Source organism: Paenibacillus sp. VCA1 (assembly GCF_031583795.1).
In the GTDB taxonomy this organism is placed as follows: domain Bacteria; phylum Bacillota; class Bacilli; order Paenibacillales; family Paenibacillaceae; genus Paenibacillus_AQ; species Paenibacillus_AQ albilobatus.
The window spans coordinates 1-57,671 of sequence record NZ_JAVLSX010000005.1; the positions used below are offsets into that span (position 1 = coordinate 1).

Consider the following 57,671-nt stretch of genomic DNA (forward strand, 5'->3'; position numbering starts at 1 on the left):
ATTATTACATTTGTGGATTTTTTAATATTTTTATTGTCATTTTCTTTGTGATCTGTTTATAATGTGATTAATAATTTCGTTATATGTTATAAAACCTTACACAAATGAGGAGTGGGGAAGATGAAAAGACAGTGGTTTGGCGGTGTTTTGGCATTTCTTGCGTTCATGGCTCTTCCGGCAACGGTATTTGCTGATGACGGGGCCACCAACGTGCAGCTGCAGGCAGGGTTAAACACGTTTTTTGTGTTTGTCGCAGCGATGCTCGTCTTTTTTATGCAAGCGGGATTCGCCCTGCTGGAAGCCGGCTCGGTGCGGATGAAAAACGCGGGCCATATCGCCGGCAAAACCGTGCTGACGCTGGGAATCGCCATCATCGTGTTTTGGGCTTTCGGCTTCGGGCTCGGTTTCGGCAACGGCAACAGCATTTTCGGAACGACGGGCTTTTTCATGACAGGCGATTCGATGGCCAAATCGTTTGACGCCTTGGCGGCATCGGACGTCTCGCTATCGGTCAAGTTTTTGTTCCAGCTTTCCTTTGCGGCCGTTTCGCTGGCGATTGCCTGCGGCGGCATGGCCGAACGCGCGAAGCTGAGCGTCTATATCGTATTCGGCGCGTTGTTCATGATCGTCGTTTATCCGGTCGTGGCCCATTGGGTTTGGGGCGGCGGCTGGCTCGGGCAGCTCGGCATGCAGGATTTCGCCGGATCGACGGTCGTCCATTTGACGGGCGCAACGGCGGCCTTGGTCATAACCTACATGCTCAAACCGCGCCTAGGAAAATACAATAAAGACGGCAAGCCGAACAGCATTCCGGGTCACAATCAAGTGCTCTCCGTCCTTGGGGTGTTTATTCTGTGGATCGGTTGGTTCGGCTTTAACCCGGGCAGCACCCTTTCGGCCATGATGGACGGTTTTTTCGGATACGTGGCGCTGACGACCAACATCGCGGTTGCCGCAGGCGCGATCGCGGCGCTGTTGATTTCGTGGGCGGTGTTCGGCAAGGCCGACATTCCGAGCATGCTGAACGGCGTTTTGGCCGCCCTTGTCGCCATTACGGGCTCCTGCGCCTTCGTCGACGCCTGGGCAGCCGTCGTCATCGGTGCCGTGGCGGGAATCGTTACGTTTTTTACGGCGCAGTGGTTTGAAAGAGCGGGGATCGACGATCCGATTTACGCCTTTTCCGTTCACGGCATCGCCGGCATTTGGGGCGCAATCTCCACAGGTTTGTTCGCGACGCCGAAGCTGGTGGAAACGACGGGAGTCGGCAAACCGGGATTGTTCTACGGCGGCGGCCTTGAGCAGCTTGGGGTACAGCTGCTTGGGGTGCTCGGGGCATTCGTTTTCGTTTTCGTCATTTCGTTTGTCATTGTCGGCATCATGAAGGCGACGATGGGCATCCGCGTATCGGAGGAAGAAGAAATGATGGGGCTGGATTTGAGCGAACACGGCGCTTACGGTTATCCGGAGCAAATGAAGCTGATCGCCGGCGCCGAAGCCGCAAAGCCGGCAACCGAGATGTCCGGCGTCAAACCGTCGGTCGGAACCGGCGAAGCCTTCTAGGACCGCCATACTTTGACATGATCTTTCATCTTTAGAATTTCACGCTTGGCTTGACAGGGAGGTGCGGGGATGGAGCCGATGAAAAACGCGGAACGGGAGCCGGATTTGAGCATGATCCGATTTGCGGCGACACGCGAGCAGCTGCGGGACGGCAGGTTGGCCTGCCAATCGTGGATCGAGCATGCGTACCCGGAAATGCCGATTGACGTCTGGACGGCACTCGTAAACGACATGCACGACGAAGTGGCCGCAAGGGCTACCGCGGTTTGCGAAGCGGAGCTGGAAAGGGCGGGTTACGGCCCGCCCCCAGTCCCCTACGCTTTGGTCGTATTCGGAAGCTCCGGCCGAAGGGAATCGACGCCTTGGAGCGACCAGGACAACGGGCTGATCGTCAGCGACGAAGCCCATGGGCAGAAGGATCGGTATTTTGCGGCTTTCGGGCGGCGTTTGTCCGATTTGCTGGAATATTTGGGTTATGAAAAATGCAAAGGGAAAGTGATGTGCTCCGAGCCGGCCTGGAACAAAACGCTGGAGGAATGGAAGCGGCAGCTGGCAAGATGGCACCGGGATTATAGCTGGGAAAACGTGCGCTGCCTGATGATCGCTTCGGATATGCGCCGGATTGCCGGGGACCCGTCCCTGGCGGAAGCCTGGAAGCAGTTTTTCGCCGTCCGGATGAACGATTCGCCGGAAATGACGACCGCCTTTTTGCGAAATACGGTCAGGCACAAAGCGACGCTGAACATTCTCGGGCAGGTGGTGACCGAACGTTTCGGCGACCACGCCGGCGATTTTGACGTCAAATACGGGGTATATATCCCGCTCGTCAATAGCATCCGCTACATGGCGTTGCAGGAAGGGGTCAACGAGACCTCAACGCTCAAACGGCTGGAAAGGTTGACATTGCTTGACGGCGGCAATCTGCTGCTGGAAAACTGCCAGCGCGCGTTCCTGACCGCGTTGACGTTGCGCGCTTCGGCTTCCTACACGATCCGGGACGGCGTTTATGCCAGCAGCGGTTATTTGCCGCAATCGGAGCTGAAGAAAAAAACGCTTTTGTATAAGCTGAGGGAAAGTTTGACGACCGTAAGGCGCATGCACCGTGCGTTAAACCGAAGGCTGCGCTTTGCGGAAAGGGGAAGGCCATGAAAACCCCGGAACGAGGAAACGGCGGATTTTGGAGTATGCTGCGCCAAGGCGGTGTGCCGTCGGCGGTTGCATCCGTCATGGGAGGAACGTCGGCCCAGCAGATGGCTTTCATCCGCTCCCTCATGCGGGAGCAACGCCGCCCGGAACAGCTTCACACGCCGCTTCATAAGCTGAAGACCGTCGTGTTCGACCTTGAGACGACCGGATTCAACGTTCAGCAGGGGGATGAAATATTGTCGATCGGGGCGATGAAGGCCGACGGCGAACAGATCGTGGAGGAAGAGCAGTTCTATACGCTGGTCAAAGCCAAGCGGCCGGTGCCGCCGAAAATTACCGAGCTGACAGGCATTACGCAGCCGATGATCGACGAAGCTCCGCCGCTGATCGAAGGGCTTCACGACTTTATGCATTTTGTCGGCGACCGGGTGCTAGTCGCCCATGCCAGCGGGCATGACAAAGCTTTTCTGAACGCCGCTCTATGGAAAACGTCCAAGATCAATCTCAGCCACCGCGTGATCGACACGATGATGATCGCCCGCTGGCTGAGGCCGAGTCTTTCAAGTTATTCGCTGGACGTTTTGCTGACGGAAAAAGGCATCCCGGTTAAAGGCAGGCATCATGCGCTTGAGGACGCCAAAATGACCGCAAAGCTGTGGGTTTCTTATTTGCGAGACATTGCGGAAGGCTGCAAGGCCGAGACGCTGGGCGATTTGTACGCCTGTCTCAGCCATGCCTGACCGCCGCGGGCAGCAGATGATACCGATCACCCGCATCTTTATCGATGAAATAACCGTTTAGCATCGTTTCACTTCCCGCGCCGCTCGGGCTTCCGATAAGATATACCCGGAACATCCCGGCGAACAAGGGAAGCTGCCGCAAATCTTCGTCGGAAGGAACGGGCGGCGAAGACGGATGGGAATGGAACAGGCCGATCAGGCCTTCTCCCCGCAAGCATTCCCTGATCCACTCAGCCGGGTCCAGGACGAAATGATGCAGCGGGTCAGGCGCTACGTTGCGGATCGGGGCAAACGCGTCGATTCGCATGCCGCCCGCTGCAGCTTTACCCCGCAACACGCCGCAGGTTTCATACGGCAATCCGGAAACGAGGTGTTCGGCGATCTGCCTTCCGCACAAGGCGCTGATCCGGATTTCCCTCCGGATGGTATGAAAATCTGCCAACCGTAGTTCTCCCCTCTCGATGGCCTCTGCTCAGGAAGCAGAGGCATTTTTTTATTGGCATTGAAGATACTTTTTTAATTCTTGGAAAATCTTCGCAAACAATTTGTAAGTTACGTAGAAAAGAGGGTACAATACAGGATAGTTAGAAATTTCTATATGAAAAGGAACGAAGACATCCATGAAGCGTAATCTATATATTCTTCTTGGCGTCATCGTCTTAATCGGCATCGCGGTTTACCAAAATGCGGGACCCGGCATTCAAGCAGCGTTCCGGCATGAAGAGCCGATGCCGACCGAGACGGGGCCCAAGGCCGGCCTGCTCGCTCCGGCGTTCACCGCCCAAGGGCTGGACGGGAAGGAATATCAAGTCGGAGGCGCCCAGGATAAAGCGATTTTGCTGAATTTTTGGGCATCCTGGTGCGACCCTTGCCAGCAGGAAGCGCCCGAGCTGAACGCGATTGCCGAAAAATACAAGGACAGCCTGGTCGTGTACGGAGTCAACGTGACCAAATACGACAATAAAAAGAACGCCCAAACTTTTGTCGATAAATATAAGGTCAAATTTCCGGTCATGCTGGACCTGAAAGCCGACATTTACGAAAAGCAGTACAAAGGGGTCGTTTTCCCGACCAACGTGCTGATCGATAAACGCGGGGTCGTACAGGAAGTCGTGCTCGGCATTTTGCCGCAAAAGGATTTGGAGAAAAAATTGAAACATTTGATCAAATCCTGATATTCAAACAACGTCTGCGGCCCGCAGACGATAAAAAACCTCGGCGTCCGGCGGGACGCCCGAGGTTTTTTATGTTTTCGCGAGCTTAATGGTTGACGAGCCCCCGCTGTTCGTTGGATGGCGTTTCCTCCGCGTCGCGTTCATTCAAAATTTGCCCGAGGAGGGCATAACGCATACTGTCGACCAAAGCCTCCCAGCTTGCTTCGATGACGTTGCCGGATACGCCGACGGTATTCCACGAATTGTTGATGTCCCGCGATTCGATCAGCACGCGGACCTTGGCCGCCGTCGCGTCCTTTTCGTCCAATACGCGGACTTTATAGTCGGACAAATGCATTTCCTTGATGGCCGGGAAATATTGAACGAGCGCCTTCCGCAGCGCATTGTCGAGAGCGTTGACGGGACCGTTGCCCTCGGCTGCGGTATACACGTTGTTGCCCGCCACGTTCAGCTTCACGAAAGCCTCGGAAACAACCGGCTGCCCGGCCGTTTTTTCGACGAGCATTTTAAAGGATTCGAAGGTGAACAGTTCCTTCATTTCCCCGCCGGCTTCGCGCAGCAGCAGCTCCAGCGAGGCGTCGGCCGCTTCGAAGGTGTATCCTTGATGCTCCAAATCCTTGATTTTGTCGATCACCTTGCGGGACTGCTCGTTCGACGGGTCGAAGTCGAGCCCCATATCCTGCGCTTTTGAAACGATATTGCTTTGTCCGGCCAGATCCGACACGAGCACGCGCTGCTTGTTGCCGACCCATTCGGGCACGATGTGCTCGTACGTTCTGGAATCCCGCAAAATCGCGGACACGTGGATGCCGCCTTTATGGGCGAAGGCCGCATTGCCGACGTACGGCTGGTTGACCGGCATGTTGACGTTGGCGATTTCGCTGACGTAACGGGCGGTGTTCGTCAATTGCTTCAATCGCTCTTCCCCGATGCATTCGTACCCAAGCTTGAGCTGCAGGTTCGGAATGATGGAGCACAGGTTGGCGTTGCCGCAGCGCTCGCCGTAGCCGTTGATCGTTCCCTGCACCTGGCGGGCTCCCGCCTGAACGGCGCTGAGCGTGTTCGCCACCGCAAGCTCGCAGTCGTTATGGGTATGGATGCCGAGGTTTGCGTCAGGCACGCTCGCATGGAACGCGGAGACGATGCCGCCGATTTCGTGGGGGAGGGTTCCGCCGTTGGTATCGCACATGACAAGCCAGTCCGCTCCGGCTTCTTTCGCTTTTTTGAGCACGGCGACGGCGTATTCGGGATTGTTTTTGTAACCGTCGAAAAAATGCTCGGCGTCGAAAACGACCTCAAGCCCTTGCCGCTTCAAATAAGCGATCGAATCGTAAATCATCGCAAGGTTTTCTTCCAGCGTCGTCTGCAGTGCGGTGTGCACGTGAAAATCCCATGATTTGCCGACAAGCGTCGCCGCTTGGGCGCCGGATTCGATGATGCGGTTCAGGTTCGCGTCCTGTTCGGCTTGGCTGTCTTTGCGCCGCGTGCTGCCGAAAGCGGTAATTTTCGCGGCGAGGCCAAGCTGCTGCACGCGTTTGAAAAATTCGATGTCCTTGCTGTTGCTTCCCGGAATCCCGCCTTCAATATATTGAACACCAAGTTCGTCGAGCTTTTTGGCAATTTTGAGTTTGTCGTCCGCCGACAGGCTGATTCCTTCTCCTTGGGTGCCGTCGCGCAGGGTCGTGTCGAAGATGGAAATGGACTTAGACATGGAAGCGTCCTCCTTTGGAAGTCTTATGGATTCATTGATTCGTTTTTAGCGGGATTCTGACGACCCACATATATAGTAAATTATTATAGCATTTTTACGCGGGAATGTAACAAAGAATTCGCGTTTTTCGTCCGTTCCTCTTTCTTGACCTCCCGCATGGGGGGCGTTATGCTGAACGTAACGAAAATCGCAAAGGTGAGAAGGTCTCATGAAGAGTGACGTAGACGCTTATTATCCAACAAACGGAAGGGTCATTTTGCATGTGGATATGAACGCTTTTTACTGCTCGGTCCATGAGGCGGAGGAACCGGAGAAATACCGCGGCAAGCCGACGGCTGTGGCCGGCAGCATCGAGCTGCGCAAGGGTATTATCGTCACCTGCTCCTACGCGGCCAGGAAAAAGGGGATTTCGACCGGGATGCAGGTGGGCCGCGCGCTGAAGCAGTGTCCCGATCTGATCATTATTAAACCCGATTTCCATCTGTACCGCAAATATTCGAAAGCGTTCATGAAAATCGCATACTCCTATACGCCGCTCATGCAGGCGACTTCCATCGATGAATGTTACCTCGACATTACCGGCTCGAAACAATTCGGCACGCCGCAGCATATCGCGGAGGAAATCCAGCGGCGGATCGACGAGGAGCTCGGATTGCCGTGTTCGGTCGGGATCGCGCCCAACAAGCTGCTTGCCAAAATGGCCTCCGACATGAAAAAGCCGCGCGGCATTTCCGTGCTGCGCATTCGGGACGTGCCGCGCCTGCTCTGGAACAAACCATGCGGCGAATTGTTCGGCATCGGCGGCAAAACGGCCGAAAAACTGCGCAAAATCGGGATCCATACGATCGGCCAGCTCGCGAATACCGACGAAGAGGCGCTAGTCCGTTCGTTTGGCGTGATGGGCGCTTGGATGAAGCAGGCCGCGAACGGTATCGACCATTCGCCCGTAGTGGAGGAACGCGAGCCCAATAAATCGATCGGCCATACGACGACGCTGCCGGCCGATATTCAGGCGCGCGAGGATGTCCATCGGGTGCTGCTTAACATCAGCGATCAGGTTGCGCGCCGGATGAGACGCCAGGGACTTGTCGCGGGGGGCGTTCAGATTACGATCCGGACGCCGGACATGAAGACGATCACGCGCAGTCGCATGCTGAAGACGCCGACGGAGGACGCGGGCGACATCTACGACGAAGCCCGGAGGCTGTATGCCGATCATTGGAGCTGGGATAAGCCTGTGAGGCTGCTCGGAATCACGCTCCAGCATTTGACGCCGAAGGACGAAGCTGCAATCCAGCTGGATCTGTTCGAATATGAAAAACAACCGAAAAAAGAAACGCTGACGAAAACGATGGACATGCTCCGCAACAAATTCGGCGAAAACGCGATCGTTACCGCGGGCATGCTCGGAGACGACCCGTCGGCGCTGCTGCGCGACCATAAAGCCAGGGGGACGTCGCTCCAAATGGATTTCGTGGGCAAAGACGGGATGGATCTTCCGTGACGCATGCGCGAATGTTCCGGCATGAAAGTGACATCGATCATTGGCATTTGGCCGAAGTTGCATTATGATTAGGTTTGCCGGCCGGATCGGGCCAGCTTGAAATGCTTGCGTTTGATGGGAGGCATGAGAGATACATGGCGAAATACTGCTGGGTTGACAAGGATACTTGCATTTCCTGCGGGGCTTGCGGGGCGACTGCGCCGGATATTTTCGATTATGACGACGAAGGGCTGGCGGAAGTCGCCTTCGGCGGAGACGGCAATCAGGGCGTCACCGAAATTCCGGAGGAAATGTTTGAGGATATGCAGGATGCGGCGGACGGATGTCCGACCGATTCCATTAAGGTGGCGGACAGTCCGTTCCGCGACCTGATTGAGAAATAAATGCAGCCGCAGCACCCTCGTCCGGTTTGATCCGGAAGGAGGGTGTTTTTTTTGCCGCCCCGACCCGATATATATAGTAAAGACGTTTTTTTATGGAGGAACCTGTGAGGAATTCATATTTGAAAAAATACGTGCAGATGCACCCGGATAATAAGATGGGCTGGTATTTGCTCGGCAAGGAATATGAAAAAGAAGGGCAGCTTGGCAAAGCGAACTACTGCTTCAACCGTTCCGGAGGCATTTATGAAGCGTTCGAGACAAGCAAAATGCCCTCCGACATTTGGCAGGAATACGAGCTCAAGCTGCTGCAGCAGGCGGAAGAGAAGGAACGCCGGACCGCCCGGCTGCGCCACGCGTTCGTGGCGCTGATGATTTTGCTGCTGGCCCTTGTCCCGTCCGTGGATGCGCCGAGGCAACATCAAAAAGCAAAAGAAGCGGCGGCCGTTCAGCATCCGGACCCGGGCGTCGAAGAAGACAAAAATCAAGCTTCCCCCCATAAAGACGACGACCGTTCCGTTCCGCCGGCTGAAGACGCTGTCATGTTTACGGCCGTCCGGGAGGGCGGGTTGGAAAAGGGTGTGACGCCGATTGCGCCGGGACCGCTTGCCCATCCCGGGCTGCTGGGGAGCAGGCTGGCCGTCCTGGAAATGAAAAAGCAAGGAAAATGGCTGTTGTGGAAACGCCGGCTGCCCGTGGGATATACGCTGGAAAACAAAGGGGGCGGAGCCGTTGCCTATCAGTCTTATGATCCGAAAACATGCAGCTGCCGTCCGGAGGATGGAGAAAAGCTGGCCAAAGCGGCCTTTGCCTGGACGGGGGAGCAGGAGGAGCTCGCGCTGCTTGGCAGCGCAATTCGCGCCTATAAAAACCATGCCGGCCGATATCCCGAACAGCTTGCGGATTTGGCCCGCCCGTTTCCGGACAACTGGATTTCCGGGACGACGGAAAGCATGAAGGAAGCGTTTCAGCCATTGCTGGAGCAGGCTAAGGCAGAGGCGGCAGGGCAGGAGCAGGAGGTTCCGCATGCGGCTGACGGGGAAAGTGCCAAGAAAGGGAAAGGCCCGCTCGCCGATACGTGGGGAGGCCGACCTTATTTTGCGCAGCCGCTAACCATTATCGTCGACAAAAGCAGCCACCGTTTGGCCGTCGTCAGCGGCGGGGTGATGCTACGGAATTACAAGGTCGGACTCGGGGCGGAACGGACGCCTGAAGGCAAATTCGCCATCACGGATAAGGTGATGAATCCGAACGGGCGTGCCGACGGCGAATTCGGCAGCCGGGGGATGCAGCTATCCGACACGAATTACGCCATCCACGGGACGGACGAGCCGGACAGCATCGGACAGGACGAGTCGCTGGGCTGCATCCGGATGAGCAAAGCGGACGTAGAGGAATTGTTCGACCTCGTCCCGATGGGGACGCCGGTTATAATCGGCAAAGGGGGCTTGCCTGACGAACCGCTCGCTTCGCAGGAAAGATTCCGCACGAAGCGGGAGCAGGATCAGACAAACCCCCGAAAAACGTACCACTGGCTGTAAAATCAGGTGTTCCAAAGAATCAGCACTACGATCAGCAGAATGAGAAGCAATAAACTGAGGCCTGACCAAAATATCGCCTTTCTGTTCACTTCTTCTTTTTTTTGCCGAAGTGTCGGAGGCTTGCGTTTGGTTGCCATACCGTTCAACCCTCTTTCTATCGATTTTCAGTGGATATCCCAATTGTAATGGGTTTGTCCATAAAAAACCAGCGGGACATGGGGGAGGACCCGGCAAAGCAACCAAGGCAAAAAACTTTTCTTTTACCGCGGAAAAGGATAAACTGAAAAGTAGAGAACAAACATGCGGATGGAGAGGAAGAGTAGCAGGTGCTGTACCGAAACGTGGCAAAACCGATTTTTTTTAAGATGGACCCGGAAAAAGCGCATCATTTGGTGATCGGAGGATTACATACGGCCGGATCCTTCCCCGGAGGTCCTGCCCTTTTGCGGAGCATGTACGGCGTGGACGAAACGCCCGATCTGGCTGTTGATCTATTCGGACTTCATTTTCCCACCCCGGTAGGATTGGCGGCGGGACTGGATAAAAACGCGGCGGCGGTGGAAGGTTTTTCTTCCATCGGCTTCGGCTTTATGGAGGTGGGGACGGTCACGCCGAAAGGACAACCCGGCAACGACCGGCCCCGCTTGTTCCGTCTGCCCCCGGACGAAGCGCTCCTGAACCGCATGGGGTTCAACAACGAAGGGGCCGAGGCGATGGCGGAGAAGCTGTCCCGGTTGAAAAACCGGCCCGTTCCGGTGGCGGTCAACATCGGCAAAAACAAGGTGACTCCGAACGAGGAAGCCTATAAGGATTACCAGGCGTGCCTTCGCACGCTGTATCCGTACGGCGATTTTTTCGTCGTGAACATCAGTTCGCCGAATACGCCTGATTTGCGGAATTTGCAGTACGGCAGCGAGCTTTCTTCGCTGATTGCGCATATTATGGAAGAGATGCGTCTGCAGGCTCAAAAGCACGGCAAAACAAAACCGATTCTCGTCAAAATCGCTCCCGACGTCACCGACGAGGAGCTTGAGATGATGGTGGACGCCCTTTCAGCGAGCGGAATTTCCGGCATTATCGCCACGAACACGACGATCGGCAGGGACGGGCTGACCCACCCGAACAAAAAGGAAACCGGAGGAATCAGCGGCAAACCGCTGCGCGCCCGTTCCACGGAAGTGGTTTCCCGCGTTTACAGGCAGACCGAGGGCAAGCTGCCCATTATCGGCTCGGGAGGCATATTCAGCGCGGAGGATGCTTACGGGAAGATGCGGGCCGGGGCAAGTCTTGTCGAAATTTATACAGCTCTTATATATGAAGGGCCCGAAGTGAACCGACGGCTGCACGCCGGACTCAGGGAGCTTCTGCGCCGTGACGGATTTTCGCATATTTCCGAAGCCGTGGGAGCGGACCATCGCTGAGGGTGACAGACAGGAGGCATGTGCATGGACGGCAGGGATTGGGGATTATTTTTACTACCGTATGAGCAAGCCGTTGAAGAACTCAAAGTGAAATTCAAAACGATGCGCGCGGAACTCAAAAAACGCGAAGAATATGCGCCGATCGAATTTGTGACGGGCCGCGTCAAGCGGATTTCGAGCATTTTGGAGAAGGCGAAGCGGCTGAACGTCCCGATGGACCAGTTGGAAACCGGAATCGAGGATATCGCCGGAATCCGCATCATGTGCCAGTTCGTGGAGGATATCCGGCGCGTGGCCGAATATATCCGCAACCGGAAAGACCTGAAGCTTTTATACGAAAAAGACTACATCACGAATTACAAGGAAAGCGGCTACCGCAGTTTCCATATGATCGTGGAATACCCCGTGCAGACGGCGCTAGGGCAGAAAAAGGTGCTCGCCGAAATCCAAATCCGGACGCTGGCGATGAATTTCTGGGCGACGATCGAGCATTCTTTAAGTTATAAGTACCGCGAAATGCTGCCGGAAGACGTGCGCAAACGGCTGCAGAAAACCGCGGAAGCGGCGGCCATTTTGGATAATGAAATGTCGGGCATCCGCGAGGAAATATTGGAAGCCCAGAAGAAGTTCGAGGACGATTCCAACGTAATTTCGCAGGTGCTGACCTTGATTCATCAGCTATATTTCTATCACCTCGTCAATGAGGCCATGGAATTCCAAGAACGGTTCAACCGGATTTGGTCCAGCCAGGACGGCCGGCCCGACATGGATGAGATGAAGGGGCTGCTTGAGGACGTCCAACGGGCGATGGCCGGATGCCGGAAGGAAAACTCGCAAGAGGAATAACGCCGCGGCCGCCTTTCGGACGATAAATTCATGAACGTGATCAACCTGCTGTCCTGGGAACAGCGGGTTGTTGTTTTTAAACGCGTAGATAGGCGTTAATCTGATGATACATGACAACAAAGATGACGGACGGAAAACGAATCGAGTTTAACACGACAGAACAGGATGATGAATGAATGGGATTGCAGCTGCCTGCAGCCTTTAAGGAGCGGATGAAATCGCTGCTCCGGGAAAGCTACGAAGATTTTATCGCTTCCTATGGCCATGACCCGCACGGAGGGATCAGGGTAAACACATTAAAAATTTCCGTGGACGACATGCTGGAGCTGAGCCCGTGGCAGCTGAAGCCGATTCCGTGGTGCGGCACAGGCTTTTATACGGGTCCGGGCGACCGGCCGGGCAAACATCCGTATTACCATGCCGGACTGTATTATATCCAGGAACCGAGCGCGATGGCCCCCGTTGAACTGCTTGGGGTGAAGCCGGGAGACAAAGTGCTGGATCTTTGCGCGGCCCCGGGCGGCAAATCGACCCAAATCGCGGCCAAGCTTCAAGGGGAAGGCCTGCTGGTTTCCAACGACCTGAATCAGGAACGGACGAAAGCGTTGGCTAAAAATTTGGAGCTTTACGGAGTCCGAAACGGCGTGGTGCTGCGGGAACATCCGGAGCGGATCGCCGCTAGCTTTCCCGCCTTTTTCGATAAAATCCTTGTAGATGCCCCATGCTCGGGCGAGGGGATGTTCCGCAAGGACGAGGTTATGGTCCGCCAGTGGACGTCCGATTCGCCGGACAAATACGCCGCCATGCAGCGGGACATTCTAAAATCGGCAGCCGGCATGCTGAAGCCGGGCGGCCGGATCGTTTATTCCACCTGCACGTTTTCGCCGGAGGAAAACGAAGCGATCATTGCCGAATTTTTGATGGAACATGCGCATTTCCGCGTTGAACCTCCTGCGGCAAGCGGGATGTTTGCCCCCGGAGAAACCGGCTGGATTCGCGAGCATATGGCGGAGCCCGATAAGATCCCGGACGAGGTTTTGGAGCAGGCGAAACATACCGCGCGTTTGTGGCCCCATTTGATCGAAGGGGAAGGCCATTTCGTGGCCGTCCTGCAGCATGACGGATCGGAAACGGACGAGCCCGGGGTGCTTCGCGCCGCAATCGGCGGCCGGCCCGCCGAAGGGGAACGCCTAAACGGAAAAGGCAAACATAAACCTGAACGGAATGCCGGCGCTTTGAAAAAAGGAAAAGCGGCCAAATCCGCAGCGACCGATCAAACGGCCGCCCCGCTTGAAGCGTACGGACAATTCCTCCGCGACCATCTCGCTTTTACCCCTGACGGATTTACGATCGTGTTCGGCCAGCATGTTTATCAATCGCCGCTTCCGCCCGGGGCTTTGGACGGACTTAAAGTGGTCCGCCCGGGCTGGTACATGGGCGACGCCAAAAACGGACGCTTTGTCCCGGCGCATCCGCTTGCGACCGCCCTGCATCCGCGGGAGTTTTGCCGCGTGCTCCAGCTGTCGTCCGAATCGGACGAGGCGGTTCGTTATTTGAAAGGCGAAACGCTGGATATCGACGGGGAGCGCATTCGGCGCCGGGAGGGCGTCGCGCCCAAAGGATACGTGCTGGTATGCATTGACGGCTATTCGGCCGGCTTTGGCAAATGGCAGGACGGGATGTTGAAAAACGAATACCCGGCAGGATGGAGGTGGACCTCGGCATGAGCGGAAAAGGAAGAACGACTTTGAGATTGGACAAGGCGCTGACCCATTTGGGTTACGGCAGCCGAAGCGACATCAAAAAATACGTCAAGCAGGGCCTGATCACGGTGAACGGCCTCAAGGCCAAAGACAGCGGGATGCATGTTCATCCGGATACGGATGTGATCATGCTTGACGGGGAGCAGATCCGTTACAGGGAGTTTATATACGTGATGCTGCACAAGCCACCCGGCGTCGTATCGGCAACGGAAGACAACCGCGACCGGACCGTTCTGGATTTGCTTTCGCCCGAATATTTGGCGTTTGAGCCCTTTCCGGTGGGACGTCTGGACAAGGATACGGAAGGGCTGCTGCTTTTGACCAACGACGGCAAGCTGGCGCATGAGCTGCTGTCCCCGAGACGCCATGTGCCGAAGACCTATACGGCGCTGGTGCTTGGAGAGGTAGACGATGACGACGTCAAGCGGTTTGCCGAAGGGGTCACGCTGGATGACGGTTACGTGACGCTGCCCGGCGAACTTGCCGTTTTGGAGCGGAAGCGGGAAGGGGAGGAGATCGTTTCCCGGATCGAGCTGACGATCCATGAAGGCAAATTTCATCAAGTCAAGCGCATGTTCCAGTCAGTTGGCAAAAAGGTCATTTATTTGAAACGGATCCGTATGGGACGGCTGAATTTGGACCCTTCGCTGAAGCTGGGGGAATACCGGGAATTGACGGAGGAGGAGCTTGCATTGTTAACCGGAGCGCAAGATTAAAAAGGCGTGCCGGAATGGGGCTTGCACTCCGATAACAATCCTGCGTTACAATGGAAGTGCGGAATTTTGAATAAATAGAAGGGATTAAAGCACAATCCCGAGACGAAAAACTTCAAAAGGATGGGTGGAGACATGAAATACAAGCTGATTGCGCTCGACGTTGACGGAACGCTGCTGAACGACAACCATGAGCTGACCGAGCAAACGAAAAAGACGATTCAGGAGGTATCCCGTACCGGGGCCGAAATCGTGCTGTGCACCGGGAGAGGGCCGCAAAACTCGATCCCGTTCATGGAAGAGATCGGCTTGAAAGGTTACGTCATCAGCCACAACGGTGCAGCGACGGTGGACGTCGTCACGAAGGAAGTGGTGCACCAGTTCGCCATGGATACGAAAGCGATCGGGCCTTACATGGATTATTTCCGCGAGAAAAAGGTCCATTTTGACGTCAATACCGCATTTCGCATGTACGTGGACAACGTGGACGGAATGGCGGTCGAAGTACGCAGCATGTATGAAAACTTCCTGATGCTTCCGGCTAATTTGCCGCCGATGCAGGAATTGGGCGAACCTGTCGTCAAAGTGACGGCATTCGATTACGCCGACGTGCTGGACAAAGTGCATGAGGAGATCGGCAAATGGACGCCGGAATTCAACATTTTGCGCAGCGGGGAATATTTCCTCGACCTGATGCATCCGGACGCTTCAAAAGGCAACGCGCTCAAGCAGCTGGCGAAGCGGCGCGGCGTTCGTCCCGAGGAGGTGCTGGCGATCGGCAATTATTACAACGACATCACGATGCTGACCTTTGCGGGCCTCGGCATCGCCATGGACAACTCCCCGCTGGAAGTGAAAGCGGCCGCCGACGAAGTGACCGCCTCGAACAACGAGGACGGGGTGCACGCGGCATTGCTTAAATATTGCTTGTCCTGAGCGGGCTCGGCATAAAAAATAAGGTACCTTTAGGTCTTCCGTAAGACCAAGGGTACCTTTTGCTTTAAATACGGGTCGATCGGCGCATTAAAATTGGCGCAGCCCTTTCGGATAATGATTTTTGAGCTGCCCTCCGCTGGCTTTGCCCCATCCGAGCGGAAGGCCGTCCACCGTGACGAGCGTCCAGCCGCGGAGATCGGCCGGAACGGGCAGCGTTTCGCCGCGCAGATAGGCCGCCGCCTCTGGCCCGTCCGCTTCAAGGCGGATCTGCTGCCTGGTCTGTCCCGGGGCAAGCGCCATAGCCAGCGCATGGGCCGGCTCGATGCGGTTTTTTTTCAAATGGGCGAGGTGAAGACCGGCCCTCGGGATTTTGAGCCCGTCGATCGCCAGCGTCTCCGCCGCGGGAAGCAGATACAGGGATTCGCCGAACAGGATCGGGGTTCCTGATGGCAGGCGGTATCCGGGGAGCTCGTCCGCAGCCCAGGAGGCAAAATCGCGCAAGGCGGCTTGGACAGGGCGGTTTTTCCCTTTGTCCTGGGGTTTGCGGGCTTTTTTACTCGCCCCGTTCCGTTCCCCGGTTTCCGTTTTGCGCAGTACGGCCACGAAATGCCCTTCCCCGGCCTCCTCATGCGGCCACAGCCGTTTCATAAGGACGATCCCCATATCGGGGTATGCGGCCGTGAAATGCGCTATCGTCTCTTCGTTTTCGCTCCGGTTAAACGTGCAGGTCGAATAGGCCAACGTGCCCCCGGGTTTGAGCATCGCGTAAGCATGGTCCAAAATGTCGCGCTGCCGGGCGGCGCACATGTCCACTAAGGAAGGCGACCATTCCTCGAGCGCGTTCGGATCTTTTCGGAACATGCCTTCGCCGGAACAAGGCGCATCCAGCATAATCCGGTCGAAGGCTTCGGGAAACCGGCGGGACAGCTCGTCCGGCGCGGCGCACGTCACCAAGGCGTTCGCAATCCCCATCCGCTCCACGTTTTCCGCCAGGATTTTGGCGCGTTCGGGATGAATTTCGTTGGAAACGAGCAATCCCTCCCCGTTCATTTTGGATGCGATGTGGGTGGTTTTGCCTCCGGGGGCCGCGGCCAGGTCCAGGATCGTTTCGCCCGGCTGCGGGTCAAGCAGCTCCACCGCCGACATGGCCGAAGGCTCCTGGATGTAGTAGAGCCCGGCCTGGTGGTAGGGATGTTTCCCGGGACGGGCGTTCTCGCCGTAATAATAACCGGCCGGGCACCAGGGAACGGGTTTCAGGTCAAACATGCGCACCACGTTTTCCTGCAGCTCCGGCGCGATCTTCAACCCGTTAAAGCGCAGCCCGTGCGTGCGGGGAAGATCATAGGAGCGCAAAAAAGCGGGGAGATCCCCGCCCAAAATCGGTTTCATTTGTTCAACGTACGCGGAAGGCAGCGATTCTTTGCCCATCGTTCAAGCTCCTTTTGTTATTGGTATTATATGAGGATTTTGCAAAATCCTGAAGTATGCGATGCGGTCACGCGCCGGCTTCCTCCGCTTCTTTTTTCGAGGAAGGCATGCGGTACGGCGAAACTTTGTTTTTGCCCGTCGTTTTGGAGCGGTACATCGCTTGGTCGGCTTGTTTGACCAGTTCCTCGCCCGTCATGCTTTTGCGCAGCGTACTGTAGCCGATGCTTAAGGTAACGATCGTTTCATCGGCGACCCTTGCGCGGATCCGCTCTGCGATTTGGGCGACCTTGGCCCGCTTGTCCACGACCAGGGCAACGAGCTCCTCTCCGCCAAACCGCCCGCTCAGACCGACTTCGGACACCTCTTCGTCGATGATCGAAGCCACCTGCTTAAGCACCTGATCGGCGCGCTGATGTCCCTCGGTGTCGTTCAGTTTTTTGAAATTGTCGATATCGCAAAATATCATCGAAACCTTGACGCCCTGCTCGACGTATTTGTTCAGCTGTTTCGTGAAAAACCGGCGGTTATAAAGGTTCGTGAGGCCGTCGGTAATGGAGGAGCGGTAGATCGACTGCATCAGCTCGACGATTCTCTCGAACAGGATAAGAAACACGATCGTGTAATACGCAAGCGGGAGCCATACCAAGGCCCCGTCGATCCAGGCGCCGTGCTGCCCGGCATACCGCGAAAGCATTCCGAGAGCCATGTAGACGAAGTAAACGCTGATGCCGGCAAAATATTTGCCCCGCTGGCCAATCCGCGGTGATATGAAAGAAATGCCCACATATAGAATGCCCAATTGATAGACATCCAAGTAAAGCTTTTGCCAGCCGGTCCCCCCGTAAGGAATGACGTAGGAGACCAACGGTACGAAAAAGAGAATCGCAAGGACCGCAAAAAGGACGTAAGAGGCTCTGCCCATCCGGCGGTACAGCTGTAATACCGACAGGTTCAGCAGCAAAAACGAAAAAATTTGCAGATCGGCGATCCAGGAATAACTCCCGCTCCGTCCCGGGGCCGGCCAAAAGGCGAAATGGATGTTCAGACCTTCGTATGTCATAATAAAAAGAAAGGCGATGATCATCGACAAATAGGCCTTTTTTCGCTGTTTGCTGTACATAATGAGGCACATGATCGACATGATGAGTATGATGTACAGACAGCATGCTGAAGCGATGCCCGCCGAAACGGCGTAGGGCGATCCGGACATGTAAGGCGTCATCATTTATCGGCTCCCGAAATGGTTTTCCTTTACTGAAACATATGTTCCAATATATCATAAATTCAAGGATCCTGAAACGAGTGTACAACATAAAAAAAGATAGAAAAGAGATTACTGGAAAGGGGCGGTTACCCCGTGAGATTACTGCAAGCACTCTTTTTCCCGCCGGAACAGCCCGGCGGCGTATCTTCGATGATTCCGTACATGCAGGAGCGTTTTCAATCCTCAAGATGGGATGTGGAAATGTTCTGGCTGCCGAAACGGATCCGTAACAAGGGACATGAAGACATTCGGTTCGAGACCTTCGACTGGACGGAATACGGAGACAGCCCTACCGTCCAGAAATATATTCAAACGTACCGGGATTATTTATGGTGGACGAAACTCCGGATCCAAAAGCCTTACGACCTGATCCACGCGCATCATCCGATCGCCGGCCTCGCCATGAAGCAGGTGTTCCCGGAGGTGCCCCTTATTCAGACCATCCACTCCAGCTACGAAAAAGAGCTGATTTTGAACGGGAAAATCAAGGCGGACGGTCCCGAGCACCGGTTTCTGGTTTCCCTCTACCGGGAGCTTGAGCTGAAAAGCGAACGAATGCTGACCGTGTCGCGCTCTTTCGCGGATTATCTGGGAGCTTACGTCGACCATCCGGAACGGATCGCGGTGACGCCGAACGGGTTCGACGAAAAGCGGTTTAAGCCGGTTCCCCATGAAAACGACGTCCCGCAGCTGATTACCGTCTGCCGGCTAGTTCCGGCCAAAGGACTCGACATCCTGCTGAAAGCGTGCGCGGAGCTGAAAAAGAAAGGGTTCGACTACGTGCTGCATATTATCGGCGACGGCCCTTACCGGACGGAGCTGGAAACGCTGGCTAAACAGCTTGGCATTTATAACGAAACGATATTTTACGGCTATACGCTTCATCCCGAGGAATTTATGCCATTTTTTGATATATTCGTTCTCCCGTCCCGGGCGGAAGCCTTCGGCTCCGTGTTCGCCGAGGCGGCGCTCAGCTGCCTGGCGCTTGTCGGAACGGACGTCGGCGGGATCGCCGAGCAAATCGAAGACGGCGTCAACGGCCTGCTCGTGCCGCCCGAGGATTACGTGGCGCTCGGCGAAGCTTTGGAGAAGGTCATTACCGACCCGCTGTACCGCTACGAACTGGCCCGTTCGGCCTGGGACAAGGCGAAAAGCCATTATTCGCTGACCCATGCGGTCAACGAACTGAAGAAATTATACTTACAATACTCCCCCGTGAAAGAGTGATGGAATGGTTCCGTTTACTTTCATTCATGCCGCGGACCTTCATCTGGACAGCCAGTTTAAGGGCGTCAGCGGACTTTCGGACGGGATACGCGCTTTTTTGCGCGAATCCACCTTTGCTTCCTTCGCGCGGCTGACGGAGCTGGCGATCCGGGAGCAGGTCGATTTTATCGTGATTTGCGGCGACGTATACGATGCCAAGGATTCGTCGCTGCAGGCGCAGCTCCGCTTTCAGGAGGCGCTGGACCGGCTCGGAGAGCACGGCGTCGGCGTCTACGTCATCCATGGCAATCACGACCCGCTCGACGGCCCGCGCATGATCGTTTCCCAAAAAGAGCATGTGCACGTGTTTGGTCCCGAATTCGAACGGGTTACCGCATGCCGCAGGCAGGACGGGCGGCCGGCGGCCGTCATCGGCGGCATTTCGTACCCGACGGCGAAGGTTACCGAAAATACGTCGCTTCATTTTCAGAGGAACAGGGATTCATCCCTGTTCCATATTGCGCTTTTGCACGCCAACGTGGACGGCGATCCGGCGCATGAAACGTATTCCCCCTGCACCCGGCGCGACTTAACCGCCGCAGGCTACGATTATTGGGCGCTTGGCCATATTCATAAAAGGCAGGTATTGCAGGAAAACCCCCACATCGTTTATCCGGGCAATATTCAAGGACGCAGCATCCGGGAAACCGGGGCGAAGGGCTGCTACGTCGTTCGGGTGGATGAGGCGGGAAACATCGGATTGCAGTTCCATGAGCTGGATACGGTCCGGTGGTACCATGAAACGCTCGCCATCGACGGCATGGAAGGCGAGGAGGCGTTTTATGCGATGGTGGAGGACCGAATGGAGGCCATCCGCAGCGAACGTCCCGGTCAGATGAGCGTCGTCAGGTTCGCCGTCGCCGGCAGAAGCCGTCTGCACCAAAGGCTGGAGGAAGGGATGGCGGAGGAGATTTTGCACGAGCTTCACCGGAAGGCCGTCCGCGCGGCAGCGGAACCCGGCGGATTTGAAGGGCTGGTCTGGATCGAAAGTTTTGATATCCGGTCCGGTCCGTGGATCGACAGGGAAACGCTGCTGGAGGAGGACAGCTTCCTCGGCGAGCTGCTCCGTTACGGCCGCAAGGCGGGCCAGGACGGGGAAATCCGCTCCGACCTGTTCGGCAGCGCCCTGCAGCCGCTCGCGGCAAACGGGGAACTGCGCAAGCTTCTGGCCGAAGTCGGCGAAGAGGAGCGGACGGGCTGGCTGCGCCGGGCCGAGGAAATGGCGGTTATGCTGCTGGCGGAGCATGGCCGGGAACGGGAAGGAGGCGGCGAACCGGATGAACATTGAGCGTCTGCAAATCCATGGCTTCGGAAGGATCCGCGACCGCGACATCCGGCTGCATTCCCCGATCACGGTGTTGGCCGGTCCGAATGAAGCCGGCAAAAGCACGATTCTGCATTTTGTCCGGGCGATGCTGTACGGCATACCGGGCCGCTCATACCCGACGGAACGATTCGAACCTCCGGGGGGCGGAGTTCATGGCGGGGTGCTGACGGCGAAAGCGGAGGACGGATCGACTTGGACCGTTTCCAGATTCGCCTCGCGCGATGGAGGCGCCGCTTCCGGCCGGGGAGAGCGGCTGTCCATCGTAAAAACGACAGCCAAGGGAACGGCCGTACATATGACGCAGGGCGATCTGGAAAGGGAGCTTCTTGGCGGCTTGTCCCGGGACATGTTCAAGCAGCTGTTTGCCGTCACGTTGACGGAGCTCCAGGAAATACGCACGCTGCAGTCCGAGGAATTGGGCAGCTACCTGTTCCATGCCGGGTTCGGCGGGGGCGCCGACATCGTCCGGGCCGAGCGGAGGCTGCTTCAGGAGATGGAAAAGCTGTACAAGCCGCGGGGGCGGGTCCAGGAAAGCGCCAAAGTGCTGCAGGCCATCGAGCGGCTGGAGCGGGAAATCGCGGAAAGCCGCTCCTATTTGGCCAAATATTTGGAGGCGGAGTCCAAGCTCAGAGACACGAACCAATCCATTGCGGAGGCCGACCGGAAACGGAACGAGGCTTCGGAACGGTTGGCGCTCCTTCGGAAAGCGCAGGAGATCCGGCCGCAATGGCTGGAGTGGAAGGAGGCGTCGCTTGAGCTTGCCGGGATGCCTGAAACGGCGGCGTTTCCGGAAGAAGGCGTGCAGCGGTGGTATCGGCTTCAAGCGGAGCTGGACAGGCTCAGGATCCGGCAGCAGGAGCTCGACCGGGCATCCGGCGCTTTAAGCGAGCGGCTCGGCAGGCTGCAGCCGGATGAAGGCCTGATCCGGCAGGGCCCGCTTATTGAGCGTTTGGCGGCAAGGCGGGAAACGATCGGAATGCGGATGAAGGAGCTGCAGGAGTCTGCCGGAGAGGAAGCCGTCTTGCAGGAGCAGCTGCACAGGGTGCTGCGCCAAATGGATCCGGGCTGGGGCGTTTCCGAGCTGCGGGCTTTTTCGGGCAGCGTGTCCGAACGCGAGGCGGTGCGGCGGTATGCCGCCGGTTTTGCGGGATACGACCGCCGGATGGAGTCGCTCGCGATGGAGCGGGAGCAAAAGTCCAGGCAATGGGAAGCGGCCGAAGATGAGCTCGGGCGGGCGGAAGCGGCTTTGCGCGAGAACATGGAGGAAGGGCGGAACCGTTTTGCGATGTTCCTCCCGAAGTCGAAAGCCGAGCTGCTGCCGTTATGGAACGATATCCAGTCGGGGGCGGAGCGCTGGCGCGAAACCCGGCTGGAGCGGCTTTCCCGACAGGAAAAGGAAGAACGCGAGGCGTTTGTTTCCGAGCGGATGAAGGCTTTTTACCGGAGGCTGCTTTGGGGCAGCGTACTGATGACGCTGCTTCTCCCGGGCTTGCTCTTGCTGCTGCGATCCCCGCTGGGGGCGGCGGCAGCCTTTGTGCTGTTGGTTGCAGCCGATATTTTCTTTTGGCGGGAAAGCAGGGGAGCATCGCCGAAGGCAGGGCGGGCGAAAAGACGGAATGAACGGGCGCTGCATGACCCTGATCGTGAAGCCTCCCGATTGTCTTCGCTTATCGCCTCTCTGGTGTCCGACCCGCTTACCGCGTCGGGCCTGTCGGGAGACAAATTTGAAGGAAGGCATCTGTCATTGTTTTCCGAGCAGGATATGGAATCGGCTTTGCGCGAGCTGCGCAAACAGGTGGACGCGTGGCTGCTGTGGCAGGACGAGCTGGAAAAAAGCAAAGCGGCTGCGCTCGCGGCACGCCAGCGGGCGGAGGCGCAGCGGCAGGAATTGTCGGCGCTCAGCCGCAAAATGGACAAGGAGCAGCGCATCTTCGCGGAGCTCGAGGGACAATGGCAGGAGTGGTTGTCTGAACGGGCGCTCGGGCCAACAAATTCGCCAGAAACGGTGATGGATCTGTTCGGCTTTGCCGAACAGGGGCTGGAGCTGGTGCGGCGTTTGGAGGCGCTCGGCCGGAAAAAACGGGCGCTGGAGCAGGAAATCCGGGCGTATGAGGAGGAATGCCTGCAGGTTCTTCCTGAAGACGCAGCCTCCGACTCGTCTCCGCTTCTACGGCTTGAAGCGGCCAATCGGGCATGGGATGAGCAGAAAAAACTGATGCGCGAAAGGGAAATCATAAGCTCCAAGCTGGAGCCGGTGCAGGAGGAATATTTTCGGATCCGCATGGAGATCGATGCCGTCATGCAGTCTCAGGAGGCATTGCTTGCCGAGGCGCAGACGGAGGATGGGGAACGGTTTTTGCGCCAGGGTGCCTTATGGGAGCGGCGCAAAGAGCTTGAACGGAGCGTCCGCCAGCTTGCGGTCGGCATGTTCAGCGGCTGGCCTTCAGACCGTGAACATACGCTGCGGGACATGCTTGACCGCCATGATGCCGCCTCGCTGGAGGCAGCATGCCGGACGGCGGCGGATGAGCTTGACCAGGCGGAACGGCAGCACGGCGAGCTGCAGCAGCTCCGCGGCAGGCTGCTGCAGGAGCGGGACGGGCTGGTGAAGTTATGCGCCCACGATACGGCGCTGCAGCAGCTGGAGGAGCAGAAGGCGCTGCTCAAGGACATTGCCGCGGAATACGCGGTGCGTTCCCTTTGCGCGGAATTGATCGCGAGAACGCGCGGCATTTACGAGCGGGAGAAGCAGCCCCGGCTGCTGCAGCTGGCATCGGCTTATTTCGGCGAGCTCACGCGGGGAAGCTACAGCAGGGTCGTGATGAAGCTGGGCGAAAAAAGGCTGCTGGCCGAGCATCGCGAGGCCGGCCTTGTCGACAGCACGCTGCTGAGCCGGGGAACGGCGGAACAGCTGTACCTGGCGATGCGTTTCGCTTTGGCCGGAAGCATGGAAGGCCATTTCGCCGTGCCACTGCTGCTTGACGATCTGTTCGTCAATTTCGACGAAGAGCGGATGTGTTCCGCGCTTGGTTTGGCAGGCAAGCTGGCCGGGGAACGGCAGATCATCATGCTCACCTGCCATCGATATATACTGGATGACATAAGAGAGACGCTGCCTCAAGCGGACATCATCAGGATTTGAACATCAGCTTGACCACCCAGAAAACCGCCAGGCATCCGAACAATGGATAAAGCACGGACAGAAGCGAACTGAACCCGATTTGGCTGAGCAGGAAGCAAATGAACAGAACGGACGCCGAAATGAGCTTCGGGGAAACGGCCATATGCTGCTGCAGTTGGAGCGTTACCCCGTAAATGTCGGCGACGAACGTGCTGAAAATTTCGAGGAAGATAAGCATGACGTAAATGATTTGAACGGCCGTCCCCAGGTGGGAGGCGATGCTTCCCATGGGGATTTCGTACTGCCGGATGCCGGGCATATGCGCCGATATGGCGATATGCGCCGAAAGCAGCATCAGCCCGACGCCGATCCCGCCCGCAATGCCTCCCCATTTGACGGCCGTTTCGCTTTCCGTTTTGCTCCCCAGCGGAACGAGCACGGCTTGGGCCAATACCAGATTAAACGCGGTGTAAATGATCGGCGAGAGCCAGACCAAGGCCGGATGCGAATCGGTGGACAGGGTAAGGAAGCGGTCGGCCGTCGGAAGCTTGACCGTGTTCAGAATGATGATGACCGACAAGGTAAGCATTAAAGGAACGACGATGCTGTTGATCTGCAAAATGGCATGAATTCCGTGCTTCAGCAAAAAGTACGTGCCGACGATCGTAAGGAGCAGGCCGGTTTGGTAATGCATGTTGAAATGCTCCATAAACACGGAGCCGGCCCCGGCAAGCATGACGCTGTTCACCCCGATCAGGATAAGCAGCATGATGATGCTGATGACGCCCCCGGCTTTCGGGCCGAATAGATATTTGTTCAAATCTTCGTAGGAACGGGCCGAAATCCGCCGCGACATAAGCATGATTTTTGTCCCGAGCCATATGAACAGAGCGGTTGCGAGCAGGATCGTAAGGGCGCCCCATTTGCCGTATTGGGTGAAAAATTGGATGATTTCCTGCCCGGTAGCGAATCCCGCCCCGACGATCGTTCCGATGTATGTAAATGCGATTTGAAAGATGCGTATCCCGGTTTTCATTTGGTTCCTCCCTGCTTTTAAGCGGCGCTATTGTGTGATTCGCTTAGTACAGGTTATGATGGGGATGTGGTGGACATGACTCGGGCGTGTCCCAAAAAACGGTTAGATCCCGAAGGAATGTCGTTCAGCCGGCACAGCATGAGTAAAGAGAGGTATATATAACGCTTTGACGGAAATTATGGTTTACCTGACACAATACGGCTATATCGCGTTATTCGTTTTGCTTGCTTTAGGGATTGTGGGAATTCCCGTACCGGATGAAACGCTGATCGCCACCTTCGGGGGCATGGTCGCGCGTGGGCATTTTCATTTTACCGTCGCGTTGGCCGTCACCTTTATGGGCAGCATGACGGGGATGATGATCAGTTATACCCTCGGAAGAGTGGTGGGCAAGCCGCTGTTGGAGCGGTACGGCAAATGGATCCGGCTGACGCCGGAACGCTTGAAGTCCGCGGAAGCCTGGTTTAAGCGGCACGGCACGTTCAGCATCGTCATCGGCTACTTCATCCCCGGGTTGCGGCACTTGTCTTCTTATATGGCGGGGATATCCAAGCTTCCTTTGGGGCGTTATGCAGCTTACGCGTCCCTTGGCGCGCTGCTGTTTTGCACGACGTTTTTACTGATCGGGCATTCGGTGGGATACCATTGGAACGAAATTGCGGTCATGATGGAGCGCTCGTCGATTAGAATAGGGATTCTGGTCACCGTGCTGCTCGCATTGACGCTTGCGGTGGCAGGCCTCATCTGGCGCCGGAAACGGTAAGCGGCTGAAATTGGCCGTTTATCGAGAAAATGGACGGAATTTCAATGTTCGGCAAGATCAGAAGCAATGTTGTAACCGGGAAAAATGCCGTTGAAGGCGGCAGGTCTTTTTTAACAGTACGATGATATACGTTTTTCTTATTCGGCTTGGGGGTTATTGGAATGGAAAAATTGAAGCAAAGAATTTTGGAAGAAAGCACGGTCATGTCGGAGCAGGTGCTCAATTTGGACGGCATATTAAACCATCAGGTGGATCCCGGGCTGACGATGGAAATGGGCCGGGAGTTTGCCGCCCGCTTTAAGGATGCCGGAGTCACGCGCGTCATTACGGTCGAATCCTCGGGTATTTCCGTAGCTTTTGCGACGGCGCTGGAGCTGGGCGTTCCTCTCGTGTTCGCGCGGCGCAAAAAGACGCTTTTGGCTGATCCCGATGCACTATGCGAGCGCGTTCCTTCGTTTACGAAAGGGATCGTCACCGATATCATGCTCTCGCGCAAATATATCCGGGAGCAGGACAAGGTGCTTTTCATCGACGACATTATCGCCAACGGCGACGCCGCCAGAGGACTCGTCAAAATTATCGGGCGTTCGGGAGCGGAATTGGTCGGCCTTGGCGTCGTTGTGGAAAAATGCTTCCAAGCCGGCGCGCGCACCATTCGCGAACAAGGGATCCGTTTGGAGTCTCTCGTCAAAATCGAATCGCTCGATAACGGAACCATCACTTTCACGGACTAATCGTCCATTTATAAACAATGCCTTTCAAGCGGCGTTCTTTTCGCTTATAATATATTTAAGATCACGAGAGGGGAGGCAGCGAAAATGGGGAAAGAACCGGTAAGCGAGCAGTATTTTGTCGATAAGCTGGCTGCGGCCAAGGATCATTTCGAACGCGCGTTGGATTGCAAGCATACGGAGTTCGATGATCTGTATCCCTACATGATGGAGCATCCTCAATTTTTCTGGTATAAACGTTACGTCGCATGGTCAGAACTGTTGACCATCGTACGTATGTGTGATGAGCTTGACTTTTCCTGGAAGGATTTGTTCGCCCCTCATCAGGTGGAGTATGTTGAAAAACGGGTGATGTCTTCAACCGTGTTGGATTATTGGTTTGAGAAAAACGACAGCAAAGAGCATGCGCAACGCTAGCCTAACCGCATCAATGGGGGATTCAGCCGGCAAGCCGCTGCAAAAGATAGGACCTAAATGAATCCATTTAGGTCTTTTTTTGAAGATTAAATTATAAGTTTCAGAGCGATTGCTTCCTTATATCTTAAGGAAAATTTCCGCTAAGCGCGGTCTGTCTTCCGTGAAAGTACGTCGAGAGACGTTTTCTTCATCTCAGAAAATTGACCTATAACTGCGATCCGACTTTTTTCGTAGCCAAAACTACACTTTGTCGGGTTGTTTTGTGAAATTGCAATAGGAAAGGAGGCGCAACGATGATTACCGACGAACAGCTTAACCACTACCGCCTTTCCGGAGAAATGGTCAGGGTAGTCCGCGACGGGATCGAAGACAATGACGTCAAAGGCATCGTGGTCGCTTGGGATGACAAGCACGTGCTGATCCGCCGCCGCAACCGGAAGGTGGTCAAGCTCGACCGGAACTATATTTACCAGCCGGTGGACGAGCCACGCATCCATCCCGAATCATGATTCATGATTCATGCCAGGATGGATATAACATGTATGTATGGCCGCTTGAACGATCGGGAACGTTCTGTCTGAACGGACAGTGCGATTCCCGCGGTGGAAGCGGCTTTTTTTGGGTAATTCGGGAAGCTGCTCCAAAGGAGCCCCTTACAGTGCGGAAACGGGCGATGAGGGAAGGGGATCTGGCGAAAAGCCGTTGGCGTCGGTCTCCGGGCGAAGCCCTAAATAAGCCTTCATTCGGGCCATCATTTCGCTGCGGAAGGCCGGCCACAGGATGTTCATTTCGCCCGTATACCCCCTGCAGACGTATTGGGCGCCGATGCCGCGCTCGTCCTGGCTTATTTCATAGACGCGGATTCGGCGGCTTTTGAATTCCCTTTTGACGCCCGATAGCAGCATCATGGCCTGACGATCTCCCCCGGCCACAACTTCCATGTACAGCTCCGGAGTTTTGAATACGCCGCTTTCTTCCATAATGCGAAGGTCCCGTTCAAACACTTTATGGATGAATTGCAGCAGAAGGTAGCTTTTGATCAGCGACAGCTCGTCGCGCGTTATGCCTGGAACAGACAATCGGATCACCGCCTTTATGCGAACTCATGTTCCTATTCTATCCCGTTTGCCGCGTTTTTATCAATACTTTTTGCGCTGGCAGTTGCTTCCGTTTCGTTCTTCCAAACAAATATAAAAAAATGTTGACTATAATTTTGATCCGTGGTATGATCTATCTTGTCGCCGCGAAAGAGTCGGAAACGATGAAATCAGCCAAGCGATAAATACATATGCGGTCGTGGCGGAATTGGCAGACGCGCACGGTTCAGGTCCGTGTGGGCTAACCCCCCGTGGAGGTTCGAGTCCTCTCGACCGCATCGATTAAAAACAGATCCGTAAATTCATTTACGGATCTGTTTTTTTATATCAATGACAACCTTATTAAAGCACTGGCTCAAAGAAATTTTTAATAAGGGTTTTTAATCAGAATAAAGAAAAGTCCCGAAGGCTGTTCTATAAACCGAAGAAAACGGTTAATTAAAAGCACTAAGCGGTCCGCTTTGTAAAATCTTATCCACATCCTCGTATCCAGGTGGGTAGGCGAAATTGTAACGTGCAGGAATTGCAAAAACATATTTATCGTTATGACCCAATTCGCTCGGTTTGAGAGCTGCTGCACCAATAAAAAATTCTTCCCGTAGAAGAGAGTCCCACTGACGGATTGTAAATACCATAATGGGTATATCCTGCCTCGGCGTTTGTGCGGTCCATCGAGGATCTCGAATCGAAAGGATTGGCCCCGTTTCCATAGACTTTTCCCTTATGTTTTTGTCCATTACGTTGCCTTCCCAATGACGATCTACAATGGAATAACCTTTCCAGCTTTCGGGTAGAGAAAACTGAAAACCGTATTGTTTATTCGAATACACGATAGAGTTTGAATCCGTGGATGAAGGGGGTGGATTCGGGCTTTGAGTTGGCGTTTTTGTTGGTTGATTTGCGGCTTCGGTTGGTTGGGATTGGAAATTTCCATTGTCTTTATTCGTGCAACCTGCTAATAAAATCATGGTGATAAGAACTAGAACAGGAAGCTTAATCAAAAACCGTCACCATCCTTATGGGATCAAAATTTCTAAAATTACAGACGATAACGAAGGTGGATCGTGTTATCTTCACTAAAACCTTCACTCCTATCTCGGGTGAGCAACAATAAAAAAATGATCTGTTTCCGATCAGTCTGTAGAGATGCTTTATGAGGGGGGAGATGGATTTTGTTATTGCGATACCTTAAAGGTGCCGGCAGTTCATTGTTTATTGGAATCCTGCTCTTTTTATTTACGGTTATGTTCAATCGTGATTATATCAAAACCCAACTTTTATTTGTCACATTGTATAACTACATTTTTTGTTTGCTTGGAATGATCTTATTCATTGTTCTAACAAAAACAAAAATAGGATCTAATCATTGGGTTGGTTCAATACTGTATATACTCTTGGGATTCCTTTCATCATTAAGCTTTCCTCCCCTTTATTATATATTTATCGCAGGATCTTTCGTTTTTTACTTCGTACAACTGACAAAAAATAATTTATTGTCTGCGATTTTGGCTTTCTCCGGCCCCCTTTTCTTGGTTGTTCTCTTCTTTGTGATCTGAAAAAAAGCGTAAAATCGTTATGACGCGACCACGCTTCTTTGCATTGTTATTCTTTTGCCCATTAATGTAACCAAATAGAAAATATAGTGTTATAGTTTTGATGACATGAAGTAGGGAGGTTCATGATGCTTAAAAAGTGGATTGCATGCTTACTTGCCTCGGCGTTATTGGCAATGCCTATGACATCCGTGACGAGCTTTGCCGCGAAAAATGCAATAAAGGATGTGACCATTTTTAACGGTCAGATTCATAACGGCCGCGTGCTCGTTCCGCTACGCGTGGTCTCTGAAAACCTGGGGGCCAAAGTGGAGTGGTTTCAGCAAGCCAAGGAGCTCAAAATTGTGAATGGCAATACGATCATTCGGCTGGGTGCCAATTTCGACATTGCCATTGTTGAAACCCCGCCACCCGCCGATGATCCAGCCGCTCCGCCTCGAAAATATATCGAGCTAGGTACGGCTATGCAAATTATAAAAGGGACAACTTATGTACCGTTAGCATTTGCCGGCCAGTCGCTTGGGGCGAATGTTGCCTGGAACAATGACTCGAAACAAGCGACAGTGACACTGAACGGAAAGCAGCTTTTTATTCATATGGAACAACCGGCCTTGAACATCCCCGAACAGCAAAAAATCCCGGAAGCGCGTTTGAAGGCATTGTCTGATAAATTAAACGAAGCAGCGACGCTATCGTCGACCAAAAACGCGAGAACACGCTTTAAACCTTACTTCACGGAGAAACTGATCCAATCCATGATTCAAAAAAAGGGATTGGGCACAGCAAACACTTATACAACACCTATCACTTTTCCGGAATATATCAGTCCGACGAAAGCTTTCCTTTCCCAGTCTGTCGTTTTGGCAAACGGCTTAACGGGCGAAGATCAGTATATCGAGGACCGGACGATCGCCCTTGTGTATACGAAGGGAGTATGGAAAATCGACAATGTTAGCACCAGCGGTAGGGTAGTGACGGCAGGGTTTGCAAAAGATCCGATTTGATAAAACATCGTCTTATTGAGCCATTCCCAAAGCTGGACCCATGTGGAACGTCGGCGGGGCTATCGGTGCGCGGCTGCTTATTTTAACATGAAGAGAAAGACCATCATTTCATCGTTTGAATGGTGGTCTTTCTGTCTTTGTAGCTATTATGGCTTCTACACATTAAGCTTCCTTCCAAGAGATGAAAAGGACTTTGTTAATGCTTACGGCTGCCCAGGCTGCCCCGGTACGCGCCAGTCGCTGGACTGCCTGAACATCGGCTCAAACGGCAGCAAAATTTTGACGGGCAGCGGATAGGGGGAATGGATGCACTGCAGCATCGTTTTTGCCGCAACAACCCCGATCTCGAAAGTCGGGATGTGGATGGTCGACAGCGGCGGCACCGTGTAACGGGACGGCTCGTTGTCGTCAAAGCCTATAATCGCGAAGTCCTGCGGGATTCGGAAGCCTTTTTCCGAAATGGCTCGCATCGCCGCCATGGCCATAATGTCGCTGGCCGCAAAAACGGCGGTCGGAAGCCGTCCCGGAGGCTGATCCAAAAATTTCAGCATCAGCCGGTAGGCGTTGTCCGGCTCCCACTCGGCGTTAAGCACATACTGCGGATGAACGGTAAGGCCCGCTTGCTCCAGCGCGATCTTGTACCCCCGGTACCGCTTCTCCCGTTCATAATCGCCGGAGAGGCCGGTCCCGCCGATAAAAACGATATCGCGATGGCCTTGGTCGATCAGATGTGCAACGGCCAGACGGGCGGCCTCGACCCGGTCGTACGAAATCGTCGGGATGCTCGGATCGGATACGTCGATCCCGACGATTTGCTTGACATGCTTTTTTACGTAGTCATACAGCTTTTTGTCAATGCCTTCAATCAGAATGATTCCTTCGATTTGCGGATCCTCCGTAATTTCCCGCAAAATTTCCGGCCGCTTCAAATCTTCCTGCGTATGGGTGAACGCAAGCTTATAGCCGCTTCTCGTCAATTCCTTTTCAATGCCGTCGAAAATAACCGAAAAGTATGGATGGTAGCGGCGATCCTGCATCGTCGATACGATGCAGCCGATCCCTTTGACGGCCGGAGACGGTTCCTGCGCCGCCGGCTTGACGGGATAACCAAGATCCCGGGCGGCATCCCAAATTTTTTGCTTCGTTTGGCTGTTGACCGAGCGGTTGGACTCATTGGCCAATACGCGGGATACGGTGGAGATGGAAACACCGACGCGTTCGGCTATATCTTTTAATGTGGGCATATTGGATAACCTGCCTTTTTCACGATGTCAGTCATGTTTATTTCCTGATTTTTGCGGCAAAACCCCACATCCTATGTTAAGTAAAAAGAGAAGCAAGGTCAACTGCGTTTTGCGCAAAATAAAAGAAAAATAAGAGAAAATTTGCGGCAAAAATTGAAATTTAACAATTGACGTGTTCCAATGAATGCGCTATATTTTTTCATGTGGACAGGAAAGGATTGGGATTGGAGTTGAAATAGGGGACGAAAGGAGGAGGGGTCATGCGTTTTGCAAGGGTTGCGGCAATTTTTCTATCTTTTTGCATAACGTTTGCAATCTCAGGGTGTTCATTGGGAGGCAATCCGGATTCAAACACCGACGACGGCAAAGTAAAGCTGGTATTCTGGGCCCATCAGGAAGACGCTTTTGTCGAAGCTTATAATAAGCAGATCGAAGCCTACCAAAACGAGCACCCCAACGTCGAAATCAAATTTCAAACTTTTCCTTATGAAATTTACAACCAGAAATTAAAAGCCTCCTTCTCGGCGAGGACCCCGCCCGACATCGCCGAAATGTTCGGCACATGGGTGCCGGAATATTCGCGGAACGGGGCGCTTGCCGAGCTTCCGAACGGGGAAGCGCTCAGCAAGGAGTATTATCCGGCTCCGGTCGGAGCCTACATGCTGGACGGCAAACTGTACGGCTTGCCGATGGAGTACAACATCGAAAACGGCGGCATGCTCATTCACCCGCAGATGTTGAAGGAGAAGGGGATCGAAAGCCTGCCCTCCACATGGGACGAGCTCGTTGACGCCGCGAAGAAGCTGACTGTGAAGGGCGGCAAAGGCATGAAAGTGAAAGGCTTCGATTTCGTATCCACCGATAACATCACCTTTACGTTTCTTTCGCTCATTTTGCAGCAAAAAGGCCATTTTTGGGGCGAAAACGATCATGTCGATTTTCAAACCCCGGAAGCCATCAAGGCGATGACGGCGCTTAAGGCGCTCGTCGCCGACGACAAAGTGGCGGATTTAACGACCTTTGGCGGCCAGCTGGATACCTCGGATTATTTTTTTCAAGGCAATTCCGCCATGACTTACCGCGGACCGTGGACGATTGCGGCGGGGCTCGACAACTACCAGGTGAAGGATTTCGACTATGTGCCCGTACCGTCGTTTACCTCGGAAAAACCGTTTTTTGCGGCGGAATCCGGCTGGGGGACGGTTGTCGCCCAGAAAAGCAAGGTGAAAGCGGAAGCGCTTGATTTCATTCAATTCATGGCGCAGAAGGATCGTCTTAAAGCATGGAATCTCGGCACCTTCACGGTTCCGGCCAAGAAGGAAGTGGCTGTCGACCCGGAATTCGTCAAGGAAAACCCGTATATGAAAACTTCGCTCGCCATCCTTCAGTACGGTCAATGGATTGGTCCGATCGCGGATCGCGACTATTTCTTCAAGCAGGTAAACGACCATTTCCAGTTGATCGTGACGGGGAAAGAGAGCGTGGAAGACGGCCTCAAAACGATGGAGAGAGCGATAAACGATAGTCAGGACAACCATAAATGATCGGAGTGTCTGGATAATGAATGAAGCGACCGTAATAAGCGATGACAAGCGGGCGGGATTGCCGAAAAAGCCTGTCCGTTACCGCAACGAACGGCGGTTTGTATTCGCTTTCTTAACGCCTGTGCTGCTGTTGTTCGGCGTATTTGCTTTCCTTCCCATTGGGTGGAGTCTCATTTTGTCCTTATTTCAATACAACCCGATGAGCGATCATGCCCGCTATGTCGGCGCGGCGAATTATTTGCGCATGCTTACGGACGGGGTGGTCCTGAAATCGCTGTGGGTCACGTTCAAATTCGTCTTTATTACCGTCATTTCCAATCTTGTCATTACGCTTTTGATTGCGATGGCCATTCAGCGGGTGCGGGTACGCTGGCTCAAGGATTTATTCCGCACCGTATTTTTTCTTCCGACCATTGCTCCGCTTGCCGGGACGGCGATCGTCTGGAGCACGATGTTCAGCTATCAAAACGGCTTGTTCAACATGATCCTCGGAGAGCTTCACATCGCCCCGGTGCAATGGCTGAGCGATCCGCATTATGCGCTGCTGTCGGTCATTATGATGACGCTTTGGGCGGATATCGGATACAATATCGTCCTTTTCATGGCGGGTCTTGATTCGATCCCGGAAATGTACTATGAAGCCGCCATTCTCGACGGGGCGAATCCTTGGCATCTGTTCCGCCACGTGACGCTGCCGTTGTTGAGCAGATCGACGCTGTTCGTCACCATTACCACCGTCATTTCGTATTTTCAGGCGTTTCCGCAGTTCCAGATCATGACCAAGGGCGAGCCCTTTAATGAAACGAGGGTGCTTGCGCTGCAAATTTACGACCAAGCCTTTTCCAATTCGAATATGGGCTATGCGTCTGCTTTGGCCACCTTGTTCCTCGTGATTATATTGATCGTCACTGTGCTGCAGTTGAAATTGGGCCGCACGCAGTGGGAATATTGACAGGAGGCTGAAAACATATGCGTCGTAAAAATGTGTGGGTCGATACCGTCGTCACGGCCGTGCTTGTGATAGCGGCATGTATCATGCTGGTCCCATATCTGTGGATGGTGCTTTCGTCGTTCAAAGGCAACATGGACATCATTTCGGGCTCAGGCGGCTTTTGGCCGAAGCATCCCAGCCTGGACGGCTATCGTACGGTGTTTGCGGACGCTCCCTTCGGCGTCTGGCTCTTGAACAGCGCCTTCACTTCGGTCATCATCACGGCCGCCACGCTGTTCACCAGCGCGCTTGCGGGATATGTATTCGCCAAACATCAGTTTCGCGGCAAACGGATTTGGTTTCTCCTGATCCTGGCTACGATGATGATTCCGTTCCAAGTCATCATGATTCCGACGTATTTGATTACGGCCAAGCTTGGGCTCGTCAACAATCTGGCCGCGATCGTTTTGCCGAATCTCGTCAGCTCTTACGGCGTGTTTCTGGCGAAGCAGTTTATCGAGGAGATTCCGAACGACTTGCTCGAGGCTGCGAGAATGGATGGGGCGGGCGAACTGAAGTTAATGGTCCGCATCATCGCGCCGCTTATTTTTCCGATGTTGTCCGCGCTTGGCATCTTCACGTTTATGAATGCGTGGAACAACTATCTGTGGCCGCTGATCGTGCTGAACGATACCGAAAAAATGACGGTTCCGCTCGCGCTGGTCTATTTTAACGGCACCCATGTCGTCAATTACAATGTCGTGATGTCGGCGGCCGTCTTAATTACGATTCCCGTCATCGTCGTGTTCCTGATTTTCCAAAAGCAGTTCGTCAAAGGTTTGACGATGACCGGCATGAAATAAAAAATGGAGAGAGAACTTATGACAAAAATAACGATTATCGGCGCAGGCAGCGCCTTTACACAAGAAATTGCCGTGGATATTTTGAACATTGAAGGGGTGGAGGGCGGTACGATCGCGCTTGTCGACATCGATGCCGACCGGCTGGAAATCGCCCGGAAGCTCGTCCTCAAAATCATCGAAATGACCGGGAAACGATGGAACGTCATCGCCTCCGTCGACCGCAGAGAGGTGCTCTCCGGATCCCAATTTGTCATCAACCAGATCGAAGTCGGCGGACTGCAAACCGTTCGGTACGAATACGAGATTCCGCTTAAATACGGCGTGAATCAATGTATCGGCGATACGCTGGGCCCCGGCGGTTTGTTCAAAACGCTGCGAACGCTTCCGAGCTGGATGGACATCGTGCGGGATATCGAGGATTTGTGCCCGGACAGCATCATTTTGAACTATACGAATCCGATGTCGGCCGTTACGCTGCTCACGTCCAGGATTACCGAAATCCCGGTCGTCGGCTTGTGCCACTCGATCCAAAACACATCCAGCCAGCTTGCCAAATATGCCGGCGTTCCTTACGAGGAGCTGCAGTGGAGAGCCGGGGGCATCAACCATATGTCCTGGTTCGTGGAGTTGACGCATCAAGGCAAAGATTTATATCCGGTGCTTCGCGAAAAAATCAAGGACCCCGATCTGCTGAAAAAAGATCCCGTGCGTTTTGACGCGATGAAATACTTGGGAGCATTCGTCTCGGAATCGAGCGGACATTTCTCCGAATATATTCCGTATTACCGCAAACGGCAGGATTTGATCGACCAGCATTGCAGTTCCGGCTATAATGGAGCGACCGGCTTCTATGCCAATAACTGGCCGATCTGGCGCAAAGAAAACGACGAGGAGATCTTGCAGAAGCTTGAAGGAAAACTTCCGATCAGCCTGGAGTCCAGCAATGAATATGCCGCGATTATTATCGAAGCGATGCTGAAGAACGAACCGAAAGTGATTTACGGCAACGTGCCGAATGAGGGGCTGATCCATAATTTGCCGCAAAACGGGGTCGTTGAGGTGGCATGCATGATCGACCGGAACGGCGTAAACCCTTGCCGGTTCGGCGAGCTGCCGGAGCATTTGGCCGCGCTCTGCCGCTCCAATATGGCATTTTTCGAACTGGCCGTCGGCGCCGTGCTCGAAAACGACAAGGACATGGCGCGGCATGCGCTTATGGTGGATCCATTGTCCGCCGCCGTATGTTCCCTTAAAGAAATCAGCGACATGTTCGAGGAACTCTACGAAGCGGAGCGGGATTTCATCCCGGATTTGCGATGAGCGGAGCGGGAAATGGGGGGACCGCCCCTACTGTCGTCATCGTCGGTGAATTGAACGTGGATGTCATCGTTACGGGCAGCGACGTTATACCGGAATGGAACCGGGAGAAAATCGTCGACGGCTTTCGGGTCGTCCTCGGTTCTTCCTCGGCCATCACCGCCTGCGCTCTTGCCAGCCTCGGGGCGGACGTCAGGTTCGTCAGCGTCGTTGGCGACGACGATTTCGGGACGTTCTGCATATCCGAATTGAAACGTATGGGAGTGGATACGGAACATATCATCTCCTTGCCCGGCGTGCAGACAGGCGTGACGATGTCCTTCTCCACGCCGTCCGACCGCGGTTTGCTGACTTATCCGGGAAGCATTCCGCTCGTCGGACCGGAGCATGTCCCGGAAATGCTGCTGATGGAAGCAGACCATCTTCACTTCGGCTCCTATTATTTGCAGGACGGAATGAGGCCGCATTGGCCGCAAGTTTTCAAGCGTGCACAGAGCCGCGGCGTCAGCACTTCGTTCGACACGGGATGGGACGTAAGGAATGTATGGGACCGGGAAGGAATATGCGCGTTATTGGCCCATACCGATTTGTTTATTCCGAGCGAGGAGGAGATCCTGCATATTTTCGAGTCGGCGTCCCTCGGCCAAGCGTTTGCCAAAATCCCTCCGACCGCAGGCCGCATTGCCGTCAAACAAGGGTCCAAAGGGGCTTCGCTGCGTGAACCGGACGGCACGGTTATTTTGGCTGAGCCTTACCGCGTCACGCCTGTCGATACGACGGGAGCGGGGGATTGTTTTAATGCCGGCATCATCTATGGGTATTTGCATGGAAAAACGGCTAAACCGCTGCTCCGCTACGCCAATGCATGCGGCGCGTTGTCGACGCTTGGCGTTGGCGGCACCGGCAGCTTGCCGACGGTAGAGGGCGTTGCCCGCTTGCAAGAGGGATAGCACGCAACAAAGCGGGCAGCCAAACGCTGTTTTGGCTGCCTGCATTCAATCAAACTATGTAAGTTGTACAAAAGAAAGTGATAAGGAACAGGCAAAAGGGTTCAATATTCTAAATTTTTCCCGGCTGTCTTCAACCTTAAAGTTATTTTGTTCAACTTGTATAGTTCTAAAAACTTATATTGAAGGAGATGACAAAAAAGATGTTGAAATTCGGTATGGTTATTGGTTTGAGTGTTGCCCTCTTAGGGGCATCCTTTGGGGATGCCGCCCCGACGAAGGCGTTGGCGGAAGGGGCCGAATATTATGTATCTCCAAGCGGTAGCGATTCGAACGCCGGGACGCTCGCCTCTCCTTGGAAAACGCTGCAGCACGCAGCCGACGTTGCCACGCCCGGCAGTAAGGTTTACGTCCGCGGAGGAGTTTATAACCAGAAGCTGAAAATCACCCGTTCCGGGTCTGCGGCGCAAGGAGCGATCACGTTTTCGAATTATGCCTCTGAAGTACCTGTTATCGATGGCACCGGGCTCTCGGTCAGCGGAACGGAAGGAATCGTCGATCTGACCGATGCCAAATACATCACAATAAACGGCTTTGAAATCCGAAATTATACAACGACCCAAAACGGCGTTATGCCAGTCGGCATCTATGTGCATGGTGCGGGCAGCAACATTACCTTATCGAACAATAAGGTCCATGACATCAAAAATACCGCTACCCCGAAGGGAACCGGTTTGTCAGGCAGGGACGCGCATGGGATCGCCGTATATGGCACAAAAGCGCCGGATTCCATCAACAACATTACGATCGACGGCAACGAGCTTTACAATCTGGTGCTGGGCTCCAGCGAATCGCTTGTCGTAAACGGCAATGTCGATACATTCAACATCACGAATAACGTCATTCACGACAACGACAACATCGGGATCGATGTGATCGGCTTTGAAGGAAAGTCTCCGAACGCTGCTTACGATCAGGCACGAAACGGACTTATAAAAGGGAATAAGGTTTACAATATCACATCCAGCAAAAATCCGTCCTACGAGAAAGGCAGCACGGAAGCAGGCGGCATATACGTCGATGGCGGCAAAGACAGCATCATTGAACAAAACTACAGCTACAACAACGACATCGGCATCGAAATCGCATCCGAACATGCCGGCAAGTCGACCAGCAACATTACCGTTCGCAGCAATTTGATTTATAAAAATAGCTTGACCGGCATTGCCATGGGCGGATATGACACGAAACGCGGCTCAACGGTCAATTGCAAAATCGTCAACAATACGCTTTATAAAAACGATTCCTTGGGCGGCGGAAACGGCCAACTATACGTACAGTACGATACACAAAATAACGTTATCAAAAACAACATCATGGTGGCCGACTCCTCCGATGTCCTCATTTATAATGAATACACCAAAAATACGGGGAACATCGTCGATTACAACCTGTACTTTGCGCCCGGCGGAAACGCCAACGCATCATGGACATGGAAAAACAAAGAGTATACCGGTTTCTCCGCATACAAAACGGGAACAGGCAATGATGCGCACTCCATTTTTGCCGATCCGAAGTTCGTTAACGTTTCGCTGAACGATTATCACCTTCAGTCGACGTCGCCGGCGATTGATGCGGGCTCGACGGACACCGCGATCATTGGGGAATATGATCTTGACGGCAATGCCAGAGTGCAGGGTGCAGCCGTGAATATCGGGGCATACGAATAAATATGAAATGTCCATTTGAATAGGGTTCAATGCTTTGCAAAAACATCGCCTTCTAAGGAGGGCGATGTTTTTTTGTATAGGAAAACCCCCGGTTCGACCGGGGGTTCAGGAAATCGAGGGGTTATGAGCACCCGTCGCTTAATCAAGGGAGAAGGAGCCGCTGCCGCTGTGCCTGCTTTCAGGCATTATTTCGCGATATTGGAAGCCGGTTGTTTTTCCGCAGATGCTTTCGAAGCGCCCTGATTCGCCTTAAAGTCGATCGGCGTCATGCCTTCCGCTTTCCACACCGTACCTCTTTTCTCGTATTGGAATAACGTTTCCACTTCGTTCGCGATTTGCGGCCCTAACTCACGATCAACCAAATACAAGGCCACATCAAGTCCCGAAGTCACGCCTCCACCGCTCACGAGTCGCGGATTGTCTTCGACGACTCTGGCGTTTACCGGAATGGCGCCGGCCGCAGCTAACGCATCCATGCCTAGTTGATTGGTGACGGCATGTTTGTCTTTCAGCAATCCGTCCATGGCAAGCAGCAATGAACCTCCGCATACGGTTGCCACGGTGACGTCTTTATTGTCAAAAGCTTGTTTTATCTTCTTCGTTAAGCCGGTTTGTTTGGCTTGCCACAATATATTCGGAATGGAATCCTTCGAATTCCCCGCCGGCTTGCCCGATGCTCCCGGCACCAAAATAATTCCCGGACGATTTGGGTCCAACGCGGCCTTCGCCTCGAGAGCAGGTCCGTTCATGCCGCTCGGGACGGAACGTTTGCCTTCCAAGGATACCAATTCCACGGTAAGAGCCCCTCCCGAATACATTCCTGCGGCAGCAAATGTCTCATATGGCGCCAGTACATCCAACAAATCGAAACCATCGAACAATACGATTTGCACATGGACTTTTTTGTTTTTGGACGCATTTTTGTTTTCTGCCGCATCCGCGTTTGCCACAGGGGCAACAAGCGTTAGAACTAAAGCCAATGACATGATCAATCCCCAAATTTTTTTCATCCTTATTCCAATCCTTTCGCTTCCGCTCATTTCAAAACCGGAAATGCACCCGCCGGCCTGAAGCGTTTTTTGTTCTTCGCATAATAAAAGCCGACAATCATTCGGATTATGAAATCCGCGTGCCTGTTAATTTGGAAGACGGGAGCATGCCGGCCTTGGCGATTCCGGTCATGTGATCTCCATCGGCGGCAACCTCGAATTTCAAATTTAAGCGCATAGGTTTCGTAATCTTGAGCGACCAGGCGAGCTTGTTGTCCTGCAGGACGGGGTTCAAAAATTCGACCGTCTCATTCCCTTGGGTTGCCTTGCCTTGTATGATCCCATGGGCTGTGGATATGGAGAGCTGGACCTGCAGTTTTCCAACCGGTGTCGCGATGGTCGCATCCCAATCCCCGTCGAAGGTCGATGCCGGTATGTGTTCGTTTCCCGGCGTTTCAGAAGTTATAGGGGACTTATCCGCCGTGGTGTTCGGATCGTCGCCGGTCTTTATAAGATTGCCGGGTTCCATTCCCGCCGCTCTCCACACCGTCCCCCTCCGTTCGAATTCAAACAACCGTTCCACTTCGATTGCGACCCGCGGTCCAAGCTCGCGTTCCACCAGATACAGCGCCACATCAAGTCCCGAAGTTACGCCGCCCCCGCTAACCAGGTTGCCGTCGTCCACAACGCGTGCGGGGATAGGAACCGCCCCGGTTGCTCCGAGCATATCCATGCCCAGATGGTTCGTTACCGCCGGTCTGCCTTCGAGCAGCCCCCCCATGGCCAGCAATAGGGAACCGCCGCATACCGTGGCGACGATGACGTCTTTTTGCCCGAGCGCCTGTTCCATCAAACCGGTCAAATCCGTGTTCATCGCCCGGCCCAGAAGAGCAGGGACCGAATCGGGGCTATCGCCATCGACGGGGCCCGCCGCGCCAGGCACGACAATGATACCCTCTTGTTCCGGAATCAGTCTGCCGCTTGCTTCCACCTTTAACCCGTTGACGCCGCTGGTCACGGATCTCGGCCCTTCGGCGGTAACGAATTCTACGCTTAACGCGTTGTCGGCAGCCATTGATGCGGCGCTAAAAACCTCGTAAGGCCCAATAGCGTCCATGAGGTCAAAGCCATCAAAAAGCACGATTTGAACCTTTAACATACACCAATCCTCCTTGTTTATTTTGGACGGGTCATTTTTGCGATGTTGCCGTCCGTGTCCGCAAGTAGAATCATAGCAAAGGAATATCTCGAACGACGTTGGTTAAGGGTCACAAAACCATAAACATCCCATCACAAATCAGACGGTCCATTGAACCACAAATAAACAATGGTGCGCATAAGCCGCATATGCCAATGTTTCTTCGCTTAAGCTTGACAAGAAATTGAAAACGTGGTCGAATATGAATCAATCATCATAACAATGGCATGTAGGCTATATCATCCTGCGATCCAAAGGAGGGTGCCCGATGGAGTATATGGGAAACCAAAAGTATTGGGATGACAAATTTGCAAAGAGAGGAGATCGCCGGCTGCATCCTGAAAAAAGTTTGGTAGACCATCTGCCATACTTTAAAAAAGGATCCGTCCTTGATCTTGCTTGCGGAGATGGGAGGAACACTTTATTTCTTCTCGAGCATCATTTTAACGTCACCGGAGTGGATTTTAGCCGGGAGGCGCTAAATCGTTTGGAAAAGTTTGCTCATGCCAACCATTACTCGGTGCATACGCAGCAGATCGATTTAGGCGATCCCGATTCGTTAAAAGATATCGGCGTTTTTGATAATATCGTCATTAATCATTTTCGGCTGAACAAAGCCCAGCTGGCGGCCATTGACGAGCATTTATCGGCAGGCGGTATTTTATTTGTCTGTGGTTTCGGACATAAGCATAAAGAGGAGGATTCCGTACGACAAGAGGATTTGATTCAACCAACTGATTTTGATGGACTGCAGAAATCAATGACACTGTTAACCTATACGGAAACGGAAGATGACAACGGTTTTTTTGTGACGTATCTTTTTTCGAAAAATTGAAGCCGGTGGTTCCGGGAGAAGGGGAGGGTTCCACATTTTCGTCATGCATCGTATGTAGAACCCTTTATGGTCGGCTTACCTCATTCCTTGTCTGTTTCTAACGTTTGGTTTTCTTACCAATGCCATGATTCCGGCTATAACAAAGAACATGGCAGGAATGAATCCGAACACCGAAATCATACAAGCCGCTACCGAAACAATAATTAGCAGCCATCCTGCGATCTTCTGGCTGCCTTTACCTTTCAGCAAAATCATGGCCATAACACCTAACACGACGCCGATCATACCGGGCAGAACCCACAATGTACCCGCTTGGTTCATCTGATCAAGCGCAGCAGCTGCTTGGCTATCGCTCCAATTGGCATGCAGATCGTTCAAATAATTTGCATCATCTTTGCGGTACAAGAACACGATGCCGACTACAATCATGACGAGACTTGATACGGCTCCAATCATACTTAATACGATTTCCCCTGTTCTTTTCATGTTCAACCTCCATTTAATGATTGATATCATTGCGCTTTAAGAGCATCTTTGATTTATTTCCTGTCCGGATTGATGGACGAATGAAGGCCTATAAGATTTCAATTGAATCACCTCCTTTTATATCCCCCGCATATTGCCTGGCGTTTCCTTGCACCGAGAACGAAATTACTTGCATTGGCATGGGCGTTCCGCAAATATGAATGAATATTTTTAAATTCATTCATATTCAGGCAAAAAAAAGAATGCCCGTACGCATCCTATTTTTGAAAATCCGTCAAACCTTTCATGATAAACTCCGCCAAATACTGTACCACTTGCGGAAAATGCTGAATCCCGATTTCCTCCTTGTGTGAATCGATATAAGCCAATGATTCAAAAAACGTAGGCAAAAGTTCATCGTCAATATCGGTTCTAATTTTTCCTTCGGCCCTCCATTTTTTAAATAACCCGGTATACAAGCTGCGGATGGAATCATCTTCTCCTCCGACCTCTTCATAATAGTGTTCCAGTTCCCGGAAGAGCTCCCGGTTATACCATTCTTTCAGTATTTTATTCGAATTCATGGCATGGATGTTTTGCTCCACCAATGACCTCACGAGCGCGACGGGATCCTGATTCATGTCAAGGGATTCGACAATGCGCTTTTTTAAAGTTTCGTTTTCTTTCCTGTAGATTTCAAAGAACAATTTCTCTTTCGAGGGATAGTAGTTATAAAAAGTGCCAACGGCTATTCCCGCCATTTTTGCAATATCTGAAATATTCGTGTCTTTGAATCCTTTGGAGCGGAATAATTCAGAACCACAATTAAAGATGATCGTTTTTTTATCCATGGGTTAACCAACCTCTAGTGAATGAATATTTTTTAAATTCATTCATATTGAAACATGTTTGCATTTCTTTGTCAAGATGTTGCACAAACGTTAGAGGTGAGCCGGTAGAAGAACGATGCATCCGACATCGAGCGGGCCTGCATCTTGATGGCAAGAGGCCGAACGCAAAAGCCTTCGGCCTCTTGCCGCAACAACCGTCATATATTTGGGTTGAACACCTGCGCCACCCCGAATGGCTTATGCCAGATGGCAGGCGACGTCATGTCCCGGCTTCGCTTCCCGAAGCTCGGGTTTGCGTTCGGCGCAAACCGCGGCGGCATGTGGGCATCGCGTTCGGAAGGGGCAGCCGCTCGGCGGGTTCAGCGGGCTGGGCAGCTCGCCGCTCAGCACGATGCGCTCCTTGCCGGCCTCGATGTCGGGATCGGGGACGGGGATGGCGGACATAAGCGCGCGCGTATACGGGTGAAGCGGCTCCGCATACAACGTCCCGCTGTCGGCCAGCTCCACGATTTGACCCAAGTACATGACGGCAACCCGATCGCTGATATGTTTGACCATCGACAGGTCATGCGCGATGAACAGGTAGGTCAGACCAAGACGTTTCTGCAGATCTTTCAGCAGATTTACGACCTGGGCCTGGATCGATACGTCCAGCGCCGAGATCGGTTCGTCGCAAATGATGAATTTCGGATCGACCGCCAGGGCGCGGGCGATTCCGATGCGCTGGCGCTGGCCGCCCGAAAACTCGTGCGGGTAGCGGGTCGCATGATCCGGGTTGAGCCCGACCATGTGAAGCAGCTCCCCGACCCGATGCCTGCGGGCCGAACGGCTGTCGGCGAGACGGTGAATGTCCAGCGCCTCCCCGATGATGTCCATGATGGTCATGCGCGGATTCAGCGAGGCGTAAGGGTCCTGGAAAATCATCTGCATCTCGCGGCGGAACGCCTTTAACTGTCGGGGCTTAAGCCGATAAATATTCGTCCCCCCGTACCAGGCTTCCCCGTCCGTCGGCTCATACAAGCGAAGGATCGTCCGTCCGGCCGTCGATTTGCCGCAGCCGGATTCGCCCACCATTCCGAGCGTCTCTCCTTGGCGGACGGTAAAGCTGACGTCATGGACCGCCTTCAGCGTCTGGCCCCGTCCAAGGTGAAAATGCTTGCTGAGCCGGTTAATCCGAAGCAATGGCTCTCCGTTCATTTAGCCACCTCCCGTGCCATCGGATGCAGCAGCCAGCAGCTGGCGCTGTGCGTTCCGCTGACGGCGGTCGATTCCGGCTGCAGCTGCTGGCAGATGTGCATCGAATCGCTGCAGCGGGCCCAGAACGGGCAGCCTGCCGGCGGTTTGGCCAGATCGGGCGGCGTGCCGTATATCGGCACGAGCGGCTCATCCTTGCTCCGATCAATGCGCGGCAGGGAGCGCAGCAAACCTCGGGTATACGGATGCTGCGGGTGTTTGAATATTTCCCGCTTGGTGCCGGTCTCGACGATTTGGCCGGCATACATGACAAGGACGCGGTCGCACAGGTCCGCGACGATGCCAAGATCATGCGTAATCAAAATGATCGATGTCCCGAATTCGCGCTGCAATGATTTTAGCACGCGCAGAATCTGGGCCTGGATCGTCACGTCGAGCGCCGTCGTCGGTTCGTCCGCGATGAGCAGCGCCGGACGGCAGGCCAAAGCCATGGCGATCATGGCCCGCTGCCGCATGCCGCCGGAGAATTCATGCGGATATTGCGAGAACCGCGAGGCCGGATGGGGGATTCCGACCATCTCCAACATTTCGATCGCCCGCCGCTTGGCTTCGCTTGCCGACATGTGTTGATGTTTGTTCAGCACCTCGGTAATCTGGCGGCCGATCGTCATCGTCGGATTCAGCGATGTCATCGGATCCTGGAAGATCATCCCGATATCCTTGCCGCGAATGGATTGCATTTCCCGCTCTTTCAAGCGCAGCAGGTCCTTTCCCTGAAACCGGATCGTTCCTTGATGGATTCGGGCCGGAGGCTGCGGCAGAAGACGCATGATCGCTTGGGCCGTCACGCTTTTGCCGCAGCCGGATTCGCCGACGATGGCAACGGCTTCGCCGGGCTGGACATGAAATTCGATGCCGCGCACGGCTTGAACCTCTCCGCCGCGGACATGGAAGGAGACGCGGAGATCTTGGATTTCCAGCAACGGTTGCATGGGAGAACCCTCCTTGTCCTTATTTTTTCATCTTCGGATCAAGCGCGTCGCGCAGTCCGTCTCCGAACAGATTGAAGCACAGCATCATCAGGCTGATGAACAGCGCAGGGAAGGCCATACGCCAAGGATAAATAATCATCGTCTTCAGTGCGTCGTTGATCATCGTCCCCCAGGATGCCGCCGGCGATTGCACCCCAAGCCCCAGGAAGCTCAGCACCGCTTCGCTGAAAATAGCCGTCGGTACCGCCAAGGTTAAGGTGACGATAATCGGTCCCATCGCATTCGGAAGGAGATGCCGGAACAGAATGCGGATGCCCGAAGAACCGAGGGATCGGGAGGCGAGGGCATATTCCTGATTTTTGAGCTGCATCATCTGCCCGCGAACGATCCAGGACATATTGATCCAGCCGGTCACGCACAACGCCAAAATAATCGTGCCCAGGCTCGGTTCGAAAACGACGACGAGCAGAATCGCCACCAACAGGTCGGGAATGGAATAGATGATTTCGGAGATTTTGTTCATCGCCTCGTCAAGGCGTCCGCCGACATAACCCATGATTCCGCCGTAAATCACACCGATCACGAGGTTGATGGCCGCGGCGGAGAAGCCGACGGTCAGCGAGATGCGGGCGCCCATCCATGTGCGGGCGAACATGTCGCGGCCGAGATCGTCCGTACCGAACCAATGCTCGGCGGAAGGCGGTTGGTTCGTCTTATCCAGATTGTTGGAGTGGTAGTCGTAGGACGTCAGCATCGGGCCGATGATAGCCATAATGATGATCAGCAGCAGGAAGACGAGCCCCGTCATGGCAACCCGGTTGCCGAGCAGGCGTTGCCAGGCTTCGCGCCATGCGGAGACGCTTTTCTGTTCGATCGCTTCCGCCGCATGTTCGCTGACGTCCGCCTTCCGGAAGTCTTCCGGGACCAAAGCGCGTTTTTCGGCTGGGGAGGAACGGGACATGGTCATGCGGCCTTCTCCTTTCTTGAAACGAGCGTGATGCGGGGATCGATGAGTCCGTAAGCGATGTCCGTAATGAAACGGGCGCACATCAGAATCAGCCCATAGAATAGGGTGATGCCCATAATGAGTGAGTAATCGCGGTTGCTGATGCTCGTGACGAATATTTTGCCGAGCCCCCCGATCCCGAAAATTTGCTCGATAATGAAGGAGCCGGTCACGACATTGGCCGTGAGCGGCCCGAGATAGGTAACGACGGGCAGGATGCCGTTGCGCAGCACATGCCGGCGGATGATGGCGCCGCGGGACAAGCCTTTGGCCTTGGCGGTTTTAATATAATCGGCCGTCAACACTTCAAGCATGCTCGATCGCGTCAGGCGTGCGATAAAGGCGATCGGCAGGGCGGAGAGCGCCAAGGTGGGCATGATGTAATCCAACGGGCCGTTCAAACCGACGACGTGCAGCCATTTCAGCTTGACGCCAAAAATATATTGGAAAAAAGAAGCCAGCACGAAACTGGGAACCGATACGCCCAAAACGGCGATAACCATCGAGGCGGAGTCGAGCAGCTTTCGATGCCGCAGCGCGGCGATCATGCCCAGGCCGATGCCGACAATTACCGAGACGATAATCGAGACGACGCCGAGCTTCAGGGAGAAGGGAAAGGCATCGCGAATGGTCTGGCCGACTTCCCGGTCCAGCATCTTCATCGAAATTCCCAAATCGCCTTTCGCCAGGTTGGAAATATAGACGAAATATTGCTCGTACAGCGGTTTGTCCAATCCGTATTGAGCCATTAAGCGGGCGCGGATTTCCGGGGGAACCGCCTTTTCCGACATGAACGGATCTCCCGGAATGGCCTTCATGAGCAAAAACGTGACGGAAGCCAGTACCCACAGCGAAAGTACGAGATAGAGCAGCTTGGTCAAGGAGTACCGTATCATGGAGTATCCTCCTTCTAGTCAGGTTCATTCCTTCCTCACGGGTATGAAGACGCGGGGCCCGCCTGCGATGAACAAGCGCAAGCCCACACGAACTTCATACCGGGCAGCGCGATAACCGCCCGTTATTCGAAGTAACCCCGGTTGTAGATGATGTTTCCTTGATAGTCGATAAACACGTTTTTGAGATTCGGTTTTTTGAGCGCAACGTTGGTATAGTAGTACAGCGGAAGAATGGCCTGATCCTGCTCGATCAGCATACGTTCGGCCTTCAGCATCAATTCCATCCGTTCCTTGTTATCCAGCGACTCCTTCGCCTCGCGAACGAGCTTGTCGTACTCCGGATTGCTGTATCCGATGTCGTTGTTGCCGCTTCCGGTCATGTACAGATCGATGAAGGACATCGGATCGTTGTAGTCGGTCGTCCATCCGGCCCGGGCCATCTGATAATTGAGCGCGGTGCGGTTCTTCAGGAAGACGCCCCATTCCTGGTTTTCGATTTTTACCTTGATGCCAAGATTTTTGCTCCACATGTCGGCGACGGCTTCGGCTACCTTTTTGTGGCTTTCATCGGTATTGTAGGTGAGCGTGAATTCAGGCATAGCGGACAGCCCCAGCTCGCTAAGCCCCTTTTGCAGCAGCGCTTTCGCTTCCTCAACGTTCTCCTTGAAATAATCGTCCTTGTGCTCGGTACGGAATTCGCCGTTTTCACCCGCGATTCCCGGAGGAACGATGCCAAATGCAGGAAGTTGTCCCCCGAGCGTCACCTTGTCGACGATCTGCTGGCGGTCGATCGCCATCGCCAGCGCTTTGCGGATATTCACGTTATTAAAAGGTTTCTGTTTATTGTTGAACAAATAGAAGTAGGTGGAGGCGATGCCCTTAATTTCCAGCTCGTTCGGTTTCGTCTGCTTCAAGACCGGAATTTGCTCGTTCGGAATGCGTCCGGTCGGCATGCCGGCGAAATCGAGCTGGTCGGTTTCGTACATGTTCAGCTCCGAGCCGGAATCGTCTACCATGGTCATCTGCACTTTGGTGAATTTGATGTCGTCCTTAGCATAGTAATTATCATTCTTCACCAGCACAAGCGAGCTTTGCTGCTTCCATTCGCTGATTTTAAACGGGCCGTTCGAGATGATGGTGCTTGCGTCGGAGGCCCACTTCGGATTGGTTTTCGCCGAGGCATGCACCGGGAAATAAGTCTGGAACGAAAGAAGGCTTAGAAAATACGGCGTAGAGTGCTCCAATTCGACCTCAAGCGTATTGGGATCGACGGCTTTGACGGAAACCGAATTCGGATCGGCGTTTTTTCCGGTGTTATAGGCTTCCGCACCTTTGATGTAGTACAGCTGATAGGCATATGGCGGCGCCGGTTCGGTCTTCGGATCGAGTACCCGTTTCCACGCAAACTCGTAGTCAGCCGCAGTCACCGGATCTCCGTTCGACCATTTTGCATCCGCTCGCAAATGGAAGGTATATTTGGTTCCATCCGGCGAAACATCCCATTTCTCGGCGGTACCCGGGAGGACCTCGCCGTTTTCGTTGCTTCGTGTCAGCCCCTCGTACAATCCATTAAGAACGGCGAACGACACGTTGTCTTGCGCCTGACCGGGATCAAGCGTTGGAGGATTCGAATGCAAATTAAAGCGGAAAACCTGCTCCTTCGGCGTTTCGGTCTTGTTCCCGGGCGCGGGATCGGCGGGCTTTTCATCGGTTGTTTTCGGAGGCGAGGAAGATTTGGTCTCTTGGCCGCTGCTTCCGCAAGCGCTCATAAAAACGCTTACGGCGATGATGAGCAGCAGGGCCAGCATAGATTTGCGTTTCGTTCGCATAGCGTACCCCTCTCTTGATATGAAGTGGTTCACCTGGCCGGGACGTAACGATGAAGCGGAAACGATACGGCCATTGTGTATACCCTGTTATTTTATAAACATGCCGACTCGTCTCCATTTATTCCCATTCGGCATAAATTTCGTGGGTAATACGGCTTGAAGAAGAGGTTATTCAAAAGTAAAATCATCTACAAGCAATATGTTTGAAAATATAACTTGAAACCTGCTCTCTTTATTCCAATTGACTTTGCCAGGGAAAAACCGGCACGTACCGAGTTAGGAAAGGAGCTTTTCCTATGAATAACCATATCCAATTCAGGGTAGAACCGCCCGAAAATTTCGAGCAATTGGAGGCTTTATACGGAGCTTTAGGATGGAATTCCTTGAATTTATCAGTCGATGATTTGATGAGAATGTGCAATCAGAGCTGGTACGCGGTGTATGCGTTTGATCATCATAAATTGATTGGAATGGGGCGTGTCATTTCAGACGGCGTCATTACCGGAATCGTGTGCGGATTAGGCGTGCTGCCCGAATATCAATCGAAAGGGGTAGGAAAAAAATTGCTGAGCCGAATCATCGACCATTGCGAACAACATCGTATTGTACCTCAACTGATGTGCGTCGAAAGTTTGGAATCTTACTATGAGGAGCTTGGGTTCAAGAAATTTGCCGTTGGAATGGCAAGAACCCGTACATAAGCCTGCGGACAGCAGGATATAAAATTGAAGATGTTCGATTTGTAAAACAAAAAAATTCCCGGCTTTGATCGTAAAGTCTGCCAGGATCAGGGCAAGTCCGACGCCGGTATACGTTTTTCGCGGCGAATACATATTTCCTCCTGCTTTCTCAAACAATGAGGTAAGAACCCATGCTGCAATGAGAAGGAGGAAGAACGCTCTTGAAAACATCAAATTGGCGCAAACGCGTAATGGCCGCCGGGCTGGTTTTGCTTCTTGCCGCGGCTCCCGCGTTCGACGCATCGGCGCACGGTTCGGCCGGCCTGCAGGGTCCGGATTCAGGAATCCCCCCGGAGAACAAGGAGGGGCGGAAGGCAGCGCGACAGTCTGTAAACAAGGAAAAGAAGGTTGCCGTCATCATCGACGATTTCGGGAACGGCCAGGGCGGAACGGAAGAGATGCTGTCCATGCCGATCAAGCTGACCGTAGCGATCATGCCGTTTCTTCCGACGACGAAAAGCGATGCGGAGCAGGCGCATAAAAAAGGTTTTGACGTCCTCGTCCATATGCCGATGGAGCCGAAACATGGAAACCCGAAATGGCTTGGGCCGGGGGCGATCACGTCCGATATGACCGACGAGGAGGTGCGGCAAAAAGTGGAGGAGGCGATTGACGACGTTCCTCATGCGATCGGCATGAACAACCATATGGGGTCGAAAATAACGGGAGACGAAAGGATCATGTCCATCGTGTTGAAGGTATGCCAGGAGCGGGGACTGTTTTTTGTCGACAGCAAAACGAATTATCACTCCATCGTAGGCAAGCTCGCCGTCAATATGGGCATGCCTCCCGTCGCCAACCATATTTTTCTCGATGACCGGCATACGATCAGCCATATCACCGGACAAATGAAAGCCGTCGAGGCGCGCGCCCGGGAGTACGGCAATTGCGTCACGATCGGACATGTCGGAACGCAAGGCCAAAAAACGGCCGCGGCGATAAAAAGCAGTGCGGCGGAAATGCAGGGTCGCGTCACCTTCGTAGGCATCAGCGACCTGGTCCGGGATATTTGGGGTTGGCATCCGGCACCTATATTACCGTCAAATAATAATTGATCCCGTTTGCGATCGCCTTGGCGATTTTTAATTGGCCTCTACGGTCTGTCAGCATGGCGCGGTCCCCGGCATTGCTCAGAAAGCCGGTTTCAACGATGACGGCCGGATCGGCAATTTGATTCAGCAAATAAAAGGGGCGGCCATGCTGGATATTTCCTTTAAATCCGTAGAGTTGATCCAGCTGGTCCTGAATGGCCGAAGCGAGCATAACGCTGCGGCCTTCGTTTTGAAAGAGAACCAGACCCCCGCGTTTTGCAGTGTTGCGTCCCCAGTTGACGTGCAGGCTGACGACGACCAGCGTCGGGATTTGCTGGCTCAGTTCTTTTCGCTGCGCCAAATCCCGCAGATGCCTGGATTTCGTGCCGAGCCAGTGGTTTTCGTCGCTTAACGCATAATCGCCCGTCCGATTAAGGACAGCGTGATACCCCTTGCTGCGGAGCAGCATGAATACCTTTTGGGCGATGGCTAGGTTGATGTCTTTTTCCAAAATGTTTTGAAACGACGTTCCTCCGTCGATCCCGCCATGACCCGCATCGATGATAATGACGTCGCGGGTAAATGCCGGATGCTCTTTGACTTCCTCCGGACGCTTTTGCGATTTGGCCTGGGCGGAAGAGGGGTAAGCGAGAGCGAACGCCATGAGTGCAAAAAAGACCGGCTTCAAAAGCTTGTTCATACGATCTGGCCATCCTTTCGACCTAAACTGGTAGCAGCATCATGCCCCAATCAACTATGCTGTCAGCCTTAGAATGCGCAATTAACGGAAAAAAATGCATTTGCAGGACGATGATTTCTTGGTTTGGCTCAAACTGCCATGTCCCAACCGGCAAAACGCCGTTTAAAAACATGCCGATTTGCGAAAGCTATTCCTATCACATCTGCGAAAGGGGATGCGCGCAAGTGGCTAGCGGAGAAGAGCTTGTCAAGTACATTACGGAACGCGTCGTGACGTTTATGGAAACTCCTAAAGAGGAACGGCGGCGCAAAACCAAGCCGAAAGAGCCTTGGTCGGAAAAATGGTTCGGGATGATTCCGCTCGGCATTATGCTGATGAAGCGGCCGTCCGAACGCAAAAAGCAAAAGCAATAAAAAAGCAAAACGAAAGACGCCTCAGCGAAATTCCGCCTATGGCGTCTTTATTTTTTGGAACTATTTTTGAAAGGCATCAAATGCGAAGCATTCACAGACGGGATGCGTTCAGGGAACGGAATTCGCCATGGGCCAGCAGCTCGGCAGCGGGCAAATAACGGCTTCCGTCCGGACCGGAGGCAGCGAACAGCACTTCTTTTTCCGTCCCGTCCGCCTTCCATGCATGGAGCCCGGTCACGACAAACGGAGCGCCGTAATCGGCGTTATGACCGGGCGACGTAAACACGAGGCCGCTTGAACCGGCTTTGACCGCCTGGATCAGATCCTGATCGCCCCGAAAGGAAAGCTTCGGAGATTGAAGCCAAAGCAGATTTTCATACGGATCGCTTGTCCCGGTCCGCTTTGGCTGCGTGGCCCCTACAAGCTTCAGCCGGCCGCTCGAGGAGAGGCCGTCAAGGGGAGCTTTCTCCATGCCGGAGGGCTGCATCGGAAGCTCTTCGCCCGTCATGCCGTGAAGATAAATGGCTTTTTTGCCGGGCGGCGTAATTTTCCAAACCGGAAGCAGGGCGGAGTAGCGGGCTTCGATGCTTGTCCCGCCGGAAAGCTTCGATCCGGCCTGCAGAAGGCCGAGCTGCTGCAACCGTTGATACAGCGCTTGCGAGTTGTACGGCATCGATTCGCCGCGCCCGTATTCGCTTAGCATATATTGGCCGTCATCCGTAGAAGTCAAAATCAAATAACCGACCGCTTTGCCGTTTCGGCTGACGGTAGCCAGCCAGCCATGCGTCCCCGGTCCAAGCGGATCGTAAGAAATACCGGCGCGCTTCCAGTCTTGAAACGAATCCTGATTCGACAGCTCGTCGACGACCTGTTCCGTAAAGCTCCGGAGCGATGCCGGAACGGCTTTTTGCTGGCCGAAAACGACGGACCTGGCGAGCAGGGCCGAATTTATCGTCACGTTTGGTGTAGCGGTACCGCCGTTTCCCGCCGCCAGCACGGCTTCATCGCCCGCCGGGGCGAGGGACACGGCCAGCAGGACGACGGCTGCCGTTTTTTTCGTAAAAGAGAGAATGTTCGCAGGGTTCATCGATATCACCCTTTCCTGATTTCCGCGTTTTTTCTTATTGTATGGGACAAGCCGTAAAAAGGCTGTTGCAAGCTGTCACGCGGCCGGAGGCGACTCCGGTTCTATTTTTGCCTTCTTTTAGCGAGGAAGGTCTAAATAAATCTACCCTTTTGACCGGAGATGAAACAGGCCGCAGGTTATGGCGGACAGATGCACTTTGGGCTCGTATTGCCATGTCGTTTCGCTGCGTCTGTTGGCGAATTGCTCGCGGATCGCGGCCAGCTTCCCCTCATCGGGCTCCTTCAGCAGATCTTCGTAATAGACATCGATCACCGCCAGCTCCTCCTTCAACCGTTCCCGGGCCTGCTTCGCCCAAGCGAAGTCCATCTCCGCCAGCTTCCGCGTCATATACGATTCAAGCAGGCCGGCCGCATCTTCAAGCGAAACCGCCGCCGGCTGAATGTGAATGTTTTCCGGCAGGCGCGGACTCAAGGCGAGGCCTGTAAGCCGTTCCGGAAAAGGGGAGGCGATCCGCCCGGTGACAAGCGATATGCCGATGAAATGAAGTTCTTCCTTCTTCATGTCGCACGCCATTTCCGCCTTGAAGCAGACGCCCAGCCACGGCTCGTAGGGGGCGGAGAACAGCGTTTCGCGCTGAAGGGCAGGCGGCTGCTCAAACAGATACAGGCAGGAGCCTTCCTGTCGGGCGGCATTCCATATTTGCTGAAGCCTTGCGCTGCCGTAGGTTACGTCCTCGCGCTGGATCCGTCCCGGTCCGAGCTGGGGCAGGAGGGGGGCCGCGCCGTAATATCGCGACAGGAGAGGGTCCTGCTGCTTGGCGGCGTTTTTTTCCCGCTCGCTGTCGTCGTATTTTTCCGGGTCAAACACGAACGTAAAGGATAACGTCTCCGGCTCGGCGCCGGTCCGGTCGACGAATCCCCAATAATACGGCCTGCCTGTCAGCTGCCTGTCCGCTTGCGGGGACAGCTTGACCGTCACATGGTAAGGCGATTTTTCGATGATTTGGCATTCCGTGCATTCGAGATAAGTCATGATATGTTCCTGCACCTGCTGCGGAGACATGCTCATGTCAGGCTTCCTCCTCCCTCATCGTGTCCGATTCGTAAACGACTTGGTGCTTGATTTGGTCGAAGGTTTGGCCCAGGGAATTCACTTTTTGCCGGATTTCCTCGTTCGAATCGGATTCCAGAAACATTTTGTACAATCTTTTTTCCAGCGACTCCTGTTTTTCGAACCGTTCAAGGATGGCGTCCAAGCCGCCGATGACCATTTCGAACATGTTGATTTTTTCGTGAAGCAGATGCAAAATATGCTCCTCGATCGTTCCCGAGGTGGACAAGTTATAGATTTTTACGTCGTTTTGCTGTCCGAGGCGATGGACGCGGCCAATCCGCTGCTCGACCCGCATCGGATTCCACGGAAGGTCGAAGTTGATCATATGGTGGCAGAACTGCAGGTTAATCCCCTCGCCGCCGGCCTCGGTGGCGATCATCACCTGGGCGCGTCCACGGAACAGGTCCATCATCCAGTCTTTTTTGCCGCGGTTCATGCCGCCCCGGTAGGGCACGCAGCTCAAACCGTGCTTTTGGAAATATTGGAGCAAATATTCCTGGGTAGCCCGGTATTCGGTAAATACGATGACCTTTTCGTTCATCTGGCGGATCAGCTCGATCGTTTTTTCGGCTTTCGTATTGGCTTTGATCGCGCGAATGGCATTTACGAGCTCCCACACTTTGGACGTGAGGGGGGAGTCGTCCGGGATCTTTTTGGAAAGGTTCACCAGCGTCAGAAAAACGGCGTCGCGGCTGCTGCAAACCTCCCGCTGCAAAGTGACAAGCGACAGCATGCTGCTCAAATTCCCTCCGGAAGCCCGGTATTCGTCCCTGACAAAAGCCGTCACCCCGTCATACAATGCCTGCTCCTCGGGAGACAGCTGCAGGCTGACGTTGGTGACATGCCGTTTCGTGAATTGGACGGGTCCTTCGCCCCGGCGGTTACGGATCATGACTTTGGCGAGTTCGTCTTTGAGCTGCTCCTGGTTTTTCGGCTGCCGTTTGCCGACGACGAAATTGGTCGCAAAATCGCCCTGGCGTCCAAGCTGTCCGGGCTTCAGCAGCGTGATCAGGTTAAACAGTTCCGTCATGTCGTTTTGCACCGGCGTGGCGGTGAGCAGCAGGCAGTATTTTTTGCGCAGCTTTTGAATGAATTGGTAGTTCGTCGTTTTTTTGTTTTTCAGCTTATGGGCTTCGTCGATGATCAGCATGTCGTATTCCTGCTCCAGCAAAAAATCCTTATGCGGATCGCGTTTGGCCGTATCGATCGAAGCGACGACGATGTCGGAATGCCACGTATAGGCTTTTTTTTGGGCGACGGCGGGAATGCCGAATTTCCCGTTCAGTTCGCGCACCCACTGCAACACAAGGGAAGCGGGCACGAGGATCAGCACTTTCGAGACGAGGCCGCGGATCATGTATTCCTTCAAAATCATACCGGCTTCGATCGTTTTGCCCAGACCGACTTCATCGGCCAATATGGCCCTGCCGGACATTTCGAACAGCACCTTGCGGGTGGTGTCGAGCTGATGGGGGAGCGGGGAAAGGCCTTGCAAATGCTTTAAGCATTGCAGTTCGTCAAAGCTGGTGACCAGCCGCGCTTCCTCTCCGCGGATCGCCAGCTGGGCCAGCCGCCAGTCCCCCCAGGGACCCCCTTTTTCAAGGCGGTTGTTCAGCTGCTCCAGCCAGCCGCGGTCGATGTGGAGGGGAACCGGAAGGGTTGGCTGGTTCTCGCTCGTTTTGGAAGTGTTCATGCCCCTACCTCCTTCGATGGTTTCGTATACTAGAGGATTCAGCCCGAATCCATGCGTAGCTTCTAGTATGCACGTAATCGAAAGAGTTCATAACAGCCCGGACAAGGAGGCAGGGACGGGGGGAGGAAAAGGGGGTTAGTATCGGATTTGCACTTCGATGTCCTGTTCATAGTTGCCGAAATGTCTGCCGAAAAGGCTGACGCCTCCGGGGTATCTCGTATCCTCGGGCGAACTGATCCGGAACCGGATCTCTTTGGCGGGGGGGATGGGGATATCCTGGATGCCGATCCTGGACAGCCGGACGCCGTCCATGAAGGTGCCTTCGGTATTGATCCACAGCGTTTTGAGCAGCCCATGCTGGGTGCTGCCGAGTTCCCACCAAAGGGGGGTGAGCTTCCCGCGGACGCTGCCGAAATCTCCCGGGGACGTCCATTTGCAAACATCGACTCCGTTAATCGAAAAGACGATATCCGAAGGCCAATTTTCGTCGTAGCCCGGAGCCTCGGAACAGATTTCGAGCGATATCCGAATGTCGGTCAACAGCTTGCTTTCCACCATGTAATTCGGGATTTGGTATTCGACGTAACCGCCGGCAAACCAGAGATGCTGCGCTTTGACATGCTCCGGTTCGGCAAAATAGCGGGGGTCGTCCCGCATGCCGATCAGCTTCGTTTCCGATGCCAGCCCGCACGTCGGTTTGACCCTGTAGGACGTATAATGCCCGACCGGAATCGATACCGAGTAACCGTTCTGGTCCGGATGGATGAATTCGTCCACGCTGCCCGGCGGCTTGAAGACGAGCGTGACCCGGTCGAGCAGCAGGATGCATTTTTTCTGCATGCCCCGCTTTCCCGACGACATCTCCGTATCGATAATGCCGGCTTCCTTCAGCTGCTGGACGTGTTTGGTAACGATCGCCGAAGAGATGCCGAGCCTTTGGGCCATTTCCTTGATGTTGAGCGGTTCCCGGCGCAGCATTTCTATCATTTTGATCCTCGTGTCGGATGCCAGGGCCGCAAATAAGGCAAGGCTGTTAGTATCCACGTTTAATTCCATCGACAATCCACCTTTTTATGTATTCGCCATGCTGTGCGATGAATATATGATCATGCTCTATATGGTTTGAATTATATAAGCAAAAAGTTAATCAAACAAGCATGAAAGAAAGCGAACGTTCCACCGCGTTCATCCGGAAGCTAAAGATGTCATGGAACGAGGAATGGAAAAGGATAAACTGGTTGTTTGAATAAAAATTTCCTCCGTGAGCAAAGCTTTGAATAACCAAAATGGGGTTTCTATGGCGGTTCGACATTACATCAAGGGCAGGAACAGCTATGTCTATGCGTTTTAGGCTGAAACAGAAGGGGAAAAAAGGCGGAGGCGGCGAGGCGAAGCTCCCGCCGGAATTGCTTCCCGAAAACCGCTGCGGCAAGGCGGCGGAATCCATCGACGAACAATTGGACTGGTTTCGAAGCGAGCTCTCCCATTGCTCCGATCTGGTGATCCATACGTTTTACGCGTGCCCGGAACAGAAGTGCGCGTTGGTATTTTTTCATGCCATGATCGACAAAAACACGGTGCAGGAAGAACTGCTGCGCGACCTGCTGTCGCTTGAGCGGC

The 57,671-nt window shown here is 53.9% G+C and carries 53 protein-coding genes and 1 tRNA gene (1 of these 54 running past the window's edge); 32 read left to right on the top strand and 22 right to left on the bottom strand.

Going from position 1 to position 57,671, the window contains the following annotated elements:
• Nucleotides 1–120: 120 nt before the first annotated feature.
• From RJP21_RS11855 to RJP21_RS11865, 3 genes are all read left to right on the top strand, one after another.
• A complete protein-coding gene (locus RJP21_RS11855) occupies nt 121–1,560 on the top strand; it encodes an ammonium transporter (protein WP_310859471.1) in 1,440 nt (479 codons plus the stop codon).
• Between the two features lie 69 nt (nt 1,561–1,629).
• Complete coding sequence (locus RJP21_RS11860) at nt 1,630–2,709, top strand: DUF294 nucleotidyltransferase-like domain-containing protein (RefSeq protein WP_310859472.1); 1,080 nt, start codon at nt 1,630–1,632, stop codon at nt 2,707–2,709.
• Nucleotides 2,706–3,446, top strand: a complete 741-nt coding sequence (locus tag RJP21_RS11865; protein WP_310859473.1) for an exonuclease domain-containing protein — start codon at nt 2,706–2,708, stop codon at nt 3,444–3,446. Before RJP21_RS11860 ends, RJP21_RS11865 begins: the two co-directional genes overlap by 4 nt.
• On the opposite strand, the gene RJP21_RS11870 is transcribed toward RJP21_RS11865, so the two are convergent.
• Nucleotides 3,433–3,888 (bottom strand): Mov34/MPN/PAD-1 family protein, encoded by a 456-nt coding sequence (locus RJP21_RS11870; protein ID WP_310859474.1) that lies wholly within the window; start codon nt 3,886–3,888, stop codon nt 3,433–3,435. The two genes, RJP21_RS11865 and RJP21_RS11870, sit on opposite strands and share 14 nt — an antisense overlap.
• 178 nt (nt 3,889–4,066) lie before the next feature.
• Between RJP21_RS11870 and RJP21_RS11875 the strand changes: the two genes are divergently transcribed.
• The gene (locus RJP21_RS11875) at nt 4,067–4,621 is read left to right on the top strand and encodes a TlpA family protein disulfide reductase (protein WP_310859475.1); all 555 of its coding nucleotides are present in this window, start codon (nt 4,067–4,069) and stop codon (nt 4,619–4,621) included.
• Nucleotides 4,622–4,706: 85 nt separating this feature from the next.
• On the opposite strand, the gene cimA is transcribed toward RJP21_RS11875, so the two are convergent.
• Nucleotides 4,707–6,332 carry a citramalate synthase gene (cimA, locus tag RJP21_RS11880; RefSeq protein ID WP_310859476.1) on the bottom strand — a complete coding sequence of 542 codons (1,626 nt, stop codon included), beginning with the start codon at nt 6,330–6,332 and terminating at the stop codon, nt 4,707–4,709.
• Nucleotides 6,333–6,540: 208 nt separating this feature from the next.
• Between cimA and RJP21_RS11885 the strand changes: the two genes are divergently transcribed.
• The 8 genes from RJP21_RS11885 to RJP21_RS11920 all read left to right on the top strand — a co-directional run bounded on the left by RJP21_RS11885 (nt 6,541) and on the right by RJP21_RS11920 (nt 15,436).
• Nucleotides 6,541–7,836 (top strand): DNA polymerase IV, encoded by a 1,296-nt coding sequence (locus tag RJP21_RS11885; RefSeq protein ID WP_310859477.1) that lies wholly within the window; start codon nt 6,541–6,543, stop codon nt 7,834–7,836.
• A gap of 134 nt (nt 7,837–7,970) precedes the next feature.
• Entirely contained in the window at nt 7,971–8,219 is a 249-nt protein-coding gene (locus RJP21_RS11890) for a ferredoxin (protein WP_310859478.1), read from the top strand.
• A gap of 104 nt (nt 8,220–8,323) precedes the next feature.
• The gene (locus RJP21_RS11895; RefSeq protein ID WP_310859479.1) at nt 8,324–9,757 is read left to right on the top strand and encodes a L,D-transpeptidase; all 1,434 of its coding nucleotides are present in this window, start codon (nt 8,324–8,326) and stop codon (nt 9,755–9,757) included.
• Between the two features lie 326 nt (nt 9,758–10,083).
• The gene (locus RJP21_RS11900; RefSeq protein WP_310859480.1) at nt 10,084–11,178 is read left to right on the top strand and encodes a quinone-dependent dihydroorotate dehydrogenase; all 1,095 of its coding nucleotides are present in this window, start codon (nt 10,084–10,086) and stop codon (nt 11,176–11,178) included.
• Between the two features lie 24 nt (nt 11,179–11,202).
• The gene (yjbM, locus tag RJP21_RS11905) at nt 11,203–12,024 is read left to right on the top strand and encodes a GTP diphosphokinase (protein ID WP_310859481.1); all 822 of its coding nucleotides are present in this window, start codon (nt 11,203–11,205) and stop codon (nt 12,022–12,024) included.
• A gap of 176 nt (nt 12,025–12,200) precedes the next feature.
• Entirely contained in the window at nt 12,201–13,751 is a 1,551-nt protein-coding gene (locus RJP21_RS11910) for an RsmB/NOP family class I SAM-dependent RNA methyltransferase (RefSeq protein ID WP_310859482.1), read from the top strand.
• The gene (locus RJP21_RS11915; protein WP_310859483.1) at nt 13,748–14,503 is read left to right on the top strand and encodes a pseudouridine synthase; all 756 of its coding nucleotides are present in this window, start codon (nt 13,748–13,750) and stop codon (nt 14,501–14,503) included. The genes RJP21_RS11910 and RJP21_RS11915 overlap by 4 nt, the downstream gene beginning before the upstream one ends.
• A gap of 132 nt (nt 14,504–14,635) precedes the next feature.
• Nucleotides 14,636–15,436: a Cof-type HAD-IIB family hydrolase gene (locus RJP21_RS11920; RefSeq protein ID WP_310859484.1), complete on the top strand. Its 801-nt coding sequence runs from the start codon at nt 14,636–14,638 to the stop codon at nt 15,434–15,436.
• A gap of 87 nt (nt 15,437–15,523) precedes the next feature.
• Here RJP21_RS11920 and RJP21_RS11925 read toward each other — a convergent pair whose 3' ends face one another.
• Complete coding sequence (locus tag RJP21_RS11925) at nt 15,524–16,864, bottom strand: RsmF rRNA methyltransferase first C-terminal domain-containing protein (RefSeq protein ID WP_310859485.1); 1,341 nt, start codon at nt 16,862–16,864, stop codon at nt 15,524–15,526.
• Nucleotides 16,865–16,931: 67 nt separating this feature from the next.
• Complete coding sequence (locus RJP21_RS11930; protein WP_310859486.1) at nt 16,932–18,089, bottom strand: GGDEF domain-containing protein; 1,158 nt, start codon at nt 18,087–18,089, stop codon at nt 16,932–16,934.
• A gap of 132 nt (nt 18,090–18,221) precedes the next feature.
• On the opposite strand from RJP21_RS11930, the gene RJP21_RS11935 reads away from it, so the two are divergent.
• Genes RJP21_RS11935 through RJP21_RS11945 form a run of 3 tightly spaced genes read left to right on the top strand, consistent with a single transcriptional unit; the run spans nt 18,222 to nt 23,863 of the window.
• Complete coding sequence (locus RJP21_RS11935; protein WP_310859487.1) at nt 18,222–19,355, top strand: glycosyltransferase family 4 protein; 1,134 nt, start codon at nt 18,222–18,224, stop codon at nt 19,353–19,355.
• A gap of 4 nt (nt 19,356–19,359) precedes the next feature.
• Nucleotides 19,360–20,682, top strand: coding sequence for a metallophosphoesterase family protein (locus RJP21_RS11940; protein ID WP_310859488.1), 1,323 nt, complete (start codon nt 19,360–19,362; stop codon nt 20,680–20,682).
• Nucleotides 20,672–23,863, top strand: coding sequence for an AAA family ATPase (locus RJP21_RS11945; protein ID WP_310859489.1), 3,192 nt, complete (start codon nt 20,672–20,674; stop codon nt 23,861–23,863). The genes RJP21_RS11940 and RJP21_RS11945 overlap by 11 nt, the downstream gene beginning before the upstream one ends.
• On the opposite strand, the gene RJP21_RS11950 is transcribed toward RJP21_RS11945, so the two are convergent.
• Entirely contained in the window at nt 23,853–24,878 is a 1,026-nt protein-coding gene (locus RJP21_RS11950; protein ID WP_160040141.1) for a YkvI family membrane protein, read from the bottom strand. The two genes, RJP21_RS11945 and RJP21_RS11950, sit on opposite strands and share 11 nt — an antisense overlap.
• A gap of 166 nt (nt 24,879–25,044) precedes the next feature.
• On the opposite strand from RJP21_RS11950, the gene RJP21_RS11955 reads away from it, so the two are divergent.
• The 4 genes from RJP21_RS11955 (at nt 25,045) to RJP21_RS11970 (ending at nt 27,298) form a co-directional block, all read left to right on the top strand.
• Complete coding sequence (locus RJP21_RS11955; protein WP_160040139.1) at nt 25,045–25,641, top strand: DedA family protein; 597 nt, start codon at nt 25,045–25,047, stop codon at nt 25,639–25,641.
• Between the two features lie 161 nt (nt 25,642–25,802).
• Entirely contained in the window at nt 25,803–26,375 is a 573-nt protein-coding gene (locus RJP21_RS11960; protein ID WP_160040138.1) for a xanthine phosphoribosyltransferase, read from the top strand.
• Nucleotides 26,376–26,459: 84 nt separating this feature from the next.
• Complete coding sequence (locus RJP21_RS11965) at nt 26,460–26,789, top strand: hypothetical protein (protein WP_160040136.1); 330 nt, start codon at nt 26,460–26,462, stop codon at nt 26,787–26,789.
• 293 nt (nt 26,790–27,082) lie between these two features.
• Entirely contained in the window at nt 27,083–27,298 is a 216-nt protein-coding gene (locus tag RJP21_RS11970) for a hypothetical protein (RefSeq protein WP_310859490.1), read from the top strand.
• Between the two features lie 144 nt (nt 27,299–27,442).
• Here the strand turns inward: RJP21_RS11970 and RJP21_RS11975 are convergent, their stop codons facing one another.
• A complete protein-coding gene (locus RJP21_RS11975) occupies nt 27,443–27,868 on the bottom strand; it encodes a YhjD family protein (RefSeq protein ID WP_160040132.1) in 426 nt (141 codons plus the stop codon).
• Between the two features lie 211 nt (nt 27,869–28,079).
• Between RJP21_RS11975 and RJP21_RS11980 the strand changes: the two genes are divergently transcribed.
• Nucleotides 28,080–28,164, top strand: a tRNA-Leu gene (locus RJP21_RS11980).
• Between the two features lie 156 nt (nt 28,165–28,320).
• On the opposite strand, the gene RJP21_RS11985 is transcribed toward RJP21_RS11980, so the two are convergent.
• Nucleotides 28,321–28,887: a hypothetical protein gene (locus RJP21_RS11985; protein ID WP_310859491.1), complete on the bottom strand. Its 567-nt coding sequence runs from the start codon at nt 28,885–28,887 to the stop codon at nt 28,321–28,323.
• Between the two features lie 680 nt (nt 28,888–29,567).
• Here RJP21_RS11985 and RJP21_RS11990 point away from each other — a divergent pair.
• The gene (locus RJP21_RS11990) at nt 29,568–30,443 is read left to right on the top strand and encodes a stalk domain-containing protein (protein ID WP_310859492.1); all 876 of its coding nucleotides are present in this window, start codon (nt 29,568–29,570) and stop codon (nt 30,441–30,443) included.
• A 203-nt stretch (nt 30,444–30,646) separates the two neighbouring features.
• Here the strand turns inward: RJP21_RS11990 and RJP21_RS11995 are convergent, their stop codons facing one another.
• Nucleotides 30,647–31,687: a LacI family DNA-binding transcriptional regulator gene (locus RJP21_RS11995; protein WP_310859493.1), complete on the bottom strand. Its 1,041-nt coding sequence runs from the start codon at nt 31,685–31,687 to the stop codon at nt 30,647–30,649.
• 329 nt (nt 31,688–32,016) lie between these two features.
• Between RJP21_RS11995 and RJP21_RS12000 the strand changes: the two genes are divergently transcribed.
• The 6 genes from RJP21_RS12000 to RJP21_RS12025 all read left to right on the top strand — a co-directional run bounded on the left by RJP21_RS12000 (nt 32,017) and on the right by RJP21_RS12025 (nt 39,019).
• Nucleotides 32,017–33,231 (top strand): ABC transporter substrate-binding protein, encoded by a 1,215-nt coding sequence (locus RJP21_RS12000; RefSeq protein ID WP_310859494.1) that lies wholly within the window; start codon nt 32,017–32,019, stop codon nt 33,229–33,231.
• A gap of 16 nt (nt 33,232–33,247) precedes the next feature.
• Nucleotides 33,248–34,183, top strand: coding sequence for a carbohydrate ABC transporter permease (locus RJP21_RS12005; RefSeq protein WP_310859495.1), 936 nt, complete (start codon nt 33,248–33,250; stop codon nt 34,181–34,183).
• 17 nt (nt 34,184–34,200) lie between these two features.
• Entirely contained in the window at nt 34,201–35,025 is an 825-nt protein-coding gene (locus tag RJP21_RS12010; protein ID WP_160040120.1) for a carbohydrate ABC transporter permease, read from the top strand.
• An 18-nt stretch (nt 35,026–35,043) separates the two neighbouring features.
• On the top strand, nt 35,044–36,345 hold the full coding sequence (gene melA, locus RJP21_RS12015) for an alpha-galactosidase (protein WP_310859496.1): 1,302 nt from the start codon (nt 35,044–35,046) through the stop codon (nt 36,343–36,345).
• Nucleotides 36,342–37,292, top strand: a complete 951-nt coding sequence (locus tag RJP21_RS12020; protein ID WP_310859497.1) for a carbohydrate kinase family protein — start codon at nt 36,342–36,344, stop codon at nt 37,290–37,292. The genes melA and RJP21_RS12020 overlap by 4 nt, the downstream gene beginning before the upstream one ends.
• Nucleotides 37,293–37,492: 200 nt before the next feature.
• The gene (locus RJP21_RS12025) at nt 37,493–39,019 is read left to right on the top strand and encodes a choice-of-anchor Q domain-containing protein (protein WP_310859498.1); all 1,527 of its coding nucleotides are present in this window, start codon (nt 37,493–37,495) and stop codon (nt 39,017–39,019) included.
• A 185-nt stretch (nt 39,020–39,204) separates the two neighbouring features.
• Here the strand turns inward: RJP21_RS12025 and RJP21_RS12030 are convergent, their stop codons facing one another.
• Both RJP21_RS12030 and RJP21_RS12035 read right to left on the bottom strand, forming a co-directional pair.
• The gene (locus tag RJP21_RS12030) at nt 39,205–40,029 is read right to left on the bottom strand and encodes a DJ-1/PfpI family protein (RefSeq protein WP_310859499.1); all 825 of its coding nucleotides are present in this window, start codon (nt 40,027–40,029) and stop codon (nt 39,205–39,207) included.
• Between the two features lie 106 nt (nt 40,030–40,135).
• Nucleotides 40,136–41,167: a DJ-1/PfpI family protein gene (locus RJP21_RS12035; protein ID WP_310859500.1), complete on the bottom strand. Its 1,032-nt coding sequence runs from the start codon at nt 41,165–41,167 to the stop codon at nt 40,136–40,138.
• 307 nt (nt 41,168–41,474) lie between these two features.
• Between RJP21_RS12035 and RJP21_RS12040 the strand changes: the two genes are divergently transcribed.
• On the top strand, nt 41,475–42,041 hold the full coding sequence (locus tag RJP21_RS12040) for a class I SAM-dependent methyltransferase (RefSeq protein ID WP_310859501.1): 567 nt from the start codon (nt 41,475–41,477) through the stop codon (nt 42,039–42,041).
• A gap of 75 nt (nt 42,042–42,116) precedes the next feature.
• Here the strand turns inward: RJP21_RS12040 and RJP21_RS12045 are convergent, their stop codons facing one another.
• The 7 genes from RJP21_RS12045 to RJP21_RS12075 all read right to left on the bottom strand — a co-directional run bounded on the left by RJP21_RS12045 (nt 42,117) and on the right by RJP21_RS12075 (nt 49,274).
• A complete protein-coding gene (locus RJP21_RS12045) occupies nt 42,117–42,527 on the bottom strand; it encodes a DUF4064 domain-containing protein (protein WP_310859502.1) in 411 nt (136 codons plus the stop codon).
• A 257-nt stretch (nt 42,528–42,784) separates the two neighbouring features.
• Nucleotides 42,785–43,357, bottom strand: a complete 573-nt coding sequence (locus RJP21_RS12050; RefSeq protein WP_310859503.1) for a TetR/AcrR family transcriptional regulator — start codon at nt 43,355–43,357, stop codon at nt 42,785–42,787.
• 237 nt (nt 43,358–43,594) lie between these two features.
• On the bottom strand, nt 43,595–44,554 hold the full coding sequence (locus RJP21_RS12055) for an ABC transporter ATP-binding protein (RefSeq protein WP_310859504.1): 960 nt from the start codon (nt 44,552–44,554) through the stop codon (nt 43,595–43,597).
• Complete coding sequence (locus RJP21_RS12060; protein ID WP_160040102.1) at nt 44,551–45,543, bottom strand: ABC transporter ATP-binding protein; 993 nt, start codon at nt 45,541–45,543, stop codon at nt 44,551–44,553. Before RJP21_RS12060 ends, RJP21_RS12055 begins: the two co-directional genes overlap by 4 nt.
• Before the next feature lie 19 nt (nt 45,544–45,562).
• A complete protein-coding gene (locus RJP21_RS12065; protein WP_310859505.1) occupies nt 45,563–46,510 on the bottom strand; it encodes an ABC transporter permease in 948 nt (315 codons plus the stop codon).
• Nucleotides 46,507–47,445, bottom strand: a complete 939-nt coding sequence (locus tag RJP21_RS12070; RefSeq protein WP_310859506.1) for an ABC transporter permease — start codon at nt 47,443–47,445, stop codon at nt 46,507–46,509. The genes RJP21_RS12065 and RJP21_RS12070 overlap by 4 nt, the downstream gene beginning before the upstream one ends.
• Before the next feature lie 122 nt (nt 47,446–47,567).
• Nucleotides 47,568–49,274, bottom strand: a complete 1,707-nt coding sequence (locus RJP21_RS12075; protein ID WP_310859507.1) for a peptide ABC transporter substrate-binding protein — start codon at nt 49,272–49,274, stop codon at nt 47,568–47,570.
• Between the two features lie 296 nt (nt 49,275–49,570).
• Here RJP21_RS12075 and RJP21_RS12080 point away from each other — a divergent pair, with 296 nt between their 5' ends.
• Nucleotides 49,571–49,975: a GNAT family N-acetyltransferase gene (locus RJP21_RS12080; protein ID WP_310859508.1), complete on the top strand. Its 405-nt coding sequence runs from the start codon at nt 49,571–49,573 to the stop codon at nt 49,973–49,975.
• 200 nt (nt 49,976–50,175) lie between these two features.
• Nucleotides 50,176–51,069, top strand: a complete 894-nt coding sequence (locus RJP21_RS12085) for a divergent polysaccharide deacetylase family protein (RefSeq protein ID WP_310859509.1) — start codon at nt 50,176–50,178, stop codon at nt 51,067–51,069.
• Here the strand turns inward: RJP21_RS12085 and RJP21_RS12090 are convergent.
• Nucleotides 51,044–51,745: an N-acetylmuramoyl-L-alanine amidase gene (locus RJP21_RS12090; protein ID WP_310859510.1), complete on the bottom strand. Its 702-nt coding sequence runs from the start codon at nt 51,743–51,745 to the stop codon at nt 51,044–51,046. The two genes, RJP21_RS12085 and RJP21_RS12090, sit on opposite strands and share 26 nt — an antisense overlap.
• Nucleotides 51,746–51,969: 224 nt before the next feature.
• On the opposite strand from RJP21_RS12090, the gene RJP21_RS12095 reads away from it, so the two are divergent.
• A complete protein-coding gene (locus RJP21_RS12095; protein WP_160040090.1) occupies nt 51,970–52,158 on the top strand; it encodes a YqzE family protein in 189 nt (62 codons plus the stop codon).
• A 91-nt stretch (nt 52,159–52,249) separates the two neighbouring features.
• Here RJP21_RS12095 and RJP21_RS12100 read toward each other — a convergent pair whose 3' ends face one another.
• The 4 genes from RJP21_RS12100 to RJP21_RS12115 form a co-directional block, all read right to left on the bottom strand.
• The gene (locus RJP21_RS12100) at nt 52,250–53,245 is read right to left on the bottom strand and encodes a hypothetical protein (protein ID WP_310859511.1); all 996 of its coding nucleotides are present in this window, start codon (nt 53,243–53,245) and stop codon (nt 52,250–52,252) included.
• A 141-nt stretch (nt 53,246–53,386) separates the two neighbouring features.
• Nucleotides 53,387–54,313 carry a YqhG family protein gene (locus tag RJP21_RS12105; protein WP_310859512.1) on the bottom strand — a complete coding sequence of 309 codons (927 nt, stop codon included), beginning with the start codon at nt 54,311–54,313 and terminating at the stop codon, nt 53,387–53,389.
• A gap of 1 nt (nt 54,314) precedes the next feature.
• Nucleotides 54,315–56,051: a DEAD/DEAH box helicase gene (locus RJP21_RS12110; RefSeq protein WP_310859513.1), complete on the bottom strand. Its 1,737-nt coding sequence runs from the start codon at nt 56,049–56,051 to the stop codon at nt 54,315–54,317.
• Between the two features lie 135 nt (nt 56,052–56,186).
• Nucleotides 56,187–57,107, bottom strand: a complete 921-nt coding sequence (locus RJP21_RS12115; protein WP_160040082.1) for an ArsR/SmtB family transcription factor — start codon at nt 57,105–57,107, stop codon at nt 56,187–56,189.
• A gap of 278 nt (nt 57,108–57,385) precedes the next feature.
• Here RJP21_RS12115 and RJP21_RS12120 point away from each other — a divergent pair, with 278 nt between their 5' ends.
• A protein-coding gene (locus RJP21_RS12120) for a spore germination protein (RefSeq protein ID WP_310859514.1) crosses the window boundary here: on the top strand, nt 57,386–57,671 show its beginning. 1,286 nt of this gene lie beyond the right edge of the window; 286 of the gene's 1,572 nt are visible here — the first part of the coding sequence; its start codon is at nt 57,386–57,388; its stop codon lies beyond the right edge, outside the window.

Bases quoted from the DNA above. Each gene is read 5' to 3' on its own strand.
- RJP21_RS12070 (WP_310859506.1), bottom strand. From the start codon at position 47,445: ATGATACGGTACTCCTTGACCAAGCTGCTCTATCTCGTACTTTCGCTG.
- RJP21_RS12035 (WP_310859500.1), bottom strand. From the start codon at position 41,167: ATGTTAAAGGTTCAAATCGTGCTTTTTGATGGCTTTGACCTCATGGAC.
- RJP21_RS12005 (WP_310859495.1), top strand. From the start codon at position 33,248: ATGAATGAAGCGACCGTAATAAGCGATGACAAGCGGGCGGGATTGCCG.
- RJP21_RS11945 (WP_310859489.1), top strand. From the start codon at position 20,672: ATGAACATTGAGCGTCTGCAAATCCATGGCTTCGGAAGGATCCGCGAC.
- yjbM (WP_310859481.1), top strand. From the start codon at position 11,203: ATGGACGGCAGGGATTGGGGATTATTTTTACTACCGTATGAGCAAGCC.
- RJP21_RS12055 (WP_310859504.1), bottom strand. From the start codon at position 44,554: ATGAACGGAGAGCCATTGCTTCGGATTAACCGGCTCAGCAAGCATTTT.
- RJP21_RS12065 (WP_310859505.1), bottom strand. From the start codon at position 46,510: ATGACCATGTCCCGTTCCTCCCCAGCCGAAAAACGCGCTTTGGTCCCG.
- RJP21_RS11965 (WP_160040136.1), top strand. From the start codon at position 26,460: ATGGGGAAAGAACCGGTAAGCGAGCAGTATTTTGTCGATAAGCTGGCT.
- RJP21_RS12060 (WP_160040102.1), bottom strand. From the start codon at position 45,543: ATGCAACCGTTGCTGGAAATCCAAGATCTCCGCGTCTCCTTCCATGTC.
- RJP21_RS12040 (WP_310859501.1), top strand. From the start codon at position 41,475: ATGGAGTATATGGGAAACCAAAAGTATTGGGATGACAAATTTGCAAAG.
- RJP21_RS12025 (WP_310859498.1), top strand. From the start codon at position 37,493: ATGTTGAAATTCGGTATGGTTATTGGTTTGAGTGTTGCCCTCTTAGGG.
- RJP21_RS11920 (WP_310859484.1), top strand. From the start codon at position 14,636: ATGAAATACAAGCTGATTGCGCTCGACGTTGACGGAACGCTGCTGAAC.
- RJP21_RS11940 (WP_310859488.1), top strand. From the start codon at position 19,360: ATGGTTCCGTTTACTTTCATTCATGCCGCGGACCTTCATCTGGACAGC.
- RJP21_RS12105 (WP_310859512.1), bottom strand. From the start codon at position 54,313: ATGAGCATGTCTCCGCAGCAGGTGCAGGAACATATCATGACTTATCTC.
- RJP21_RS11875 (WP_310859475.1), top strand. From the start codon at position 4,067: ATGAAGCGTAATCTATATATTCTTCTTGGCGTCATCGTCTTAATCGGC.
- RJP21_RS12030 (WP_310859499.1), bottom strand. From the start codon at position 40,029: ATGAAAAAAATTTGGGGATTGATCATGTCATTGGCTTTAGTTCTAACG.
- RJP21_RS11855 (WP_310859471.1), top strand. From the start codon at position 121: ATGAAAAGACAGTGGTTTGGCGGTGTTTTGGCATTTCTTGCGTTCATG.
- RJP21_RS11960 (WP_160040138.1), top strand. From the start codon at position 25,803: ATGGAAAAATTGAAGCAAAGAATTTTGGAAGAAAGCACGGTCATGTCG.
- melA (WP_310859496.1), top strand. From the start codon at position 35,044: ATGACAAAAATAACGATTATCGGCGCAGGCAGCGCCTTTACACAAGAA.
- RJP21_RS11995 (WP_310859493.1), bottom strand. From the start codon at position 31,687: ATGCCCACATTAAAAGATATAGCCGAACGCGTCGGTGTTTCCATCTCC.
- RJP21_RS11860 (WP_310859472.1), top strand. From the start codon at position 1,630: ATGGAGCCGATGAAAAACGCGGAACGGGAGCCGGATTTGAGCATGATC.
- RJP21_RS12020 (WP_310859497.1), top strand. From the start codon at position 36,342: ATGAGCGGAGCGGGAAATGGGGGGACCGCCCCTACTGTCGTCATCGTC.
- RJP21_RS12075 (WP_310859507.1), bottom strand. From the start codon at position 49,274: ATGCGAACGAAACGCAAATCTATGCTGGCCCTGCTGCTCATCATCGCC.
- RJP21_RS11865 (WP_310859473.1), top strand. From the start codon at position 2,706: ATGAAAACCCCGGAACGAGGAAACGGCGGATTTTGGAGTATGCTGCGC.
- RJP21_RS12050 (WP_310859503.1), bottom strand. From the start codon at position 43,357: ATGGATAAAAAAACGATCATCTTTAATTGTGGTTCTGAATTATTCCGC.
- RJP21_RS11925 (WP_310859485.1), bottom strand. From the start codon at position 16,864: ATGGGCAAAGAATCGCTGCCTTCCGCGTACGTTGAACAAATGAAACCG.
- RJP21_RS12090 (WP_310859510.1), bottom strand. From the start codon at position 51,745: ATGAACAAGCTTTTGAAGCCGGTCTTTTTTGCACTCATGGCGTTCGCT.
- RJP21_RS11885 (WP_310859477.1), top strand. From the start codon at position 6,541: ATGAAGAGTGACGTAGACGCTTATTATCCAACAAACGGAAGGGTCATT.
- RJP21_RS11890 (WP_310859478.1), top strand. From the start codon at position 7,971: ATGGCGAAATACTGCTGGGTTGACAAGGATACTTGCATTTCCTGCGGG.
- RJP21_RS12100 (WP_310859511.1), bottom strand. From the start codon at position 53,245: ATGAACCCTGCGAACATTCTCTCTTTTACGAAAAAAACGGCAGCCGTC.
- RJP21_RS11990 (WP_310859492.1), top strand. From the start codon at position 29,568: ATGCTTAAAAAGTGGATTGCATGCTTACTTGCCTCGGCGTTATTGGCA.
- RJP21_RS12080 (WP_310859508.1), top strand. From the start codon at position 49,571: ATGAATAACCATATCCAATTCAGGGTAGAACCGCCCGAAAATTTCGAG.
- RJP21_RS11970 (WP_310859490.1), top strand. From the start codon at position 27,083: ATGATTACCGACGAACAGCTTAACCACTACCGCCTTTCCGGAGAAATG.
- cimA (WP_310859476.1), bottom strand. From the start codon at position 6,332: ATGTCTAAGTCCATTTCCATCTTCGACACGACCCTGCGCGACGGCACC.
- RJP21_RS12010 (WP_160040120.1), top strand. From the start codon at position 34,201: ATGCGTCGTAAAAATGTGTGGGTCGATACCGTCGTCACGGCCGTGCTT.
- RJP21_RS12110 (WP_310859513.1), bottom strand. From the start codon at position 56,051: ATGAACACTTCCAAAACGAGCGAGAACCAGCCAACCCTTCCGGTTCCC.
- RJP21_RS11910 (WP_310859482.1), top strand. From the start codon at position 12,201: ATGGGATTGCAGCTGCCTGCAGCCTTTAAGGAGCGGATGAAATCGCTG.
- RJP21_RS11915 (WP_310859483.1), top strand. From the start codon at position 13,748: ATGAGCGGAAAAGGAAGAACGACTTTGAGATTGGACAAGGCGCTGACC.
- RJP21_RS11950 (WP_160040141.1), bottom strand. From the start codon at position 24,878: ATGAAAACCGGGATACGCATCTTTCAAATCGCATTTACATACATCGGA.
- RJP21_RS12045 (WP_310859502.1), bottom strand. From the start codon at position 42,527: ATGAAAAGAACAGGGGAAATCGTATTAAGTATGATTGGAGCCGTATCA.
- RJP21_RS12115 (WP_160040082.1), bottom strand. From the start codon at position 57,107: ATGGAATTAAACGTGGATACTAACAGCCTTGCCTTATTTGCGGCCCTG.
- RJP21_RS11930 (WP_310859486.1), bottom strand. From the start codon at position 18,089: ATGATGACGCCTTACATGTCCGGATCGCCCTACGCCGTTTCGGCGGGC.